Origin of the sequence: Hymenobacter sp., assembly GCF_036387835.1 — a bacterium.
Taxonomy (GTDB): domain Bacteria; phylum Bacteroidota; class Bacteroidia; order Cytophagales; family Hymenobacteraceae; genus Hymenobacter.
In genome coordinates, this window is sequence record NZ_DASVSY010000002.1 from 1 (window position 1) to 57,671 (window position 57,671).

Annotated in this window: 37 protein-coding genes and 1 pseudogene; 26 read left to right on the forward strand and 12 right to left on the reverse strand. The window is 55.9% G+C overall.

Features of this window, described 5'->3' with window-relative positions:
* Positions 1-651 (reverse strand): annotated as a pseudogene (locus VF639_RS00120) (hypothetical protein); the annotation flags it as partial.
* A 581-nt stretch (positions 652-1,232) separates the two neighbouring features.
* On the opposite strand from VF639_RS00120, the gene VF639_RS00125 reads away from it, so the two are divergent.
* The gene (locus tag VF639_RS00125) at positions 1,233-1,472 is read left to right on the forward strand and encodes a hypothetical protein (protein WP_331143867.1); all 240 of its coding nucleotides are present in this window, start codon (positions 1,233-1,235) and stop codon (positions 1,470-1,472) included.
* A gap of 332 nt (positions 1,473-1,804) precedes the next feature.
* Positions 1,805-1,960: a hypothetical protein gene (locus VF639_RS00130; RefSeq protein WP_331143868.1), complete on the forward strand. Its 156-nt coding sequence runs from the start codon at positions 1,805-1,807 to the stop codon at positions 1,958-1,960.
* Positions 1,961-2,073: 113 nt separating this feature from the next.
* Here VF639_RS00130 and VF639_RS00135 read toward each other — a convergent pair whose 3' ends face one another.
* Positions 2,074-4,233, reverse strand: coding sequence for a glycoside hydrolase family 97 protein (locus VF639_RS00135; RefSeq protein ID WP_331143869.1), 2,160 nt, complete (start codon positions 4,231-4,233; stop codon positions 2,074-2,076).
* An 800-nt stretch (positions 4,234-5,033) separates the two neighbouring features.
* Between VF639_RS00135 and VF639_RS00140 the strand changes: the two genes are divergently transcribed.
* The 4 genes from VF639_RS00140 (at position 5,034) to VF639_RS00155 (ending at position 13,530) form a co-directional block, all read left to right on the forward strand.
* Complete coding sequence (locus VF639_RS00140) at positions 5,034-8,087, forward strand: amidohydrolase family protein (RefSeq protein WP_331143870.1); 3,054 nt, start codon at positions 5,034-5,036, stop codon at positions 8,085-8,087.
* A gap of 192 nt (positions 8,088-8,279) precedes the next feature.
* Positions 8,280-9,581 (forward strand): amidohydrolase family protein, encoded by a 1,302-nt coding sequence (locus VF639_RS00145; RefSeq protein WP_331143871.1) that lies wholly within the window; start codon positions 8,280-8,282, stop codon positions 9,579-9,581.
* A gap of 359 nt (positions 9,582-9,940) precedes the next feature.
* Positions 9,941-11,419, forward strand: coding sequence for an IMP dehydrogenase (gene guaB, locus VF639_RS00150; protein WP_331143872.1), 1,479 nt, complete (start codon positions 9,941-9,943; stop codon positions 11,417-11,419).
* A 242-nt stretch (positions 11,420-11,661) separates the two neighbouring features.
* A complete protein-coding gene (locus tag VF639_RS00155) occupies positions 11,662-13,530 on the forward strand; it encodes a beta-N-acetylhexosaminidase (protein WP_331143873.1) in 1,869 nt (622 codons plus the stop codon).
* Positions 13,531-13,538: 8 nt separating this feature from the next.
* Here the strand turns inward: VF639_RS00155 and VF639_RS00160 are convergent, their stop codons facing one another.
* The 5 genes from VF639_RS00160 to VF639_RS00180 form a co-directional block, all read right to left on the reverse strand.
* On the reverse strand, positions 13,539-14,837 hold the full coding sequence (locus VF639_RS00160; RefSeq protein ID WP_331143874.1) for an O-antigen ligase family protein: 1,299 nt from the start codon (positions 14,835-14,837) through the stop codon (positions 13,539-13,541).
* Positions 14,838-14,900: 63 nt separating this feature from the next.
* Positions 14,901-15,761: a class I SAM-dependent methyltransferase gene (locus VF639_RS00165; protein ID WP_331143875.1), complete on the reverse strand. Its 861-nt coding sequence runs from the start codon at positions 15,759-15,761 to the stop codon at positions 14,901-14,903.
* Positions 15,762-15,847: 86 nt separating this feature from the next.
* Entirely contained in the window at positions 15,848-16,795 is a 948-nt protein-coding gene (locus VF639_RS00170; RefSeq protein ID WP_331143876.1) for a YitT family protein, read from the reverse strand.
* A 252-nt stretch (positions 16,796-17,047) separates the two neighbouring features.
* Positions 17,048-17,713, reverse strand: a complete 666-nt coding sequence (locus VF639_RS00175) for a response regulator transcription factor (RefSeq protein WP_331143877.1) — start codon at positions 17,711-17,713, stop codon at positions 17,048-17,050.
* A 136-nt stretch (positions 17,714-17,849) separates the two neighbouring features.
* Positions 17,850-20,417, reverse strand: a complete 2,568-nt coding sequence (locus tag VF639_RS00180) for a sensor histidine kinase (protein WP_331143878.1) — start codon at positions 20,415-20,417, stop codon at positions 17,850-17,852.
* A 739-nt stretch (positions 20,418-21,156) separates the two neighbouring features.
* On the opposite strand from VF639_RS00180, the gene VF639_RS00185 reads away from it, so the two are divergent.
* Complete coding sequence (locus VF639_RS00185) at positions 21,157-22,827, forward strand: OmpA family protein (RefSeq protein ID WP_331143879.1); 1,671 nt, start codon at positions 21,157-21,159, stop codon at positions 22,825-22,827.
* Between the two features lie 194 nt (positions 22,828-23,021).
* The gene (locus tag VF639_RS00190; RefSeq protein ID WP_331143880.1) at positions 23,022-25,610 is read left to right on the forward strand and encodes a PAS domain-containing protein; all 2,589 of its coding nucleotides are present in this window, start codon (positions 23,022-23,024) and stop codon (positions 25,608-25,610) included.
* A 118-nt stretch (positions 25,611-25,728) separates the two neighbouring features.
* On the opposite strand, the gene VF639_RS00195 is transcribed toward VF639_RS00190, so the two are convergent.
* The 4 genes from VF639_RS00195 to VF639_RS00210 form a co-directional block, all read right to left on the reverse strand.
* The gene (locus tag VF639_RS00195) at positions 25,729-25,944 is read right to left on the reverse strand and encodes a hypothetical protein (protein ID WP_331143881.1); all 216 of its coding nucleotides are present in this window, start codon (positions 25,942-25,944) and stop codon (positions 25,729-25,731) included.
* A 157-nt stretch (positions 25,945-26,101) separates the two neighbouring features.
* Entirely contained in the window at positions 26,102-26,317 is a 216-nt protein-coding gene (locus VF639_RS00200; protein WP_331143882.1) for a hypothetical protein, read from the reverse strand.
* Positions 26,318-26,618: 301 nt separating this feature from the next.
* Positions 26,619-27,146: a helix-turn-helix transcriptional regulator gene (locus tag VF639_RS00205; protein WP_331143883.1), complete on the reverse strand. Its 528-nt coding sequence runs from the start codon at positions 27,144-27,146 to the stop codon at positions 26,619-26,621.
* A gap of 456 nt (positions 27,147-27,602) precedes the next feature.
* Complete coding sequence (locus VF639_RS00210; protein WP_331143884.1) at positions 27,603-29,303, reverse strand: CotH family protein; 1,701 nt, start codon at positions 29,301-29,303, stop codon at positions 27,603-27,605.
* 583 nt (positions 29,304-29,886) lie between these two features.
* On the opposite strand from VF639_RS00210, the gene VF639_RS00215 reads away from it, so the two are divergent.
* A complete protein-coding gene (locus VF639_RS00215; RefSeq protein WP_331143885.1) occupies positions 29,887-31,014 on the forward strand; it encodes a metallophosphoesterase in 1,128 nt (375 codons plus the stop codon).
* Positions 31,015-31,201: 187 nt separating this feature from the next.
* Here VF639_RS00215 and VF639_RS00220 read toward each other — a convergent pair whose 3' ends face one another.
* Positions 31,202-31,789 carry a cupin domain-containing protein gene (locus tag VF639_RS00220; RefSeq protein WP_331143886.1) on the reverse strand — a complete coding sequence of 196 codons (588 nt, stop codon included), beginning with the start codon at positions 31,787-31,789 and terminating at the stop codon, positions 31,202-31,204.
* Between the two features lie 376 nt (positions 31,790-32,165).
* Between VF639_RS00220 and VF639_RS00225 the strand changes: the two genes are divergently transcribed.
* The 17 genes from VF639_RS00225 to VF639_RS00305 all read left to right on the forward strand — a co-directional run bounded on the left by VF639_RS00225 (position 32,166) and on the right by VF639_RS00305 (position 57,654).
* A complete protein-coding gene (locus VF639_RS00225) occupies positions 32,166-34,871 on the forward strand; it encodes a substrate-binding domain-containing protein (protein WP_331143887.1) in 2,706 nt (901 codons plus the stop codon).
* Positions 34,872-35,070: 199 nt separating this feature from the next.
* The gene (locus VF639_RS00230; protein WP_331143888.1) at positions 35,071-36,393 is read left to right on the forward strand and encodes a sugar porter family MFS transporter; all 1,323 of its coding nucleotides are present in this window, start codon (positions 35,071-35,073) and stop codon (positions 36,391-36,393) included.
* A gap of 137 nt (positions 36,394-36,530) precedes the next feature.
* Positions 36,531-37,412: a carbohydrate kinase family protein gene (locus tag VF639_RS00235; protein WP_331143889.1), complete on the forward strand. Its 882-nt coding sequence runs from the start codon at positions 36,531-36,533 to the stop codon at positions 37,410-37,412.
* A 24-nt stretch (positions 37,413-37,436) separates the two neighbouring features.
* Positions 37,437-38,981 carry a glycoside hydrolase family 32 protein gene (locus tag VF639_RS00240; protein WP_331143890.1) on the forward strand — a complete coding sequence of 515 codons (1,545 nt, stop codon included), beginning with the start codon at positions 37,437-37,439 and terminating at the stop codon, positions 38,979-38,981.
* Positions 38,982-39,147: 166 nt separating this feature from the next.
* Complete coding sequence (locus VF639_RS00245) at positions 39,148-42,195, forward strand: SusC/RagA family TonB-linked outer membrane protein (RefSeq protein WP_331143891.1); 3,048 nt, start codon at positions 39,148-39,150, stop codon at positions 42,193-42,195.
* 19 nt (positions 42,196-42,214) lie between these two features.
* Entirely contained in the window at positions 42,215-43,780 is a 1,566-nt protein-coding gene (locus VF639_RS00250; protein ID WP_331143892.1) for a RagB/SusD family nutrient uptake outer membrane protein, read from the forward strand.
* Positions 43,781-43,883: 103 nt separating this feature from the next.
* Positions 43,884-45,674 carry a glycoside hydrolase family 13 protein gene (locus VF639_RS00255; protein WP_331143893.1) on the forward strand — a complete coding sequence of 597 codons (1,791 nt, stop codon included), beginning with the start codon at positions 43,884-43,886 and terminating at the stop codon, positions 45,672-45,674.
* A gap of 75 nt (positions 45,675-45,749) precedes the next feature.
* Positions 45,750-47,816: a kojibiose hydrolase gene (locus VF639_RS00260; RefSeq protein ID WP_331143894.1), complete on the forward strand. Its 2,067-nt coding sequence runs from the start codon at positions 45,750-45,752 to the stop codon at positions 47,814-47,816.
* Positions 47,817-48,225: 409 nt separating this feature from the next.
* The gene (locus VF639_RS00265) at positions 48,226-49,902 is read left to right on the forward strand and encodes a GMC family oxidoreductase (protein ID WP_331143895.1); all 1,677 of its coding nucleotides are present in this window, start codon (positions 48,226-48,228) and stop codon (positions 49,900-49,902) included.
* A 155-nt stretch (positions 49,903-50,057) separates the two neighbouring features.
* Positions 50,058-50,669: a gluconate 2-dehydrogenase subunit 3 family protein gene (locus tag VF639_RS00270; protein WP_331143896.1), complete on the forward strand. Its 612-nt coding sequence runs from the start codon at positions 50,058-50,060 to the stop codon at positions 50,667-50,669.
* Positions 50,670-50,807: 138 nt separating this feature from the next.
* Positions 50,808-52,058 carry a nucleoside permease gene (locus VF639_RS00275; RefSeq protein ID WP_331143897.1) on the forward strand — a complete coding sequence of 417 codons (1,251 nt, stop codon included), beginning with the start codon at positions 50,808-50,810 and terminating at the stop codon, positions 52,056-52,058.
* Between the two features lie 70 nt (positions 52,059-52,128).
* Positions 52,129-53,280 carry a Gfo/Idh/MocA family protein gene (locus VF639_RS00280; protein WP_331143898.1) on the forward strand — a complete coding sequence of 384 codons (1,152 nt, stop codon included), beginning with the start codon at positions 52,129-52,131 and terminating at the stop codon, positions 53,278-53,280.
* A gap of 7 nt (positions 53,281-53,287) precedes the next feature.
* Complete coding sequence (locus VF639_RS00285; RefSeq protein ID WP_331143899.1) at positions 53,288-54,340, forward strand: sugar phosphate isomerase/epimerase family protein; 1,053 nt, start codon at positions 53,288-53,290, stop codon at positions 54,338-54,340.
* 12 nt (positions 54,341-54,352) lie between these two features.
* Positions 54,353-54,826: a c-type cytochrome gene (locus tag VF639_RS00290; RefSeq protein ID WP_331143900.1), complete on the forward strand. Its 474-nt coding sequence runs from the start codon at positions 54,353-54,355 to the stop codon at positions 54,824-54,826.
* Positions 54,827-54,887: 61 nt separating this feature from the next.
* Complete coding sequence (locus tag VF639_RS00295) at positions 54,888-55,775, forward strand: hydroxypyruvate isomerase family protein (protein WP_331143901.1); 888 nt, start codon at positions 54,888-54,890, stop codon at positions 55,773-55,775.
* Positions 55,776-55,827: 52 nt separating this feature from the next.
* Positions 55,828-56,703, forward strand: a complete 876-nt coding sequence (locus VF639_RS00300) for a sugar phosphate isomerase/epimerase (RefSeq protein ID WP_331143902.1) — start codon at positions 55,828-55,830, stop codon at positions 56,701-56,703.
* A gap of 159 nt (positions 56,704-56,862) precedes the next feature.
* Entirely contained in the window at positions 56,863-57,654 is a 792-nt protein-coding gene (locus VF639_RS00305; RefSeq protein ID WP_331143903.1) for a 3-keto-disaccharide hydrolase, read from the forward strand.
* Positions 57,655-57,671 lie beyond the last annotated feature (17 nt).

Below are 57,671 nucleotides of genomic sequence, written 5' to 3' on the forward strand. Positions count from 1 at the left end.
GAACGTGGCCGGGGGCAGGATGCCGCTGAAGGCCGCGAGGCGGATCGGGTTGTTGTCGGGGTCGGTGGCGCGCACGTTGCCCACCACGGGCGTGCCGGCCACCACGCACAGGTCGGGCGGTATCACCAGCTCCGGCCGCCGGTTCGGGTTGGCCTGAACTGTGATTTGAACATCCCGGATAACAGTGGAAATCAGGCGAAAGCCAAACCCGTTCGTGCGCCGGTATTCCCTGACTGCAAGCGCGAAATTATATTCACCTGCCAAGGCCGGAGCATTCCACACTACCTGGCCCGAAAGAGAATCTATTTGAAAAATAGCGCGTGCGCCAGGGACTCCTACGGGCGGACCAGTGAAAGCAACTTGCAGGCCGGCGCCAATGCCATTAGGTTTCACATAGCCCGGCACAGTGGCCGGCGTAGGAGTGCACTGATTAATTGATCCGAGCGTGCCGCCTTGCTGACTAGGCAACAAAGAATACGCCAGTGAATCGCCATCCGCATCGTAGGCAGCCGGATTGTGCTGAAACACCTGTCCGACTACCGCATTGTCGATGGCCGGATACCGAAGCACTGGTGAGCGGTTCTGCAGCAGTGCTGGGTCAATGGTAACGGTGGTTGAAACGTAGAACGACTGATTGCGGGAATCAGTCATGTTCAATACCCCTCCGTTCCGGTTCTCACCAATAAAGCTAACCAGGTAAGGCCGGCCAGCTGGGTTTGGCGCCGCATATATATGCTCGAAATCGTAGGTATAGCGCCTTATGCCTGGCCTGATTAATATGTCGGTAGTGCGCCGCACAGCCCGGTCACACGTACCGTCCCCAAAGAAAATATCTGCGGTTGGCTGGTCAGGTATAGAGCCTCCTGGTTGGCTGCAGTAAAGTGTTAATCGAAAAAAAATACGTCTTGCATTGAAGTTGATGGCAGAGGTATCAACCTTAGATTGAATTTCACCGGCTCGAATGTGACTTGCCTGAGTAGGATGCCCTAACCCGATTAACCCTATCAAAAGCAATAGAACTGCTCCGAACCAAGCTCGATGCAAGCGTACTATATAGACCATAAAAGTAGGTGGAAGGGAAACAGCGCGTGAGCAGTGTAAATAGGAAGATCTTACGTCCAATCTAGCAAAATTATAAGCAAAAATTCATAGAAGTGACAGGGAAACGCCCTCACAATACGAATGATTATCTCACTCATAAGTCTTTGCTTCGTTGTGGCCTCTAGTAGTTAATGCCTGGGCTTACTTCTGCAAAGCAAGCTAACTTCAATAAGTCAGAAAGAACCGCTTTGCTCATTCAGTGGCTAGATATAGCTATTGTAAAAATGAGCTTGATAAATTTTGCAGGGGCTTATTTCTTAGTAGCACTTTTAGTTTTACTGCAGATGCTCAAGTGGGGCAAAGATGAAGTCACGTCCATATGGTTCTACACAGAATATGACCTTAAAGAACACAGCCGTGACGCAATTTAATTTAATATGCAAATAATGCATATAGTAGTTTACCATAAGCTGGAATATAAGTTGAGTGATAAAGAGCTATTTGTGTTATATTTAAATTAAAAAGCTGGTAAAAACAAATGTGTTTTACTTAAGCGTAATTTGAATAGAATTCAAGTAGACTTGTCTGATAAAGTTGTAAATTCTATAAATATTGATTATATGACAAGAGAATGTGAAACGGTTATTGTAGATGACGGATCTAGGTTAAACATTTCTATTATAAAAGGTAACAGCACGAAGCTATTTGACAATAAGTCTGTGGAAAAAACATCTTGCTACAGTATGAATTAGATACATCTGCCATGGTGCATGAATTAGCAAATCCGTATTGTTGCACCCGTACAGCCAGCAACAACCAAAACATTTACGGCCGCTTCTATGACCAATATTCGCAGCAAATCGAAACGTCGTACCAGACTTCCCTGGTGCCGTTCCTGAACTACCGGGTGGAATTTTAGGAATACAGCTTTCTAGTTTGGCAGTTAACGCACCCAAAAAGCCCCACTGCCTTTAGGCAGCGAGGCTTTTTGGGTTATGGCGTTTTTTGGTGAAAGCCACAAAGAACGGCCTTCTAACGGGCGGTACCTGATGGTACGATGCTGATAGCATAGCCGCCGCCGGGGGCGCAGAGCTGCTTTAGCTTGGTTTTGTTGGTCACCTTAACGGTCCGGATGGCGTAGGCCTGCGGGTTCTTCTCGTAGTGCGCGTTCTTACCGTCGGCGTAAACCGTGGCTACGTAGGACAGCCCGGGGTCGAGGAAGTTTAGGTTGATGCTGGACGTGCGGCCGTTTTCGTCGCAGGTGCTGCCCACAAACCAGCTGCTTTTGCCTTTGGCTTTGCGGGCAATAGTAATGTAGTCGCCGGGCTCGGCTTCCAGTACTTTGGTATCGTCCCAGTCCACGGCTACGTCTTTTATGAACTGGAAGGCATCCAGAAACTTGTTATAGGTTTCGGGCAGGTCGGCGGCCATTTGCAGGGGCGAGTACATGGTGACATATAGGGCCAGCTGCCGGGCTAGGGTGCTGTGCACGAACGAGGTGTTTTGGGGATTGTAGGCACTAACGCGGGTCTGGAAGATACCCGGCGTGTAGTCCATCGGGCCACCAATAAGGCGGGTGAAGGGCAGAATGGTGGTATGGTCGGCGTTGTTGCCCCCAAACGATTCGTACTCGGTGCCGCGGGCGGCTTCGTTGCCGATCAGGTTGGGGTAAGTGCGCGCCAAGCCGGTAGGCCGCACGGCCTCGTGGGCGTTGACCATGATTTTATAGTCGGCCGCTTTCGTGATGGTGTACAGATAGTGGTTGTTGAGCCACTGCCCGTAGTGGTGCTCTCCGCGCGGAATGATGTCACCCACGTAGCCACTTTTCACGGCGTTGTAGCCGTTGTCAACCATGAACTGGTAGGCCTTGTCCAGGTGGCGCTCGTAGTTGCGCACCGAGCCCGACGTTTCGTGGTGCATGATGATCTTCACGTTTTTGCTGGCTGCGTAGCGGTGCAGCTCCTGCACGTCGAAGTCGGGGTAGGCCGTCACGAAGTCGAAAACGTAGTCCTTGCTTTTGCCGAACCAGTCTTCCCAGCCGGTGTTCCAGCCTTCTACCAGCACGGCATCGAAGCCGTGCTTGGCGGCAAAGTCGATGTACTCTTTCACGTGCGCCGTGTTGGCGCCGTGGGTGCCGTTGGGCTTGGTTTTCGAGTAGTCCACCGAATCCAGCTTGATGTTCTCCAGGTTGGTGTACGACCACGAACTCTTGCCCGTAATCATCTCCCACCATACGCCCACGTACTTCACCGGCTTGATCCAGGAAGTATCCTTGTACTTGGTTGGCTCGTTCAGGTTCAGCACCAGCTTCGACTCCAAGATGTCGCCTGCTTTGTCGCTCACGATAACAGTGCGCCAGGGCGAGGTGGCCGGCGTCTGAATGTAGCCTTTGTCGCCGCGCGCATCCGGCGTCAGGTGCGACTCCAGCACAAAATTCTTGTCGTCGAGTTCCAGCGACATGCAGGAGTAGTCTATCAGAGCAGCTTCGTGGATGTTGATGTAGAGGCCGTCTTTGCTTTTCAGCATCAGGGGCGTCTGCAAGCCCGTGGGCGAGAAAGTCGTTTGGGAGGCATTCTGCGTCACGGCCGCTTTCATCTTGCCGCGCACTTCCGAAAGCTGCGACGTAACGGTGCTGTATTCCTGCGTATCGTAGTCGCCGGGCAGCCAGAAGGCCTTGTGGTCGCCGGCCAAAGCAAACTGCGTCCGTTCTTCCTTGATGACGAAGTAGTCGAGCTTGGGTTGCCGCTCGAATTCGTAGCGGAAGCCCAGGCCGTCGTCGAACACCCGAAAACGCACCTTCATGGTGCGGCTGCTGGCTGCCTGTGCGAGGGTGACCGTTAGCTCGTTGTAGTGGTTGCGAATGGTTTTTACTTCGCCCCACACCGGCTGCCAGCTTTCATCAATAGCGCGGCGCGTAGCATTGGTTTGGGTGAAGCCATCGGTAAGGGAAGTGGTGTTTGTTAGTTCGAGCCCGAGCTTGCTTGGTTTGATAACATCACGCCCTTTATAAGTAAGCTTGTAAGTAGGTACGCCACCTTCTTGCAGCGCAAAAGTTAGCGTCAGGTTGGAGTTGGGAGATTTGATTTCCTCGGCGTGGGCTATCTGCAACAGGAAACACAGGAAGAAAAAAGGCAAGGCGTGTAAGGCCTTAGATCGGCCAAATTGCCTTGAAAGAAAGGGACGTTGCTTCATGTGCGCGAGTGGGAATTGAATAGACGAATGGGGGTTCGCGAAGCAAGGTATCAGTTGTTGCGGAGTATCGGGCGCGTGGTAGCCAGGAGGTACTTTAGAACAATCGCATAGACTGGTATTTCAAGGCGACACCGGCCTCAAATCCATGCTAATATGCCCCAATTAGTCTGATTTAGTCTATGCAAAGCTTTGTACCACAAGGGGAAGAAGTGCAGTGAAATAACCCGGTATAAAAAGTATAAAAAAGCACACGGATTTTATCTTTTTAATGCTATTTTTTACTTTCATTTTGTGAGCAAAAGGCTCTTCTTATACCTGTTAGTACAAATCATACGTCTTATTTTATCTATCGCACAAAGGTTATGTATTGACCTTACTGAAGGCTTTGGCACAAATAGTCTGTGACCCTTGACGCTGCTTTCTTAGCTTGCCTTTCAAGTACTTGTAGCACACTTCAGGTTTAGGCTCCTTCAATCAATAATAGGATCAAACTCAATTCCTGCTCATGCCCTACTTCTATGGCTAGCTTCTGTATTAGGGTGTGTGACCCGTAGCGTGGAAATCTGTTCCGCGACGAGCAGGGCGAGTATTCGATACCACACGCGTAGGATACTCGCGCTGCTCGTCGCGGAACGGATTTCCACGCTACAAGACCCTAACTGTCCACACAGCCTAGACTGCTTACTTGTTAATTTGTGCTATGCCTCACTGAATATAGTGCAACCCAAACCTTATTTTCTACATTTGAAACAGCGCCTGCTCTGTGCTGGCATCCGTTCTTTGTTCTCAACACAACTTGAATGCAAACTTTTACTTTTCGATTAGGGCTAGCAGGCGGGTTGCTGCTGGTTGGTCTTGGGGCTTATGCGCAGCCTAGCACCTACCCCCGCAATGGGGTTTATGACCAGCGCCCCGGGCTTTACGCCTTCACCCACGCCACCATTTACACCGACTACAAAACCAAGCTCACCGACGCCACCCTGCTGGTTCGGGATGGCAAAGTAGCCGCCGTTGGGTCCAACATAAAGATTCCGGCTGGCGCCGTGGTGCAGGACCTGAAAGGCAAATACATCTACCCCGGCTTCGTGGACTTGGCTACCGGGTACGGCTTACCCGAAGTGAAGCCACTCGAGCGGACCGGCCGCCGGCCGCCCCCGCAATTTGAAAGCAAAAAGGTTGGCGCCTTCGACTGGAACCAGGCTATTCATCCCGAAACCAGCGCCGCCAGTGAGTTTAAGCTCAACGACGAGCAAGCCGATGTGTATCGAAGATTGGGGTTTGGCGCCGTGCTTACCCAGCAGCCCGACGGCATTGCCCGCGGTACGGCGGCCCTGGTTACCCTGGCTACCGCCGGCCACCGCGAAAACGAGGTGATTCTGACGGAGCGGGCCGCCGCGGGTTTTTCCTTTGACAAAGGCACCAGCACCCAGAACTATCCTGGCTCCCTGATGGGTAGCATCGCGTTGCTGCGGCAAACCTACCTGGATGCCGACTGGAACCAGCGCAACCCCGGCAAAGAACGCAACCTGTCGTTGCAGGCCTGGCAGGAGCAGCGCAGCTTGCCCCAGTTCTTCGAGGTCAACAACAAGCTTAACGCCTTGCGGGCCGACAAGCTAGGCGACGAATTCAAAACGCAGTACATCATCAAAGGCCGCGGCGACGAATACCAGCGCCTGACCGACATCAAAGCCACTGGCGCCTCGTTTGTGGTAAGCATTAACTTCCCGGACGCCTACACCGTGGACGACGTGTACGACGCCTCGCGCATTTCGCTGGAAGAGCTCAAGCATTGGGAAATGGCCCCCGCCAACGCGGCCATGCTGGCCAAGGCCGGGGTGCCCTTCGCTTTGTCGGCCACTGACTTGAAAGACAAGAAAAAGTTTCTGCCCAACCTGCGCAAAGCCATTCAGTACGGCCTCAGCGAAGAGCAGGCGCTGCGCGCCCTCACCGCCACCCCGGCCGAGTTGCTGAAGGCCCAGGATAAAGTAGGTAGCCTCAAGCCCGGTTTAACGGCTAACTTCCTGGTGTGCTCCAGCCGCCTCTTCGCCGACGATAACGTGCTGCTCGACAATTGGGTGCAGGGGGAACGGTATCAGCTCAGCAACCTCCCGGCCGACTATCGCGGGGTGTACACGTTGCAGGTAGCCAACCGGCCAGCCGTGCAGATGCTGGTAGCCGGCAAGCCCGAGGCGCCCGAGTTGAAAGTAGCCATGGCTCCTAAAGACACGGTGCGCGGCACCATATTGGTGCAGGGCGAACTAGCAACCATCGTCTACAACCCCACGCCCAAAGACAAAACCACTACCGTTCGCTTGAGCGGCTACTATACGCCTGCCACGCGCGTGTTTCAAGGTGATGGTCAGTTGCCCGACGCTTCCCGCGTGAAGTGGAGCGCCCAGCGCCAGGAAACTGCCAGCCGGGTTGCCCGGCGCGACTCTGCCAAGGCGCCCGAGCCGGTGCAACTCGGCGCGGTGCTGTATCCGTTTGCCGCTTATGGGCGCGCCGCAGTGCCGCAGCAGGAAACGGTGCTCATCAAAAACGCCACCGTCTGGACCAGTGAAGCCGCCGGCAAGCTGGAAAACACCGATGTGCTGCTGGTGGGCGGCAAAATCTCGAAAGTAGGCAAGGGCCTGGCCGCCAAGGGCGCCCGCGTAATTGACGGCACGGGCAAACACCTCACCCCCGGCATAATCGACGAACATTCGCACCTCGCCATTACGGGCGGCGTAAACGAGGGCACCCAGGCTGTTACCTCGGAAGTGCGCATCGGCGACGTGCTCGACCCGGAGGACGTAGACCTGTACCGCGACCTGGCCGGCGGCGTAACGGCCGCTCAGCTGCTGCACGGCTCAGCCAACCCGATTGGCGGGCAGTCGCAGCTGATTAAGCTGCGGTGGGGCGCGGCGGCCGAAGGCCTGAAGGTGGCGGGCGCCGACCCGTTTATCAAGTTTGCGCTCGGCGAGAACGTGAAGCAGTCCAACGCGGGTGAAGCCAACGTGCTGCGTTTCCCGCAGTCGCGCATGGGCGTGGAGCAGGTGTTTGTGGATGCCTTCACGCGGGCCCGGGAGTACGAGCAGGAATGGGCGGCTTACAATAAGCTCGGCAAAAGCAAGCAAAAGAAAGCGGAAACGCCGCGCCGCGACTTAGAGCTGGAAGCACTGGTGGAAATTCTCGACAACAAGCGCTTCATCACCTGTCACAGCTACGTGCAGAGCGAAATCAATATGCTGCTCGGCGTAGCCGACCGCATGGGCTTCAAGGTGAACACCTTCACCCACATTCTGGAAGGCTACAAAGTGGCCGACAAAATGAAAGCCCACGGCGCCGCCGCCAGCACCTTCGCCGACTGGTGGGGCTACAAAAACGAGGTGCGCGACGCCATTCCCTACAACGCCGCCATCATGCACGACGCGGGCCTAACAGTGGCCATCAACTCCGACGACGCTGAAATGAGCCGGCGACTCAACCAGGAAGCCGCCAAAACGGTGAAGTACGGAGGACTTTCGGAAGAGGAAGCGCTCAAGCTAGTGACCATCAACCCCGCCAAAATGCTGCACGTTGACAACAAGATGGGCAGCATCAAGGAAAGCAAAGATGCCGACGTGGTGCTGTGGAGCGCCCACCCGCTGAGTGTCTACGCCCACGCCGAACGCACCTTCGTTGATGGCCGCCAATTCTTTGACGTGGAATCAGACAAAACCCTGCGGCTGGAAATGGAGAAGGAGCGGCTGCGCATCGTGCAGAAGATGCTGGCCGCCAAAAAAGGTGGGGCCCCTACCCAAACACCCGTCTCCAAAGCCACCGGCCATTTCCACTGCGACACGGTAGGAGAAGACAAGGAGCTGGATCAGTAAGAAGGGTGCTTGTAGCGCGGAACGGAAGCCACAGGATTTCCGCGCTACAAGCACCCTTCTCGCCTCAATCAGCAGCTAAACAACATCCGCAACGAGGTCAACCACCCCGCCCTTCGGGCACCCCTCCTCATCTGAGGAGGGGAGTTAGTCTAAGCGGCGTTCCGGTTGAATAGTTTAATCAAGCATTCATCTATGAAACAGATACTTCTCTCCTTCGGCCTGCTTGCCACGCTTACTGCTGCGGCGCAGGTGCCCATGCCGGCTCCGGCGCAAAACAAACCTATTCTGCTGGTGGGCGGCAACCTGCACGTGGGCAACGGCACCGTAGTACCCGATGCCGCCGTGGCCTTCGACAAAGGCCGCATCACTTACGCGGGCACGCAAAACGGCTTTACCCAGCGCGAAGGGTACGAGGTAGTGGACGTGAAAGGTCAGGAAATCTACCCCGGCCTGATTCTGCCCAACACCACCCTCGGCCTCACCGAAACCGAATCTATCCGCGCGACAGTGGACGAGCAGGAAGTGGGCATGATGAACCCGAACGTCCGCTCCCTCATTGCCTACAATACTGATTCCGACATCATTCCGACGGTGCGCACCAACGGCGTGCTGATGGCCCAGATTACGCCCCGCGGGGGAATGCTCTCGGGACAAAGCAGCATCGTGCAGCTCGATGCCTGGAACTGGCAGGACGCGGCCGTGCGCCCCGACGACGGACTGCACCTGAATTGGCCGCTGATGGTGATGAAGCTGGACCCCACCGAAGACGAAAAAGCCGTGGAAAAGCGCAGCAAAGACCGGCAAGCCCAGTTGCGGGAGCTGGAGGTGATGTTTACGGAAGCGGCCGCCTACAAAACGGCGCCGGCCAGCCGCCGCGAGAACCTACGCCTGTCTTCCCTGACTGGTATTTTCGATGGCTCCAAGACCCTGTTCATCCACGCCGACTACGGCAAGGAAATAGTGGAAGCGGTAAGTTTTGCCAAGCGGCTAGGTGTGCAGAAAGTAGTGGTTATCGGGGCCCGCGACGCTTGGATGATGCTTGACTTCCTCAAGCAAAACGACATAGCCGTGGTACTGTCCCGCACCCACGCCCTGCCCCGCCGCCCCGGCGACGACTACGATTTGCCCTATAAGCTGCCCAACATGCTGCAACAAGCCGGCATCCGCTACTGCCTCGACTACGAGGGCAGCATGGAAACCGCCGGCTCCCGCAACCTGGCCTTCATTGCCGGCACGTCCGCCGGCCACGGCCTTACCCCCGAACAAGCGCTAACTGCCGTCACCCTCAGCCCGGCCCGCATCTTGGGCATCGACAAAGACTATGGCAGCCTTGAAGCCGGTAAAAGCGCCACCCTGGTCGTGAGCCGCGGCGACTTGCTGGATATGCGCACCAACAACATCACCAAGGCCTACATCGATGGCCGCGCCTTCAGCTCGGAAAACAAGCAAGTGTACCTTAACCGCAAATTCCGCAGCAAGTATGAGCTGAAGTAAGAGCCTATCCGGATGGCGCTAAGTGGGCCTTGGTTAAAAGTTTGGTCCAAAAGTCGCACTTGCACTTGTTGCCGATGGCTCCCGGCTAAGGCGCGGTCAGCGTGGCACTATATCGATTTGCCTCGCTTTAAGGGGCCTGCTCTCCAAATTCGGACCTACAGCCCGTTACGGAAAACGGGTAGCAAGGTCCCTCCTTCATCGCTTGCCCCGACTCGTTCTAACCAGCCGGAACTGAGAAAGATGGCCGCCTAACCTGCCTGTCCCACCGTTTTTGCTGCGCCCTACTAGTATTTCTCCGCTGCATTGCTCCTACTTCAACTTTCCGCCGTATCTTGAACTGGCAAAAGCTCTCTTTTGCTATGGCCGAACCCCGCGCCCCCAAAATTGCCTTCGAGGCCCTGACCTACGACGATGTGCTGCTGCTGCCGGCGTACTCTGAGGTCCTGCCCCAAGCCTGCGACACCCGCACCCGCCTCACCCCCACCATTTGGCTACACGTCCCGCTTATTTCGGCGGCGATGGATACGGTCACGGAGGCGGACATGGCCATTGCCCTGGCTCAAGAAGGCGGGCTGGGCATCATCCACAAGAATATGTCCATCAAGGCGCAGGCCGACCAGGTGCGCCGCGTCAAGCGCAGCGAATCGGCCCTGATTCAGGACCCGTTTACCCTGCCGCCCACCGCTACCCTCGGCGACGCCCGCCAGCTGATGCGCAAGCACCACATCGGGGGCATTCCCGTGGTAGAGGCTGACCGCCGCCTAGTGGGTATTCTTACCAGCCGCGATTTGCGTTTTGAGAAGGATTTCAACGCGTCTGTTACTACAGTGATGGTGCCGCTCGACCGCCTCATAACCGCCCCCGCTGGCATCGACCAGCAGGACGCCGAAAACATGCTGCAAGACCGCAAGGTGGACAAACTGCCCCTGGTGGACGCCGATGGCCGCCTCACTGGCCTAATGACCTATAAGGACATTCGCAAGCGCCGCCGCACGCCGCACGCCAGCAAGGACCGCCAGGGCCGCTTGCGTGTGGGGGCCGCCGTGGGCGTCACGCCCGACCTGCTTGAACGCGTGGCCGCCCTTGTGGCGGTCGGCGTGGACCTAGTGAGCCTGGACACGGCCCACGGCCACTCGCAAGGCGTGCTCGACGCCGTGCGCGCCCTCAAAGCCGCGCACCCCACCCTGGACGTGATGGCTGGCAACGTAGCCACCGCCGCCGGAGCCAGAGCCTTGGCCGACGCCGGGGCCGATTGCGTGAAGGTGGGCATGGGCGCGGGCAGTATCTGCACCACGCGCATCATCGCCGGTATGGGTATGCCGCAGTTCACGGCCGTACTCGAAGCGGCCAAGGGTCTAGAAGGCACTGGCGTAACCCTGGTGTCCGATGGCGGCAGCAAGTTTTCGGGCGACATTGTGAAAGCCCTGGCTGGTGGGGCCGCCGCCGTCATGGTGGGCTCGCTGCTGGCTGGCACCGCCGAAGCCCCCGGCGAAGAGACTATCTACGAAGGCCGCAAGTACAAGTCCTACCGGGGCATGGGGTCATTGGAGGCCATGCAGGATGGCAGCAAGGACCGCTACTTCCAGAGCGGCGAAGAGGACGCGCAGAAGCTGGTGCCCGAGGGCATTGTGGGCCGGGTGCCGTTTAAGGGCAACGCGTCGGAGGTGATTTATCAGTTGGCGGGCGGGCTGCGCGCCGGCATGGGCTACGTAGGAGCCGCCACCCTGGAGGCGCTGCAAGCCGCGCAGTTCGTGCGCATTACCGGGGCCGGATTGCGCGAATCGCACCCGCACGACGTGCAAATCACCCGCGAGGCTCCAAACTATTCGCGCCGCTAGCTGGTGGGAGGGACGTGGTAGCAACGCCACTACTTAGCCTTCGGTGGGCGCCTGCTCGCCAAAAGCCAGGTAGTGGCGTTGTTGTAATCTGATGGCCAAATAAGACAAAGCCCTTTTACGGGTTGTAAAGTCTCCAAATGCGACTTTTGGACCAAACTTTTAACCAAGGCCTAAGTGAGGCCAAAAAGCGTCAACCGTCTGTTTCCCTGCTACCTCTCTCCTCTTCCCCTCATTCAAACAGTATGTTCTTTCCTTCTCTTCCCCGATTTGTGGGGCTGCTGGCTACGGGCTTGCTTGGTAGTTCTTTGGCACAGGCGCAATTGACGGAAATGCCCGTGCAAAGCCTCGGGCTGGTGCCGTTGCCACGGGAAGTGAAGGCTTACACGGCTACCTATGCGCTGCCCCAAAAAATCAGCGTTTACGCCCGCAGTGCCGACGAGAAGGACGTAGCCAACCTGCTGAAGGAAATGCTGATCCCGCTCGGCAAAACCGTTTCCCTCACCACCACCAGCCAGGGAGCCCAAATTCGCCTCACAACGGCAACGGGTACCACTGGTCCGGAGGGTTACCAGCTGGTGGTTGACCAGGCCGGCATCCGGATTACGGCGGCGGGTGGCCCGGGCCTATTTTATGGCACGCAGACGCTCTTGCAGCTGCTGCCCCCCAAACCCGCCGCTACGGCCAAGGTGCCCTACGTGCGCATCACCGATCAGCCAGCTTTCCGGTGGCGCGGCACACACCTCGATGTGTGCCGCCACATTTTCCCGGTATCGTTCTTGAAAAAGTATATCGACTTTCTGGCCGCCTATAAGCTCAACACCTTTCACTGGCACCTGACCGACGACCAAGGCTGGCGCATCGAGATTAAAAAATATCCCAAGCTGACTCAGATCAGTGCCTTCCGTAAGGAAACGCTGATTGGAGCGCAGCAGCAGATGAAAACTCCGGCCGATTTCAAATACGATGGTACGCCCTACGGCGGCTTCTACACCCAGGAGCAAATCCGGGAGGTAGTGGCGTATGCCCGCCAGCGCTACATCACGGTGGTACCCGAAATAGAAATGCCGGGCCACTCGGTAGCCATATTGGCGGCTTACCCCGAGCTAGCGTGCAAGCCCGGCCCCTACGAAACCCTAACGAAGTGGGGCGTGAGCGAGGACATCGTTTGCCCCACCGAACCCACGTTTCGTTTCTTTGAAGATGTGCTAACCGAGGTTTGCGCCCTGTTTCCGGGGCAATACGTACACATTGGGGGCGACGAAGCCCCCAAGGAGCGCTGGAAGGAAAGCGCGGCCGTGCAGGAAATTATGAAGCGCGAGGGCATCACCGACGTTGAGAAGGTGCAGGGCTGGTTTAATACGCGCATCGAAAAGTTTTTGCAAGCCAAAGGCAAGAAGCTGCTTGGGTGGGACGAAATTCTGGACGGCGGCATCTCCCCCAGCGCCACTATTATGAGCTGGCGCGGCGAGAAAGGCGGCATCGAAGCCGCCTGCCGCGGCAACGATGTGGTCATGACGCCGGGCGGCTTCCTCTACCTCGATGCCGGGCAAAACCCGCGGCCGCACAGCCCCTACGAGCCCCTGATGATTGGGGGGTATCTGCCGCTCAGCAAAGTCTACAGCTACAACCCGCTACCCGCGGAGCTAACCCCGGAGCAGCAAAAGCATATCCTCGGGCCGCAGGCCAACCTGTGGACCGAGTACATTACCACCCCCCAAAAGGCGGAGTACATGCTATTTCCGCGGCTGCTGGCCGTATCGGAGGTGGCCTGGACGCCGGCCGCCAAGAAGAACTATGCTGATTTTCTGCCGCGTCTAGGCCAGCACTTCGCCCGCCTCGATGCCCGCCGCATCAACTACCGCATCCCCGAGCCGCTCGGCCTCGACAGCGCCAGCATGGTGAAGCAAGGCAACAGGGCGGTGTTTACGCTTCGCTCCCTGGTGCCGGGCGCTGAAATTCGCTATACCCTGGACGGTAAAATGCCCGACGAGACTACCGACCGCTACACCAAACCCTTGCAAGTACCCCTCAACCGCCAAATCACCGTTCGGGCCGTAACCCTTGCCCCCAACGGCCGCAAAAGCCCACCGGTTGAGTTGCTGGTGAAATAGCCGCTCCGCTACACCCGAAGCGTAGTGCCCGTCCGGCGGGCAGTTTTCTGCGGTTCTTCTGCACCGCGTAGCTGTCTGCGGCTTTTTGCTTCCTCGGTTACTACCAGAAAGCCGTACCCGAACACAAACAGATTTAATCCTATTTGCAAACTCAGCATATCCGCTACCATCATAACGGTTGCCTGCGTGAGAATAAAGAAGCAGATAGCATAATTACGTCTGGCTTGGGCTCTGGTTAGGGGCCAGAACAAGATGGCAAGCCACAAGGTCAGTCCTATCAGTCCGCCGCCTAGTAAGGCGTAGAGGTATTGGTTGTGCACCTCTACCCGGTTAGCGGGCAACAAGCCGAAATCTTTCCAGCTGTACTGCTCCATCATAGCGGCATGCGTGTCGGCCGGGCCCACGCCAACCAACCAATTATCCTTGATAACGACGCTTGCCGTTTCTACGGCCGCGAGCCGGCGAGCCAACGAATACTTGTTGATGTCGCTGCCGTGCATGAACTGCTGGACGTCCCATATCGAAGCGTAGGTTCGCTCTCGAACCGACTCCAGGCTGTAGTAGGCCAGGCACGGGCCTATTGCCAGGAGAAGCAACACCCCGAACCCTAAAAGGAAGCTTTTCCGTGAAAGCAGCCACAACGCGTGTCCTAACAAGCCAACGTACAGCACCAACAAGCCCGTTCGATACGCCAGAATGTGCAGCGTAAGGATCGAGACGCAGACGGCGGCCAACAAAGCTTTCCGCAGCAAAGCGCCTGCCAGCGGATGCCGACACAAGATCAGCCCCCAGAAAAAGCTCTGCGCCAGCATTACCCCAAACGAGACATGGAAGACGCCGGTAATAGCCTGCATGTTTTGCCCGATGCCAATAGCCGCATTAGCGCTTACCGGATCCAGCAGATACTTAATCAGCGTGCCCAGACCGATAGCCCCGGAGCCTAACACAAACAAAGAACCCACTGTTAACCGCTGCTTGCCCGTCAGGGGTACGGCCAGGGTGAAAGCCAGCGGTACGGCCAGCCACGGCAAACTACGAAATACCTCGTGGCGCCATATGGCCCACTCACTGGTATACACACTGCTCAACAGTAAAAATCCAACAAAGGCCGCGGCGCGCATCGCGGCTCCGTTGCGGTAATAGTTAGGCAACTCGCGCCGCAAATCAGGATTAGCCAATACCGCCAATACCCCAACCACCGGACTTAGGGCCACGAAGGCGCGCGCCGCCAGCAACCCGACCACCCCGGCCAATGAGGCGAGCCAGAGTAGGTGCTGTGACAGACGACCCGAAGAATAGTATTGCATGAGGAAGTAAAACGAAAACTGTAGCGCAAGCTGTCAGGAGCCACCACCAGATTTAGGAGGCTGCTAAGTTCGTGCCGTATCTAAGTTTAGCTTGCCGGTAAGTTCTGCCACCGCTTCCTCTGTTTCCGCTCGCTTTTCATACTCCACAATCAAATGGCCGCTGGTAAGCACACTCAGGCTTTGATTGAGTTGCGCTAGCTCAGCGTAGGCTTCCACTCGCCGTGGCGAGGGCTGCCCGCGCTTCAGGCCCCGCCGACGCGCCAGCCACCCCATCAGCCGCATCCAGGGGTAATAAAACGGCAGTAAGGCCAGGGAAGTATAATTCACCTTCGTCGGATGGATTTCGACGATCCGCAACCCGGAAAGGGCGGCTAACACGCGCTGCTTGGTTACGTTGGCAAAAAAGATATGCCCTAGGTAGACATCATGAATGGTGTGCGCATTGTCGGAGGCCCATACCGAATCGGCCTCGTTGGGCGCCATTAGCTTGTAGGCCTCACTCTCCAGCAGCAAGTAGCTCAGCCGGGTACGTAGGTTCGAGTAATTCGGCGTGGTAATAATGGCCCGCCCGCCCGGACGAAGTACCCGGTTCAGCTCCTGAAACAGGTGCAACTGATTGGGCATGTGCTCGATACCTTCCTGGCAGATGACTACATCAAAACTGGCCGCGGCAAACGGCAGGGTACCATTCAGGTTGGCTTTCACGCACTCGATGTCGGGAAAGCGAAAGAACTCGGGGTAAAGGTCAGAAGCCGTTACTTTAACGCCCATTTCCAGCAGTAGATGCGCGGTATCGCCATTGCCAGCCGGTACGTCCAGCACCTCTTTGCCGGCTAGTTCGGTTTTGCGGCGCCGTAGCATCGCGGCCAGTAACTGTTTTATATCCTTGCTGCCGGAAAAAAACGGAAACGAAAGGCGAATCATTTACACTGCAGGTTAAACATGAAGTGCAAAGTAAGTTATTAAAGTTTGGGAGTACGCCCGGAATGCCGCCTTCGCCTGTTTCAGGCTTAGTGCAGCGGCCGCCGTTTCAGCATACCGCCCACCGCGTCGTCGACGCTGTGCTGCACCAGAAAGGCGCGCGGGTCGAGGTGCTTCACTTCCTCGCGCAGCTTCGGCAGCTCCAGCCGGGTGACTACGGTGAAGATGATGTCTATTTCCTCGCGCTGCTCTCCGCGTTTGCCATAGCCGCTTTGGCCTTTGTAAATGGTCACCCCGCGGCCCAGGCGCTTGGTAATAACCTGCCGAATGTCTTCGCTACGTTCTGAAATAATGGTCACCCCGGTGTACTGCTCGATGCCGTTGAGAATGAAGTCCAGGGTTTTGGAGGCGGCTACGTAGGTCAGAATAGAGTAGAGCGCCTCGTTGACGCCTAACACAAATACCGCCACCCCGAAAATAAAGATGTTGAGAATCAGGATAATGTCACTGACTTTCAGCAAGGGCGTATTTCGGTTGATGAGCAGGGCCAAGATTTCCGTGCCATCGAGCACTGCGCCGCCGCGCATGGCCAAACCGATACCCGCCCCAATAAAAACGCCCCCGAACACGGCCGTAAGCAGCAAATCGTGGGTAACGTCGGGGTAGCGCACCACCTCCAGGCATAAAGCCAGCCCTGTAATAGCCAGCACGCTTTTAATAGCAAATTTCAACCCCATTTGCCGGTAGCCGAGCACCAGAAAAGGCAGATTAATCAGCAACAGCCCCCACGACAAGGGCAGCTGCAGCCCCGCCGACAGAAGCATGGAAATGCCGGTGGCCCCGCCATCGATGAAGTGGCTGGACAGCAAGAACCCTTTCAGGCCCATACCCGCCGACAAGATGCCCGCTAGAACAAAGCTTACGTCTTTCACCATCTCGAACGAGCGTCTCACGGGCGGCCTAGAAGGCAGCGGAGTTGGATCGGGTTCCGAAGGCGCGCGCATCTTGTTCAGGAAAAACAGCTGAGGTATCAACATAAGCAAACGAATACAAGCGCAACCAAACCTGCGGGCGCGCTGCCAGGCGAGAGTGAGCCTCAAGCGCACAGTGCGGCACTCAACCACCCGGTATGCCTACGTTGCCGTACGGCCCCGAGGTAAGGCATGTGGTAGTAAGACAAGTACTTAAACCTAGTACCGCCCTTCCTTAGAGCCCCTAAACGGCCTCTCTCACGCTAAAGGTAGCGGTTCCAGCCAGAGCTTACGGTGGTTGTAGCGTAGCCTATAGCCCTACGCTTCTCCCGGCTCGCTGATCAAGCCCTTGGTCATGGCGTACTTGATGAGGGCTGCCGTGTTCTTGACGCCGGTCTTTTCGATGATATTCTGCCGATGCGTTTCGACGGTACGCTTGCTGGTAAAGAGCTTGTCGGCAATGGCTTGGTTGGTGAGGCCCGTAGCAATCAACTGCAACACTTCTCGCTCCCGAAACGACAAAGCGCCCGGTTTTTTACTGTTCGCAGCCGGTTCGCCATCCTCGAAGCTCAGCACTTTACGCAGCATCAATAGTCCTAGCTCGCTGCACAAAAACTGCTTGCCCGCCGCCACCGTCAGAATGCCGGTTATAATCTCAACTTTGTCGGCGTTCTTAAGCACATACCCGTGCGCCCCGGCATCGAGCACCTGCCCCACCGTACGCTCGTGGTCGAGCATAGACAGCATCAGAATCCGCAAGTCGGGGTATTGCTCGCTCAACTTGATGGTAGTAGCCAATCCATCGAGTACGGGCATATTCATATCGAGCACCACCACGTCGGTAGGGGTGATTGGCAACTTGTCTAGTAGCTCCTGTCCATTTGCCGCTTCGCCTACTACGGTTAGGGTTAACTCGTTCAGCAACACAGCGCGCAGCCCATCTCGCATAAGGGTATGATCATCAACTAAAAAAACTCGAATCATGGCAGCACGTACGAAGTGAAAGCTGAAAGTATGGCATCAACTTTAAACCAAAGAACCCAGTTTCAGCTTCCTACTTCTTTCTGGCTGGCATCATCCCTGGATTAGCTAAAAGGCAGTTTTAATTTATAGCGGCCCGTTATTCGACCAGTAGTGCGGTGCGGGGCATCCGGATACTGATTTGGGTGCCATGGTCAGGGGAAGAAGTGATGTTCAGTTCTCCTCCCAGCAGCTTTACCCGGTCGCGCAGCACATTCAGGCCCATACCCTGGGAGCGAGTTTTGCCGGGGTCGAAGCCGCGGCCATTATCATCGGCTTGCAGTTCCAGCCAGCCGTCTTGCTCCGATAGGTGCAGGTGGGCCTCCGTGGCATCAGCATGCTTGACGATGTTGTTGACCAGCTCTTGCGCCATGCGGTAGAGCACCAGCTCCAATGCTTTGTTGATGGGCGAAAGGGCGAGGGTGGAACAAGACAGACGGAGCTTCTGATTATTTAAATCATGGCAAATGCCTTTGAGGGCCGCTTTCAGCCCGAAGTTTTCGAGCGCCGTTGGCATAAGCTGGTGCGAAAGGGTACGCCCCTGCGCAATAGCAGCCGACAGCAACGTCATGGCTTTGCTCTTGCCCTCAGCAAATACTGCCGTCGGTGCGGGCAGGGTTAGTTGCTCTAAATGCAGCTTGGTTGCGTAGAGCAGCTGGTTTAACCCGTTGTGCAAACTCTCGGCAATGCGCCGCCGCTCGGTTTCCTGTGCTTGCAATACGGCATTGGCCAGTTGCTGCTGTTGGGTGAGCTGCAGGCGCAGCATGGCGGCCGTGGCCTGTTTGCTTTCCGTAATGTCTTGCCAATTCACCACCAGCCCATCGTGGAGAGGAGTGGCCGCAATGTAGTACCAGCAATCAATGCCATCGTAAGGATAATGCTGCTCGAAATGGGTGGCTTGCCCCTGCTCGACTACCTGGCGTAGGCGGTTGAATACGCCGCTTTGCTGTATAGCTGGCTCTTCTACCAGCAGGTGTTTGCCGGGCAGGTTGGTCCGTTTCAGCAGCCGGTGGGCGGCCTCGTTCGCCAGTATCCATTCAAAATCAACGACCTGGCCAGTTTCGTCGCGCACACTACGGAACACTTCCAAGCTATTGAGGGTGGAATCGAAAATGGCGTGGAGAAGCTGTCGGCTGTCGGCCTGCTCTTGCTCACTGCGCTTGCGGTCCGTGATATCAAGAAAGGTCAGGATGATACCGTCCCCGTTCTTGATGGCCGATACATCAAACCACCGGTCGTGATAGTGCTCCCCATTGTAGTTCCGGTCGATGCGGATGGGCACCCCGGTTTCCACTACCTGCACGTAATCGTTGAAAAAGGTGGTGCGGACACCCGGAAACAGCTCTAGTAAGCCATGCCCGAGTACGTCGGCTTCTGCAAATTGATTGAGCAATTCCGAAGCCTGATTGGCGCCCCGAAAAATCAGGTCGGTAATCAGGTTGGTCTGCTCGTCGCGCCGGGCTTCTAGCAGGCAGATGGCAGCTGGCGAGCCATCGAGCATGTGCCGGATGGTTAAGTTGGCTTGCTGCAGCTGATCTTCGGCCTGTTTGCGCTCGGTGATGTCCTGCACTTGGCCTACTAGCTGCACCGGCCGCCCGGCCTCGTCGCACACCGCGTAGCCGTGCGACTCCAGTTGGCGCAACTGCCCATCGGCCCGGTATATGCGCCGCAGGTAGTGGTACGAAGCCGGATTGGCAATGACGTAGCCGAGAACCTGCTTCACCACCGCTACATCGTCCGGATAAGAGCGCGAATCGATGAAGTCGAGGGTGGGAACGAAGGACTGGGGCGCTTCGCCAAACAAGTGAAACATGCCATCGGAAAAGCGGAAGCTCATCGTGGGCAAGTCCGCTTCATAACTGCCGGTGCGCCCTACTTTCTCGGCCCTCATCAGCAGCTCATTGCTGGCTCTTAGCTCGACTTCAACTTGCTTGAGCTCGGTAATCTCATGGCCGATAGACAGCACTTGGCACACTCGGCCGTCCTGCAATTCCGGAACCAGGCGCAAATCAAAGTACCGCTCCCCCTCCGAGGTCGGAAAAGTGAAGTAATGCGTCGTAGACTCGCCAGCGGCAAACGCTTGCCGCAGCTTAGCGGTATAGGGGCCTGTGATGGTGGCGGCAATGCCCATCTCCGCCAAGGTTTTGCCTAGCAGCTCCGACAAGGGCTGCTTTATTTGGTCTAGTAGGGCCTTGTTGGCATAGCACAGGCGCAGGTTGGCATCCCAGCGGGTAATAACATCCGGCATGTTGTTGGCCAGGTCTTCGTACTGGTGCTGCTGGGCTACCACCTCGGTGGCGTCCTGCCAGTACACCAGCACCTCGGCTTCGTCGGGCTCTGTGGTCATGCTGATCCACTGCTGGCTGTGCGGCAAAAAGAACCGGCCCGTCACCGGCCCAGATGCCGTTACCGCGTCGTGCAGGGCCTGCTGCAAATCGGCCGGTAAGTCAGGGGGCAGCGCTTGCGCCAGCGGCAGGCCCACTAGTTCAGGGGCCGGGCGCCCTAGCAGGAGTTGGGCCAGGGTGTTAGCCAAGGTAATAATGCCCTGCCGGGTAAGCACCAACACGCCCCAGGGCATGGTTTGCAGCATCCGATCCGACAACGAAGAGCTGTTTACATCGGGGGCAGCAAGTAAGCCAGAATGCCGGGAGAGAGGGTCGGTGCTCATAGGAGTGAGAAGAAACTGCCCGTAAACCCGGCAGATAGTTAGCGGATAACTCACTCATACTATGTGCACGATAACTGCCAGATGGCAGGTTATTGGCTACAAGCGACGTAGCCGTGCAGCTTATGCTGACCGAAGGAAGTGATTCTTACGCTTCAATACAAGCTCAACTATATTTTAATGCTCTCTTGCCTTTCTCCCCTACCAAGAGCGTTAGTTCACGTTTTCCATCTCGTTGAAGGCAAAAGATTTTAAATGCGCGCACTTCTTTTGTCGGCTGAAGCCTGAAGTGAAAACAGCGCCTCTGCTGCTATCTGCCGCACGCCTCTGCTTGTTAAGCAGTGAAACCTACCGCGTTCTAAACAAACCAATTCTTACATCCTTTCGCGCCGGCTCCTGTCTGCTTATTCTGAATGGGAAGAATGAAATAGTATCTTTGCAGTACTACTATGTAGCAATCTGCCAACGCATCGAAAAATAGGGTAAAATTCAGGTTTTCACCGCGTTTAAGCAAAGAAGCCGTGGTAGAGTTTTTATCTTAATCTTGGAAAAGATATAAAATAGATTGTCTTTCCTCTTTCATGAAGTATCAAATGCAGGTTTGTTGGGTGGGTGGAACTTCAGATAGGAGCACGGTTAAAGTGAATGCAACCGGAATAACTCTATTTAATTTATTTGATACTTATAAGATCATAAGCCCCCGTATAGCTCACGGATGGGCTCCGCACGCTGTACTTTTTCAATGAAGCAATTTCTACTAATTCTTCGCGGACTGATTTTGCCATTGGTGCTACTCGGCAGTCAACCGGCAACTCACGCTCAAACCGCGGAGCGCCGTACCAGCCTGGGCCTTACGGGCAGCGCGCTGCAATATGAAGGCAACTTTGGCTCGAACTACTGGAAGTTCGATAACAACGAATATGCCCCAGGCTTGGCCATCAACCAATACCTGACTCGCGGCCTCGACTTGAATTCGCAGGTAATTTATGGCCAGTTGATGGGGCGCCGCAGTGCCAACACGTACTTCAACACCACGCTAATCAATATAAACGCGGGGTTCAAGCTCAAGCTTAACAACGGTTGGGCGCTGAAGGAGGAGGCGCGGTTGCAGCCGTACTTGCTGGCCGCCTCCGGCTGGACTTATGCCAGCCGCACCGGCCAGATCGATGGCACCCGCATGGATGAAGACAAAGGCTACCTCGACGTGCAAGCTGGCGCCGGCATCAATCTGCGCTTAGGCCGCGGGGTAAGTTTTTCCGTGCAAAGCACCCAGCACACCCCCCTACGGGCCAACTTAGATGGCTCTACGGAGCTAAGCACGCCGCGCTGGTCCGATCGTTTTCTTCAGCACACCGTGGGGTTAACCATCAATCTCGGCCAAGGCCCCGATTTCGACGAAGATGGCGTAGCCGATCGGCTGGACCACTGCCCTTCCACGCCCAATGGCCTGGAAGTCGACGAGCACGGCTGCGCGTTCGATGACGATCAGGACGGCGTACCGAACTACTTAGACCAGTGCCCAGGCCAAACCGGTACGGCCGAGCTGCACGGCTGCCCCGACACCGACAACGACGGCGTCGATAACAGCGACGATGCCTGCCCCGAGAAACCAGGCAAGCCCGAATTGCACGGCTGCCCCGATACCGACAACGATGGCGTTGCCGACGAAGAAGATACCTGCCCCGATACGCCCGCCGGCTCCACCGTCAACGCCACCGGGTGCCCGATAGCACCACCCCCTCCCGCGCCCGCCGCCACCAGCCCCACCGATACCGACGGCGACGGGGTGCTCAATACCGATGACCGTTGCCCCGACCGGGCCGGACCAGCGGCCAACCGCGGCTGCCCGGAAATTAAAGCCGAGAGCCGGCAGCGCCTCGCGGAAGCCACCCGGTTGATTGGGTTTGAACGCAACCAGGCTACGTTGCTGCCTACTTCCTACCCTACCCTGGATGCCATAGCCGAATTGCTGAAAGAGTACCCCGACTACTCGTTGAGTGTAGCTGGCCACACCGATAGCCAGGGCCCGGCGGCCTTCAACCAGCGCCTCGCGCGCGAGCGGGCCGCCGCCGCCCGCCACTACCTGCTCAACCGCGGCCTAACCGAATCCCGCATCGAGTGGCTAGGCTATGGGGCCACCCAACCAGTAACTACCAACTCAACCGACGCCGGGCGTGCCCAGAACCGCCGCGTGGAGTTCGACTTGTTCCTGACGGGTGACCCCAACGCGGCCCAGGTGAAGTACGGACCCGAGCCTACCATTCCGAAGACTGCTGCCCCGGCAAAGAAAAAGGCAGTTAAAAAGAAAGGAGGCGCGAAGACTGTGGTGCGCAAGAAGCGTCCTACTACAAAAAAGAAGAGCGGAGGCACGGCCCGCCGGACTAGCCGCCCCAGCGCAAAACCAAAACGCTAGGCCACAATACGCAAATTCACCTGCCGCGCCAACAAAATGCCGTGGCAAGTGCTTGTCAGGTACCCTTGTAATTAAATAGAGCCCTCTGCCCGGCTGGCATTTGCTTGCCGAATACGGCCGGGCGAGTGGCGCTGGTAAGGCAGAGCCAACACTCTGCCCGACGCCGATTGTATTTTTGCTTTGCTGTTTTTTTTATGGCTGTTACTCCTGTTTCGGGGCCTGAACAACTACTCCCCAACGATGTACTTCAGGTTTTATTCGACGTTTCGCTGACGGGAGTTATCTTGTTCCGTCCCGTGTATGCTCCTGCTGGTCAGGTAGTGGACCTAGCCTACGTGCGCCTCAATCCGGCCGCGCAGCGCATGTTACAGTTGCCAGGGCAACCATCTGCTACCTTCCTCACGCTGTACCCAGCGGCCGTCGAAGAAGGGATTTTCGCCTTTTACCGCGACTCGTTTCTCTCCGGCCAACCCGGCCGTTACGACGTCAACTATCAGCACGACGGCCTCGACAACTTCTTCCAGCTCGCGGCCGAACGCGCCGGGGAGTTGCTGGTAGTAAGCTTCTCCGACACCTCCGACCACGACCGCACCGCCGCCGAGCAAGCCCTCCGCGCCAGCCAAGCCCGGGAGCGTGCCGCGCGAGACCAAGCCGAGCGACAGCAGCAGCAGTTGTCGGACGTACTGCACCAGGCTCCCGTGGCCATTGCCTACCTCGAAGGGCCTACTTACCGCATCACGCTGGCCAACCCGGCGGTTTGCGAAATATGGGCTCGCACCCAGCAGCAGGTGGTGGGCTTACCCCTGCTTGAAGCCATGCCCGAGCTTGTGGGCCAAGGCATTGACGACTTGCTGGACGGGGTGCTCCGCTCTGGGCAGCCGTATACGGGCACCGAACTACCGGTGGAGCTACAGCGCCATGGCCGGCGCGAAACCATCTATTTCAACTTTGTTTATCAACCGCAGTTCGACGCTGAGAGCACCACAACCGGCGTGCTGGTAGTGGCCAATGACGTGACGGCCCTGGTTGTGGCTCGGCAACAGATAGAAGAACAGGAACGGCAAACCAATCTGATAAACGAGGAAATGGCTACCAGCAATGAAGAATTGCAGGCGGCCAACGAAGAAGTCAGGGCTAGCAACGACGAGCTGATCAGCACCCAGCTAGATTTGCAAAGCCTGAACCAAGAACTGGAAGCACGCGTGGCCGACCGCACCCAGCAACTCCAGCTGGCCCAGATACAGACCGAACAGCAACGCCGCCGGCTGGAAGCCCTCTTCATGCAGGCGCCCGCCGCTATCTGCATTCTCGCTGGCCCCAACCTGGTGTATGAGCTAGTCAACCCAGGCTACCAGCAGCTGTTCCCCGACCGGGAGCTGCTCGGTTTACCTATTTTGCAGGCTCTTCCCGAAATCACCGACCACGCCGTTTATCGCACGTTTCAACAGGTGTACCAAACTGGCCAGACGCACCAGGAACAAGCGCTACTTATCCCTCTTGCCCGCTCCGTAGATGGGGTGGTGGTGGACCGCTACTTCAATTACATTCAGCAGCCCCGCTACGACGAGCAGGGGCGCATCGATGGCGTCCTCGTGTTTGCTTTTGAAGTGACCGACCAAGTATTGGCCCGCCAGGCTAGCGCCGCCAGTGCCCAGCGGCTTCAACTGCTCACCGACGCCTTGCCCGTGCTCATCGGTTACCTGGACCAGGAGCAGAAGTACCGCTTCGCCAACCACGCGTACGGCACGTGGTTCAACCAAGATCCGGCCGCCCTATTAGGCCAGTCCGCACGTGATGTTGTTGGGGAGCTGGCTTATCAACAAGCCCAAGAGTACATCGAGCGGGCTCTGGCCGGCGAGCGGGTGGATTTCGAGGCCCGAATGCATTACCGCGAGAACTTCACCAAGTATATCGCCACCAGCTACGTACCCGATGTGCAGAACGGGCAGATCTTAGGCTTTTACTCCTTGGTGACGGATATAACCGAGCAAGTACTGGCGCGGGAGCAGGTACAGACCCTCAACGAAGACCTGGCGGCGCTGAACGAGGAACTCCAGGTGTCCAATGAAGAGCTCCGGGATTCCAATGCCCAACTTACCCGCACCAATGCCGATTTAGACAATTTCATTTACACCGCTTCGCACGACTTACGCGCCCCTATCACCAACATCGAAGGCTTGCTCAATGCCTTGCGCCAGGAGTTGCCGCCCGCCCCGAACTCAGAGCAGAGTGTAGAGCCCATTCTGCATCATATGCGTGATTCAGTGGAACGCTTCAAGCGTACCATCGAACATTTAACCGACGTGAGTAAGCTGCAAAAAGAATATGTGCAGCCGTTTACCCAAGTCAACCTGGCCGACATCATCGCGGACGTGCAACTGGATTTAACCCCTTTGCTCAAGCAGACGGCCGCTGAAGTAACCGTAGCGGTACAAACGTGTCCGCCCATTGCCTTCTCGGAAAAGAACTTGCGCTCGGTGGTGTACAACCTGCTCAGCAATGCCCTTAAGTACCGGCATCCCGAGCGGCCCGCCCAAGTGCACCTGCGCGCCCGCCCCGAAGGCGACTATCTGCTGCTAGAAGTACAAGATAATGGCCTCGGCATTGACTTACGGCAGCGGGAAAAGCTATTTGCCATGTTCCAGCGTTACCATACCCACGTCGAGGGTTCAGGTATCGGGCTGTACATGGTGAAGAAGATAATGGAAAATGCAGGCGGTAAGATTGAGGTAGCAAGCCAGCTTAATATTGGCTCCACCTTTTCCGTCTACTTCCCCCGCTAGTCCAAGCTACTAGTGCCGTTTTTCACTTGTACCCCCCTGTTCCGGCAAGTGCCGCCGCTCCTCAATCAGCAACCACGCAACTCATCAGACCTGCTTGCGCGAGCGGCCGGCTGCGCTGCTAGTGCTCGAGCACGGCGGTTAAGGCATATTCTGGCGCTTCTTCCAGACAGGCTACTATTTGGTCTAACGTAAGATTTCCTCGCACAAACTGCTCGAGTAAGTGCAACTCGGATGGGATGGGCGCCAGGGCAGTATCACGGGTTAAGTTGAGTGCAGTCATCACTAACCGTTGACGGCCTTGTACAGTAGCTAGCAGCGCAACGGACTCAGGCATAAGGCAAAAAATTGAATTAGAGGTTAGAATATCAAGCTAAAACCAAGCATTCAGCGCTCCGAGCACCTCCCTATTGAATCAGGATTAGCCGGCGGCTGGTGAGCAGTGATACAAAAGCAAAAAGGGGAGCTGTAACACCAGGCAAGTAGCTAGCAGCTTAGCCCTGTTCTTGTTCCCGCAGATAAGCCAACATGTGGCTCAAGGTCATCTCGCGACTGGCAACTCGGCTTAATAGACTACGCTCATAGGGGCGCAGCAGGCAGGACGGGTCGTGGAGGAGCGCGAGGGCAGCTAGCACCAGTTGGTGGCTACCCTCCTCATCTTTAATCAACGAAGGATGCTGACTTAACCACAACAGAAGGAGGAAATGCATAGACAAAGATCCTGGCATCCTACTTGGTTGGCAAGCTCATACTGTTTCCATCTAGCCAGACCAACCTGGAGTACCGCCTAATGACTCGGAAAAGTCGATGAACAACATCCACCTCTTCCCCAATCGATGCCAATTAGCGACAAGCACGGTAGTGACAAGGTCGTTTCAATCGGTGGATCAGGGCCCCGCGCATTAGAGTGTACCAGAGCCTGGCAACAGTAGGTGGCTCGGGTATGCCGCAGAGTTGGTTGAAGGCTTCGTGACCCTAAACCTTACTTATCAGCAGATTGCGGCACCGCTGTTAGTAGGCAACTTCACTATATATCCGGACTCGACTCAGGGACGATTGATGGTGACGGAAGGCTTCGGGCGTCTGGCCAACATACTTCTTGAAGTAACGGGTGAAGTAAGGGGCATCCTCGAAGCCTAATTGGTTGGCAATTTGACTTACACTTTGGCTGGAATGTGCCAGCAGCCGTTGCGCCTCGGTGATGACCCGCTCGTGGATCAGGTCACTGGCGGTCTGATTGACGACACGCCGACAAAGGACGTTGAGGTGGTTGGCCGTCAGGACCAGTCTGTCAGCGTAGTAGCGCACGCTTTTCTCGGCGCGAAAGTGGGCATCGAGTAGTTGGCTGAAGGCACGGACCTGCTGCAGGCCATGCGAGGGCGCCTGCGGCGTTTGCAGCCGCGCGTAAGAACGTCCTGCCAGCTCGAGCAGCAGATACAAATAGGTGCCCACTACCTCATCATGATTGGCGGCAGCTAGGGCTTTCTCGTCCAGCATGCGCGCTAACAATTCCCGCAGGTTGGTTTCGGTGGGTGGCAAGTATAATACGGGTAACTGGCCAGGGTCGAAAAACGGGTAAGAGCTCAGCCGGTCGGCCGGGTAGTGGCGCAGGTAGAACGCGGCACTGAAAAAGACGATGTACCCCTGCGCATCGTCTGACAGGCTCCATCTGTGCTGTGGGCTTGGCCCGGCACCGGGAAGTAGAGCCCGCCGGGTCGCAGGTAACTAAATCGATGGCGTGGGTGCCGCGGCCTCGCGTGATGTAAAGCAGCAGGTAGAAGCTGTGGGCGTGGGAAACTTACCAGGGGGAAACGCGCCAGATGATCTTCGAGCCGCTCGATATAATAGTGATGATCCGGCCGGTGGTCGTCGGCAAACAGCTCAAGGACCAACACAGGTAGCGGCTTATTTTTTATGGTCCGGCGCTGCCTTGTGTTATCGATAGTATCGTCGATCTTCAGCTATCTGCTCTGCCACTCTCAACCTTAGCAATAGTTAGTTGACTACCAACCTCTTAGTTTGTATTGTTTCAGCGTTTGTCAGGGTTACTGTATAAATGCCTTTTGCTATGGACTGAAGATCAACTTTGTTGGTGCGGCCCTTCATGCTGGTCTTAAGAACCGTTTTGCCCCTCATATCTCGAATGTGTAATTCAAACAGCAGTGCGTCGGTTTCAATGACTAGATAGTCATTTGCCGGGTTTGGATACAGTTCTAATGTTTTCTCTTGCTTAACAACATTGTTGCTAAGGGGGGTACACGGCTGGTTGAATGCGACATCCAAATAGTTTAACCTATCTCTAAGCCAATTGCTCATGTAGGAAACGTAGGTGGTATCAACAGAATAAGTATTCAATGCAATATGCTCTCGCTCATAAATCTTATTCCGCAAGAGGAAATCACTGTTCACTCGGAATTTACTTATGATATTATTTTCAGTGATTACACTAGCTCTTAGCTGAGTCCAGCGCTCGGTCAACTTCTCCCGGAAACCACCCGGAGAGCAATCTTGAATTAATCGGTCATAAAGACCATTCGTCATAATATCATTAGTTGTGTTTACCACCTGACCTTGCCAATCAGTACCAAACACTCCGTCCAAATCCCAAGGAACATAAAAGTATGGGTCGCCAGTTTTGTATTTTGCTATATAAATATTCTTTCCCGTGTTATCGGTAGCACGCAGCAGATTCAAGAGAATATAATAATCAACAGCATTATCGAACCTAAATCGCTGCCGATAATTGTTGTAGAATGTTTGATTGCTACTATTTTTAACAAAATTAACAAAATTATATAGGTTAGTCCAATCAGTTAATTCATCCGGATGCTTATACTCGAAACCGCCCCAAGTTGAGCTTGCGTTAGAGAAAGGAGGCAAGTCGGTGAAAGTGACAGCCCCTCCCCAATGATAGCCTTTGTATAGCTCGCCTTTTATACCATTATTGTATTTTTTAAGCTTCAACTGCTTCCGGTCTACTCGCTCGGTCAACGCGTACAATCCCCTGTACTCCTCGTTGATAAAAAGCTCTATGTAAGTCATAGCTATACCACTCTTGGCAGTTGGTTCTGCCGCCTTGTAGTATAGCTCATGAATATCTAGCCACAACTCATTGGCTATCTTGCTATTAATTCGAAGTGGCTCATTATATAAAGCTTGTAGATTCCACTTATTGTCCTCTCTCATATTCAGCAGCCTTAGCTCCCGTTCTACAGCGCCCGTTGTGTCACTCCAAAAATTGAGTTCGTAAGACTTTTTCGGGAACGTTTGAGAGAAGGCGCCCCTGATTTCAATTCCTAAATTAGATTCTGTGACAGTACCAGTGCCTTCAACCATTCTGAACTGTGCATACACACTTGGTGTGTCGGCCACTGCATACTTGGTGTTGATATGTATAATTGGCAACTGCGTAAAGTATAGAGTATAAGCTGAATCGGCTAATGAAACTTGATAAGAAGAATCAGTATAAACTTGTCGCACTGGCCGAGCGAATTCATAGTTATGATCTAGAGAAATATGACTTTTTGGATTCCCGAATCTTGTGTTAAGTGCACTAGCTGGTTGGTTGACTATAATAATATTCTTATTATGATCAATATGATAGAAGTGAGAGGCAATGGCAAGCGTGTCGCCAGCAATAATTTTAGATGTTGCGCTTATTAAAAAAAGTAATAGAAGCGTAATTCTTAGTTGCATTTTATTTTTTATGATTTTATTTAAATGATTACTCGATACTTATTACGAAACACCGTCCCGAAATTTAGTTTACACTTCAACTACCGTATTAATCAACTGCGTTTCATTCGGCAGGTAATTGAATTATTAGACACTTAACGTATTTGTTCTTGCTATTCAACGTGAGGCTTTATCTACAGGCAAACGCCAGGTCTTCGGATGTATAGGAAGTATTGTTTTTGCTATGTGGCGATCAAAATCAACTATTGCATATTACAACGATGCGAACCACAGGCCTTAACTTTAGTTATTACAATTAAATTTATAAATATTTCAGGCAGCCCTTGTAGGCTAACTCGTTCACATGAGTATGCAAACCGTCGAATGGTTGCACGCTTCCATCCGTAAATCGCTAAATTTTTTTGTTGAGGGGAGATTCTTAGTAATAAAAGATATATTAGATGTTGTTCTAAAACTATACTGCCATGCAATAGTTAATAGGACGTATTAAATAAGGTGGTGCGAATTAAAAGCTAAATACCTAGCTTTCCTTATATTCATGAAATATTCTTTAATCAATACTGTTTGTCATAAAGCCGATCCTATGAGTGCTCGTTTTGGCTCGGGTCTATTCCGTTTAGCAGGGGTGCTAGGCTTCTGGATTATAACAAGCTTCAGCTACGGGCAGCGCTTTGCGGCTATTGGCGACTATGGCTATGCAGGACCAGCGGAGCGAGATGTAGCAGAATTGGTAAAGAGCTGGGACCCGGAATTCATCATCACATTAGGCGACAACAACTATGACTTAGGTGATTCCACCACCATCGACCAAAACATCGGTCAATACTATCATGCCTACATCTATAACTATAGAGGCCACTATGGGCCGAGTGCTTCCACTAACCGCTTCTTCCCTTCTTTAGGCAACCACGATTATTACACTCGCAACGGCGAGGCGTACCGCGACTATTTCACCCTGCCAGGCAATGGGCGCTATTATGAATTTGTGCGAGGTGATGTTCATTTCTTTGCGCTCAACAGTGATCCTGCCGAACCAGATGGCATCAAAGTCAATTCGGTGCAGGCTCAGTGGCTACAGGCGAGACTGGCTGCTTCAAAGGCGCACTGGAAAATTGTGTACTTACATCACGCTCCCTACTCTTCGGGTGTACATGGCAGCACACTCGCACTGCAATGGCCATTTCGTGAATGGGGAGCCTCGTTGGTACTAGCTGGCCACGATCATCATTACGAACGGTTAGTGGTAAACGAGTTACCGTACATTGTCAACGGACTAGGCGGCCGCAGTGTATATCGGGTCAACCAAACGCGACTAACTGAAAGCCAGTTTATTTACAATGGAGATTACGGCGCCATGCTACTTCAAGCCACTCCCGATAGTCTAACTTTGCAGTTTTACAACCGGCGCCGGGTGCTGCAAGATTCCTATGTGCTTCACCAGGCCTTGAGCCCAGTACCAAAGCTTTATCCTATCAGTCCCAATCCTTTCGAGGATGCCACAAGAGTCGCATTTTCACTTCCGGCCCCAGCTAAAGTGGAGGTTCGGGTTTATAATTCCCTTGGCCAGGAAGTAACCACCCTCTACCAAGGCCTGCTACAAGCAGGACAGCATCAAATTACCTGGCGACGCAAGGCATTACCTGCCGGCTTATACTACGTGCAGTTACATGCTGGCAGCTTCACTCAAACCACGCGGGCTCTGCTTATATAGATAGCCATTGCTACATTAAGCTGCTACACTGTCGGGTCAGAGGTGGCACTCGAGTTGTTTTGGGTTGCTCTACGCTCTTAGTCCTCTAATGCCTGATTGCCTGCCGCTTCTGGCTGATGGCCCAAGCTTTCCATCCAACTCAAGTAAGTGTGTATAAGAGCACTCAGCCATAAGCTGGCATTGGCACTCACGCCGACCAAAAATGCTGCACTCCGCCTTCGCGGCCAATTAGTGGGTCCAATGTGGGGCGGGGTAAGGCGGCAATGCGCTGATCGGCCTTTGGTCGTTCTCCTGGTTCCCCACGCAGCACATCGTAAGAGCGACCATCAGGATAGGCGCCTACTACCCCAAAATCTGCGGAAGCTTCTATTTTCTTGTGTCCAACGCCGGCCGGTATAACCAAGATGTCGCCGGCTGCTACGTGCACAGCTTTGCCCTTTTCGCCGCCCATATGCAATAATGCGGTGCCACTGTATACACCTAGTACTTCATGGGAGGTACTGTGGTAATGGTGATAAGGAAAGACGCCATTGCGCCAGGAGTTTGTCCAATTGTTGGCAGCAAATCGGCTTTCCAACCAAGACGCACCCGCCGCCCCCGTGGCCGTAAACGCCTTTCGGTATACCAATAAAGGATAGCGGCTATTGGGAATGCGCCCATCGTCAGCGAAAGCATACGTTTCGGGTGCGGGCGCAGCATTTCCCGCTGCTAGCGAGGAGACTAGCATGCCGAAGGTTGACGCACCGCTCAGGCGCAGAAACTTTTTCCGATTCATGGACGCGTGACACTTATGTAACAGTCATTCAAAGCGAACTGCCTCAAGCTAGGCAACGAAGACTGGCACTTTAGGTTGACCTGCGGCCGCCACAAAGCAGCCTTATGAAACAGAAAGCTCTAATAGCGCACAAGCTATAGCCCACACTCAATTCATCTGTGTGCACTAGTACTCCTGGATTTAAAGTAATATGGTGCATTGGCCGCGTCAACAAACCGTCTTTCACTAATGTTTGTACATTGTAGCGTGCCGTCGAGTTAAAATCCTTGGTTATTTAACCAAGCTGCAAGCTGATTAGCAGCACTAGGTCCTTCATTAAGTTTCTGGCTATCTGAACTTTCAATCCCATCGGCTTCTGTTTCTGCTTCTGCTACTGGTGGAAGTAAACAGTTGTGTCCCTACAGAACAGAAACCAGAGTACCGCATTGGCTTCTCACAGTGCACCACCAACGATGCATGGCGGCGAGGCATGCTAGCAGGCATGCAAAAGGAGCTGAGCTTTCACCCGAACGTACAGTTTCGGATGCTGGACGCACACAACAACTCCGACCTGCAACGCAAACAGGTACAGGAACTTATCCGGCAACGGGTTGATCTGCTGATTATTTCGCCCAACCAATCGGGACCGTTAACGGCCTTGACCGAGGCCGCTTACAATCAAGGCATCCCCGTGATTATTCTCGACCGGCGCACCGCGTCTGGCTCTTACACGGCTTATGTTGGGGGCAACAATTTGGAAGTTGGCCGCACCGCGGGCCGCTACGCCGCCCAACTGCTCCGCCAACGCGGCAAGGTGCTAGAGATTTCCGGCACTCCAGGCTCGTCGCCCGCTACCGACCGTACTACAGGTTTCAAGGAGGCGCTGGCTCGGTATCCGCGCATACAGCGCGTGGCGCAATTGGAGGGAAACTGGCGAACTGCTTTGGTACTGCGGCAACTACCTGCTCTGTTGCGGGCCCACCCTGATATAAACTTGATTTTTGCCCACAACGACCCTATGGCTCGGGCGGCGCATCAAGTGCTTCAGCAACTCGGTCTGGCGGGCCGCGTCCGCCTTATTGGCGTAGATGGCTTGCCGGGGCCAGGCAACGGTTTGCAACTGGTGGAGGACGGCGCGCTGAATGCCACTCTCCTTTACCCGACGGGTGGAGAAGAAGCTATTCGCACTGCTTTGCGCATTCTGCGCCATGAGCCCTACGCCAAGGAAAATGTGCTGGGCACTATGGTAGTTGATTCAACCAACGTCAGCACCATCCGCACTCAAACCGAGCAGTTGGCCGCACAACGGAGTGATATTCAGCAGCAACAGCTACGGCTACAAGAGCAAATGCGCCGCTATGCCAGCCAGAAAACTGCCGTGTATTTGCTGTTGGCGAGCCTGCTGGGAGCCGTGCTGTTAGGAGCCATGGCTTGGCGCTCGTTGCGCCTCAACCGGCGCATCCGGCGGACGCTGGAGCAGCAGAATGCCGAGATTCGCACTCAACGCAATCGAATCGAGGATTTGGCGGAAGAAGCTCGCCGTTCCTCGGAAGCTAAGCTGCGGTTTTTCACTAATTTTTCTCACGAATTACGTACTCCTCTCACCCTCATCCTGGGGCCGCTGGAAGATTTGCTTAGCAGCCCGGCCGACCTAACGAAGGCTCAGCAGCACGACCTGCGCCTTATGCGCCGCAACACGCAGCGCCTGTTGCAACTAGTAAATCAGTTGCTCGATTTTCGGAAAATCGATGTGGGCAAAATGGCCGTGCGCGCCACTGAAGGCAACCTGGTGAGCTTCGTGCGCGAAATCATGGATGTGTTTGAGAAAACCGCGCACAAGCGCAACATCACGTTCCGGTTTTTACCCGCCGAGCCCAATATCAGCTTGTGGTTTGATGGTGACATACTCGACAAAGTATTCTTCAACCTGTTGTCGAACGCTTTCAAGTACACTCCCGACGGCGGCCATATTCAGGTGAGCATTCAGCGCGGCCCCGCCGACACTGTGCGAGTAAGTGTGGAGGACACCGGCCGAGGGATTGCGGAAGCTGATCAGTCACATATTCTGGAATGGTTTTACCAAGGCAGCCATCCTTCGGCCAATGGCTCGGGGCTTGGGTTGGCGCTGGCCGAAGGTTTAACCCGATTGCACGAAGGGCAGCTCACCTTTCGCAGCCAGCTCGGGCAGGGTAGCACGTTTGAGGTAACCCTGCCCCTGGCCAAACCAGCAGCCTTTCTGGAAGCAAAGCCGAATGGTGCTCCGCCTGTTCCCTTAACTTTCTTGCCCGATGATGACTTCCATGAACTCGCCGAGCAGGCTCCGCTAACACGTGCCGACGCTACAATCCTCATCATCGAGGATCATGAGGAGGTGCGTAATTTTCTGGTGCAGAAACTCCAGCCGCATTTTCAGCTGAGTACGGCTATCGACGGAGCTGCGGGTTTGCGCCTCGCGGGCGAAAACATTCCCGACGTAATTATTTGCGACGTGAACCTGCCCGAGCTTAATGGCTTGGAAGTGGCCGCCGCCCTCAAAAGCGACTGGCGCACGTCGCACATTCCGCTGGTGCTGCTCACAGCCCGTGATGCCCCCGAGCAACAGATAGAAGGTGTGCAAGCCGGCGCCGACCTGTACTTGACCAAACCTTTCAACCCGGCTTTTTTGCTGGAGAGTTTGCGCACGCTGTTACGAAACCGCGACCAGCAACGCGAGCATTTCCGGCGCGAACTGAGCGTGAACACGGCCACCGTAACACCCCAACGCATTGACCAGAAATTTCTGGCAGACCTTACCGCCATCATTGAAGCCAACCTCGACCGCCCCTCTCTCAACGTTGATGATATTGCTCGTAGCCTCGGCGTATCGCAGATGCAGCTTTACCGTAAAGTGAAAGCACTACTTGGGACTGGTGTAATCGACTATATCCAGAGCCTGCGCCTCACGAAAGCCCGACTATTATTGTTGCAAGAAGGCAGTGCAATTGCGCAGGTAGCCTACCAAACTGGGTTTTCGTCTCCTTCCTACTTTGCTACGCTCTTCAAAAGCAAGTACCAAGTGTCTCCCTCGGAGTACAAAGCACTGCACATGCCCAACTCTCACTGACAGATTTGTGCAAGCGGTGCAAGAATACCTAACATATTGCGGGCTCCCCAAACGTTTGTTATTTTACAAATATCTATATATCAATTGCTTGTCTAGATGTTTAACAATTGCAAGAATCCTTTAAGTATTTGAAAGAAAGCAGCAAGCTGCTGCTTAGAAATAAGTTGAGTTTTGGGTCAACGTTTCAGCAACGCTTCCCATGGTTCAACGCAAAGTGCTCTTCTGGTCTATTGTTACAGCCCTTGGAGGATTCCTATTTGGCTTTGATACGGCCGTAATTTCGGGCGCCGAGAAAGCCATTCAACAACTTTGGCAGCTGAGCGCCTTTGAGCATGGCTTCACTATTTCTATCGCCCTTATCGGTACGGTCATTGGCGCCATGTTCGGCGGCATTCCATCTGATCGAATAGGACGGCGGCAGACGCTACGCTGGATTGCGGTGCTCTATCTGGTATCGGCCGTGGGCGCTGCTCTGGCCCCGGCCTGGATTCCTTTTATGGTGTTCCGCTTTTTGGGAGGTCTAGGAGTAGGCGCCTCTTCGGTGACGGCTCCGCTTTACATATCGGAGATTTCGCCGGCCGAATCCAGAGGCAAGCTAGTGGGCTTGTTTCAATTCAACATCGTCTTTGGTATTCTGGTCGCCTACCTTTCCAACTATCTGTTGGCTAATGCCGGAGACCACTCCTGGCGTCTGATGCTGGGGGTGCAGGCCGTGCCGGCGGTAGCCTTTTTACTGTTTTTGCTGCGCGTACCCGAAAGCCCCCGGTGGCTGTTGCTGCACGGCCGCCTGGAAGAAGGCCGCGAGGTACTGCGCATCATCAGCCCAACAACAGTGGATGCCGACGTGGCCGCCATTCTGACCTCGCAAGCCAGAGCGGGGCAGGAAAGTGAGTCGCTATGGGCACCGCAATACCGCACGCCGGTGCTGCTGGCAGTGGCCTTCGCCTTTTTCAACCAGGTATCGGGCATCAACGCCATCATCTATTACGCCCCCCGCATCTTCGAAATGACGGGCCTTGGCCAGGGTGCGGCCCTGCTTTCCTCGGCTGGTATTGGGCTGGTGAATTTCGCCTTTACTCTTTTGGGAGTCAACGTAATCGACCGGTTTGGGCGGCGTACGCTCATGTTCGTTGGCTCGGTGGGGCTTATCCTTACCCTGGGGCTGGTGGCGCGAGCCTTTTACAGTGAGCAGTTTACGGGGTACACCGTACCGGTTTTGCTGTTCGTGTACATTGCCTTCTTTGCCTTCTCGCAGGGGGCCGTTATCTGGGTATTTATCTCCGAGATTTTTCCGAATGCCGTGCGCGCCAAAGGCCAGGCGCTGGGTTCGTCGACCCACTGGGTGATGGCCACGGTCATTGCTTTCACCTTTCCCTACTTCGCCGAGCAGCTGGGCGGCGGCCACACCTTCGCGTTTTTCTGCGTCATGATGGTGCTGCAGCTGCTCTTCGTCTGGCGCTATATGCCCGAAACCAAAAACACCAGTCTTGAGCAGGTAGACAAAGCCTTGATCATGCACTAACGGTGAATGAGTGAATGAGTGAAGTAGCAGTCGGTGCTACTGGCGCGCATGGCGCTGACGTCAGCGGACGTGGGCTACTTCACCACCTTACCACCTTACCACCTCACTCATTTACTCATTTACTCATTCACTCACTCATGCCAATTGCCTGCTTCGGAGAAATGCTGTGGGATGTGCTGCCAACGGGCAAGCAACCCGGCGGGGCACCGCTTAACGTGGCGGTTCATTTGCACAACTTCGGGTTGGATGCGCAGCTCATCAGCCGGGTTGGGCAAGACGACCTAGGCACCGAACTGGTGGCTTTTGTTGAATCTACGGGGAGCAGCACTTGCTATGTGCAACGCGGGCAAACCCACCTGACTGGGGTGGTAAAAGCCAATGTGAGCGACAGCAAGGAGGTAACCTACCAGATTGTGAAGCCGGTAGCCTGGGACTACATCCAATACGACGCCGCCCTGGCCGACTTAGTGGACAAGGCTGATGCCTTCGTTTTCGGCAGCTTGGCCGCCCGCCACGCACCTTCGCGCGAAACGCTGTACCGGCTGCTGGAGCACGCACGCTTCAAGGTGTTCGACGTGAACATACGCCCCCCACATTATACCCGCGAAGTAGTGACTTACTTGCTGCAGCACAGCGACTTGGTGAAGATGAATCACCATGAACTGGCCGAAATCATGGGTTGGTTCGGCGTCAAACCCGACGAAGAAGCGGCCTTGCGCTGGCTGGCCGACCGCTTTCAGTTGCAAGCGGTGTGTGTTACAAAAGGAGCCGATGGAGCCGCTATGTGGACGGGGCAGCAGTGCTACAGCAGCCCTGGCATTCCGGTAGAAGTGCAGGACACTATTGGCAGTGGCGACGCTTTTTTGGCGGCCCTGCTCCGAGGATGGCTGGCGGGTGAGCCACCAGGCCAGAATCTAGCCTTTGCCTGCGCTGCCGGCTCCTTGGTGGCCACTTGCCAGGGGGCAACCCCGGCCATTTCCGCGGCCCAAGTAGCCGCCTTGGCTATTGCTTCTCACTGATTGCTGCCTCCGCTTATCACGCGCATGAATAAAGGTTTCCTCGTCCTATTTGTCTTGCTACTTACCAGTTGGAAGGGCTGGTCTCAGGTGCCTGAGACTGACCCATACCGGCCGGTGTATCACTTCACTGCGCCTAAAAACTGGATCAACGACGCGAACGGGTTGCTTTACGTCAACGGACAGTATCAGCTTTTCTATCAGTACAATCCGCTCAGCGCCAAGCCTGGGCACCTCAGCTGGGGCCATGCGACTAGCCCTAACTTGATGCAGTGGGACCACAAGCCTATGGCCCTCACCGAGTACAAGAACCCCGACGGCAGCAATACCATGATTTTCTCGGGTAGCGCTGTACTCGACAAGGATAATACGTCGGGGTTGTTTCCAGCCGGCAAAACCGATGGCCTTGTGGCGTTCTACACCGGCCACGTAGAGAAAGGCGGCGTGGTGCTACGGCAGCATCAGAACCTAGCTACCAGCCTCGATGGGGGACTAACCTGGCAACGCTACGCCGGCAATCCGGTGCTCGACATCAACAGCAAGGAGTTTCGCGACCCCAAGGTATTTTGGTACGCGCCGCAGCAGAAGTGGGTGATGGCCACGGTGAAAGCCGACCGCCAGCAGGTATACTTCTATGAGTCGAAGAACCTGAAGCAGTGGTCTTTCCTGAGCCGCTGGGGCCGGGCCGGCAACACGGTAAAGGAGTGGGAATGCCCTGACCTGTTTGAACTGCCCGTGCCGGGTGGCGGCACCAAGTGGGTGCTGTTGATTTCATCGGGCAACCCTACCGAGCAGTTTCGGGGGCAGCAATACTTCCTGGGCAAGTTTGATGGCAAAGCCTTCACCCCCGACCAGCCCTACGACGAACCCGTTTACATTGACTTTGGCAAAGACTTTTTTGCCGGCGTCACCTTCAATGATGCCCCCGACAACCGCCGCATTTTGGTGGGCTGGGTTAACGACTGGGCTTACGCCCCCGACGTGCCTACCGGCGAGCTATGGCGGGGCAGCTTCGCGGTGCCGCGTGAGCTAAGCTTGCGCCGTACGGCGCAGCGCCTGGTGTTGGTACAGCAGCCCGTACCCGAGTTGCGCCGCTTCGGCAAAGAAGTGGTCAACGTGAAGAACCAGGCGCTCAAAACTGGCGGGGCTGGCTACGAAGTACCGTTCAAAGGCGAATCCTACGACTTGGAACTAACGCTGAAGCCAGGACAAGCGAAACTGATAAAGCTGAACCTGCTCCAGAGCGAAACCGAGCTTACGACGCTTCGCTACGACGTGGCCCGGCAGGAGCTGACCCTGGACCGCACAACGTCCGGCAACGTGAGCTTCCACCCTATGTTCGCTAGTAGCCTCGAAACGGCCCGCGTACCCCTGCAAAATGGGCTGCTGCAGCTGCGGCTGCTGGTCGATAAGTCCATCGTGGAGGTGTTTGCGCAACAAGGAGAAACGACACTGACCGACCTGGTTTTTCCCAAGCAGCACACCGGCCGCATTACCCTACTAGCCGAGGGCGGCGACGCGCAAGTAACCGCGCTACGCCTTACCGACCTGCGAGAATTGACTGTGCCATAGCTCAGACACGAGGTTCATCTGGTTTCCCAGCACCTTCTTTCCACTTTTTCCCCGAGTGCATCTTGCCAGATAACAGCTACTACAACAGCTTCTTCCGCAAAGCTTTTCGGTAAGCCTGCTTTCAGCTAGGTGCTTTCAAAATTTCCCACCATTAATTTTTTCACTCATGACCAACAACTGGTACAAACTGTATGATCAGTCGGGCGCAACGCGGGCAGGCACTATGCCGCTGGCGTTGCTCAAGCTACTGACTTTCAGCCTGCTGCTTCTGCTGCTGCCGCTACTAAGCCAGGCGCAGACCACTCGGGCTATTTCCGGTAAAGTAGTAGACGCCCAAGGCAGCGGCCTGCCGGGCGTGACGGTGGTGGTGACGGGCACCACTGTGGGTGCCAGTACTGGCTCTGATGGTGGGTTCGAGTTACAAGCCCCCGCTACGGCCACCACGCTTACCATTTCCTACGTGGGCTTCACATCGCAGCAGGTGAGCATCACCGACAAAACGTCGGTGCAAGTGACGCTGAAAGAAAATGCCCAAGCCCTCGGCGACGTGGTGGTGGTAGGCTACGGCACGGCCCGCAAGCAGGACGTGACGGGCGCCGTGGCGGTAATTGGCGAGAAAGACTTCAACCGGGGCACCTTCACCTCGCCGGACCAGCTGCTGCAAGGCCGGGTATCGGGGGTGCAGGTAAGCAACAACAGCGGCCAGCCCGGCGGACCGTCTACCATCCGCATCCGGGGCAACTCGGCCGTGACGGGCTCAGGGCAGCCACTCTACGTGGTGGATGGCGTGCCGCTTGATGGCCGCACGGCCCGGCCGGGTCTGGTGGGCTCTACCGACGTAGGTGCCGGGGCCGACAGTAATCCCCTCAACTTCCTCAACCCTGATGATATCGAGACGTTTACCGTACTCAAAGACGCTTCGGCCACCGCTATTTACGGCTCTCGGGCGGCCTACGGGGTGGTACTCATCACCACCAAAAAAGGCAATTCGGGTGCCCCGGTGCTCACGGTGGGCGCCTCCACCGGCTTCTCGACCCTACTGCGCCGGCCCGAGTTCCTAGACGCCAGCCAGTACCGGGAGGCCATTACCTACTACGGCGTGCCGGCCGCTACCGATAAGGGCGGCAACGTAGACGCCCTCGACGAGATTCTGCGCACCGGCTACCTGCAAAACTACAACGTAGGCATGAGCGGGGGCAACGAAACCGGCCGCTACCGCCTCTCGCTGGGCTACCTCAACCAGGATGGCATCGTGGGCAAAACTGGCTTCAAGAAGTACAGTGCCAACCTTTCGACCAACCTGCAATTTCTGGAAAGCAAAAAGCTGGGCCTCGACGTGAACATTGCTACCAGCCAGTTTCGTGAACAACTGGCACTGATTACGACTGACGCCGGCTTCCGGGGCAGCCTCATTGGGCAGGCCTTGCAGTGGAACCCCACCCAACCCCTGCGCAACCCCGACGGCTCGCTCTTTATCCAGGCCGGCGACGTGGTGAACCCCCTAGCGGCCCAGGAGCTGTTCGACGACAACTCGCGGGTGAACACCGTGCTGGCCAGCGTCGCGCCCTCCTATAAGTTCACCGACTGGCTCAGCTACCGGCTGTTGCTGAGCGTGAACTATAACAGTGGCGAGCGGCGCACTGCCATCAATCAGCGGCTCATCAACTACCCCGGTATTGAAAATCAGGGCTTTGCCGCCATCAGCAACAATGAGCTGACCACCCAGCAGATTGTGCATACCCTGAACTTCAACAAGGCCATAGCCACCGACCTGAACCTGAACGCGCTGGTAGGCTACGAATACACCAGGTTTGCCAATTCCGGCTCCAACGTGAATGCGTTTGGCAACCCTGACCCCACCGTGGGAGGCTTCGGGAATTTCGGCCTCGATTATACCAACTACATTCAGTATTCAGCGGCCGGGAACCGCCAGATATCATCGTTCATCGACCCGTCGTCGGAGCTGCAATCGTTTTTCGGCCGCGCCATCCTCAACTTCAAGGACCGCTATGTGCTGACCGGCACGTTGCGCCGGGACGAGAGCACCAAGTTCGGCCCCAACAACCGGGTGGGCTACTTCCCCTCGTTTGCGGCGGCCTGGGACCTGAGCCGGGAATCGTTTTTCCCGGCCGAGCAGCTCACTCAGCTCAAGCTGCGGGCCGGCTACGGCCTCACCGGCAACCAGGAGTTTCCGGCCGGCGCGGCCCAGTTTCGCTACACCCTCGACAACAACGGCGCGCAGTCGCCGCTCAATGATGGCAACGATGATTTGAAGTGGCAGGCAGATGCCCAGTTCAACGTTGGTATCGACATCGGGGCGTTCAAAAACCGGCTCACTTTCACGGTCGACTACTTCAATAAAACCACCACCGATATCCTGTTTCCAACTACGCCTGTGGAGCCCCGGCCTGGGGTTGCGGCCATTCGCTGGGATAACCTCGACGCCAAAATTGTGAACAAAGGCGTGGAAATGTCGCTGGGCACCACGCTGGTGAGCACCGAGAAGGTGGAAGTGGGCTTCAATGCCAACGCCACATTTATCCGCAACGAAGTGTCGGATTTAGTAGGCGCGGTTATTCCGACCGGGGCCATTAACGGGCAGGGCCTGTCGGGGGCGTTGTCGCAGACCATCCAGAACGGCTACCCCATCAACGCCTTTTTCCTGCCCCAGTATAATGGCCTCAACGAGCAGGGCCTGTCTAATCCTTTTGGGCCGGCGACATACGCGGGCAGCCCCAACCCCCGCACGCTGCTGGGTTTGAGCGCCAACGCCCGCTACGGCAAGCTCGCCCTTATTGCAAACATGACCGGCGTGTTCGGCCAGTACGTCTACAACAACACGCTTAACGCGGTAGGCGCGGTAGGTGGCATAGGAGCGCAGAAGAACATTGCCCTCTCCACGTTTGAGAATTCAGTTAAAGAGGCAACCGGCAACCCGTCGGCGGCTTCCACGCGCTACCTGGAAAAAGGCGACTTCCTAAAAATGTCTAACCTGACGCTCTCCTATGCTTTCGGCAACGTTGGCAGTGTCGTGAAGGGTGCCCGGCTGTACGTGACGGGTCAGAACCTGTTCGTGATTACCAACTACGATGGGTTCGATCCGGAAATCAACACCGTGAAGCGCGGAGCCAACCAGGTGCCTTCCGTCGGGATTGACTACCTGCCCTACCCGAGTGCCCGCACCTTCACACTCGGTGTCAATTTCTCTCTGTAACATCTAATTTCTTCTCATCATGAGATACTCCAAGATTGCCGGGGCGGCTGCCGTTCTGGCTTTGCTACAGGTGGCTACCAGCTGTGAGCTTACTGAAACCCTGGAAGGCCAGCTCACTGAAGACCAGGTTCGGCGCGGTGAACTGTCGTCGCTGCTTCAGGGCGTATACAATTCGCAGCGCGACCCTATTCAAGGACAAGTGAGCGTGTTTGCCCTCCAGGAAGTGTCCACCGATGCCCGCATCATGCCCACCCGCGGACCCGACTGGGACGACAACGGCAAGTGGCGGCAACTCTTCAACCACACCTGGGACCCCAACAACGAGCGGGTGCGCGAAACCTACACCCAACTCAACGGCATCATTTACGCCTCCACTGACCTGCTGCGTTTCTCGCCGACCACCCAGCAGCAGGCCGAGGCCCGGTTCCTGCGGGCCTGGGCCATGTTCCTGGCACTGGACCTTTACGACCAGGTGCTCTACCGGGAGCCCGGCGAGAGCCTGAGTTTATTGTCCCGCGTACGCAAAGGAACCGAGGCGCTGACCTACATTGTGAGTGAAATAACGGCGGTGCGGGCCGACCTGCCCGATGGGCCCGCCGGCCGCGCCAACAAGGACGCCGCCCGGGTGCTGCTGATGAAGTGCTACCTCAACAAAGGCGTGTACGTTAACCGCCAGGCTCCCACTTTCGCCGCCGCCGACATGAACCAGGTGGTAGCGCTGGCCGACGAAATTATCAACAGTAACCGGTACGCCTTCACCACCAACTACTTCGACAACTTCGCGCCCAACAACACGGCTATTGGCCGGGAGAACATCTTCACCCAGGAAAACACCTTCGGCAACGCCGGCCCCACCCGCGACACATGGAAGTTCGTGTCGCACTACAACATGCGGCCCGTGGATGGCTACAACGGCCCGGCCACTACCGAGGCGCTCTACGACCTGTTTGAGGCCACCGACAAGCGCCGGGGCGTAGCCTACGCCACCACTGGCGGCCCCGCAAACCCGAACGGGCGCATCAATGTGGGCTTCCTGATTGGCCAGCAGTACAACCTGAGTACCGATGCGCCGCTGACCACCCGGAGCGGTGCGCCGTTGATTTTCACCAAGGACATTAACCTCTCTGAAACCGGCTCCGACCTGGAAGCCAAGGGCGTGCGGCCCGTGAAGTACCCCGTGGATTACGTGAGCGAAGCCCGCGGCGGCAACGGGTGTGAGAATGACCATGTCAGCTTCCGGCTGGCCGACGTGCTGCTGATGAAAGCCGAAGCCATCCTGCGGGGCGGCACGGCTACCAGCGCCGGCACCTACGGCGCTACTCCGCTGGCCATCGTTAACTCGCTGCGCACCCACCCCTCGCGCGGCGCCAGCGCCCTGACCAGCCTCACGCTGGATGTGCTGCTCGATGAGCGGGGCCGGGAGCTGTACGGCGAGTCGTGGCGGCGGCAGGACCTGATCCGGTTCGGCAAGTTCCTGCAGGCCCGCAAAGACAAGCCCCAGAGCGACGCTAAATACTTGATATATCCGATTCCGCAAACGCAGGTGGATGTGAATTCCAACATCACGCAGAACCCGGGTTACTAACTCCAACCACCGTATCCGGTAGCGCATAAGCAGGCCGTTGGTTACTGCTACTTAGCAGCAATCAACGGCTTGTTTGCGTGTGGTCCGGCACCTCATCCGTGTTATGAAAAGCCTTGAAACCATACTGTGCGCGGCCCTGCTCCTGACCGTGGCGGGCTGCGGCGAGTCTCAGCAAAAAACCGGCACTACTGCGGCGGCGGCGAAACCAACCGCTACCAGCCAGAACGAAACCTGGTGGAAGGAGGCGGTGGTGTACCAAGTATACCCTCGCAGCTACAAAGACAGCAACGGCGACGGGGTAGGTGACTTGCGGGGTTTGATTTCCAAGCTGGACTACATCAAAAGCCTGGGGGTGAATGTCATTTGGCTGAACCCGGTTTATGGCTCGCCCAACGACGACAACGGCTACGACATCTCCGACTACCGGGGCATCATGAAGGACTTCGGGACGATGGCCGACTTCGACGAGTTGCTGAAGGGCATGCACGAGCGGGGCCTGAAGGTGGTGATGGATTTGGTGGTCAACCACAGCAGCGACGAACACGAGTGGTTTAAACAGGCGCGCCTCTCGCGCACCAATTCCTACCGTGACTATTACCACTGGTGGCCCGCTGAAAAAGGCAAGCCCGCCAAGCGGGTTAGCTCGTTCGACGTCAACGGCGACGCCTGGGCTTACGACAAAGCCACCAACGCCTACTACCTGCACTACTTCTCGCGCAAGCAGCCCGACCTGAACTGGGAGAACCCCAAGCTGCGTCAGGAAATCTACAGCATGATGCGCTTCTGGTTCGACAAGGGCATCGATGGCTTCCGCATGGATGTCATTCCGTTCATTGCCAAGGACACCACGTTTCCGGCCATTCCGGCGCAGTACCACGGCGACTATTCCCGGTTCTACGCCAACGGCCCGCACCTGCACGACTACCTCCAGGAAATGAACCGCGAGGCCCTGAGCAAGTACGACGTGATGAGTGTGGCCGAAGGCGCGGGCGTCAGCAGCGACGACGCGCTGAAGTTCGTGGACCCGGCCCGCAAGGAACTGAATATGCTTTACCACTTCGAGGGTATGGACGTGGGCTACGTGCCCGGCAAATTCAAAACGCCCGTGCCCGGCGGCTACAGCCTCCTCGATTTCAAAAAGGTGTACTCCAAGTGGGACAAGGTGTTTGAGGACAAAGGCTGGGGCACCATTTACCTCGGCAACCACGACCAGCCCCGCATGCTTACCCGCTGGGGCGACGACCGGCCTGAATTCCGGGAAGCTTCTTCGAAGCTGCTCACTACGTTTCTGCTCACCATGCGCGGCACGCCCTACTACTACGGCGGCGACGAGCTGGGCATGAACAACATCAAGTTCGACCGGATTGAGGACTATCAGGACATCGAGTCGCGGAGTATGTACAAGCAAGTGCAGGCAGCGGGCGGCAGCATACCGGAGTTTCTGGCAGCGCAGAAAATAGGCGCCCGCGACAATGGCCGCACGCCCTTTCAGTGGGATGCCACCACCAACGCTGGCTTCACAACCGGCAAGCCCTGGCTGAAAATCAATCCGAATTACCAACAGATCAACGCGGCAGCGGAGGACAAGGACCCCAATTCTATCCTCAACTACTTCCGCAAGGCGACGGCGGCCCGCCGCCAGCACAAGGTGCTGGTATATGGCAAATATCAGTTGCTCGACGAAGCCAACCCGCACATCTACGCTTACACCCGCACGCAGGGAGACGACAAGGTGTTGGTTGTCCTCAATTTCTCGGCGCAGAAGCGCGAGTGGGCCATGCCTTCGGGGATGAAAGCCAGCAGTGAGCCTTGGCTCAATAACTACCCAACTTTCACGGCCGACAAGACACTGGCGCTCCAGCCCTGGCAGGCGGTAGTTGTGCCTCTACGGTAAAAAAGCTGACAGCTGTTGGCTCATAGCCTTTCTGTAACGGCCAACCGCTTATCAAAACACTCCGCTCTTTCTTCTATGTCAACCCCACCCTCTATCAAGTTCAAATTCCTCTCGTGTGTGCTGGCGCTCCTGTGCCTGCTGGTGATCTGGCCAGCCGCCGCGCAAACGCCCGACCCGTGGCGCGTCACGGCCGATAAGGTGGACCCGGCAGCGTACTACGGCGTGACGGTAGCCAATGGGATGCTAGGCATTGTATCGTCGCCGGAGCCGTTTCAGGTGAAGGCGGTGGTGCTGGCCGGCGCCTACGACCAGTACGGACGTGGGCGGGTCAGCAACTTCCTCAACAGCTTCAACTTGCTGAACATGTATGTAGAGGTGGATGGCAAACGGCTGTCGGGCAAGGATGTCACCAACTTCCGCCAGCAGCTGGATATGCGCCACGCCTCCCTCACCACCACCTTCGACTACGCCGACAAGGCCACCATCAGCTACACCCACTACGCGCTGCGACACTTGCCTTTCACGGGATTAATGAACGTGTCGGTGACAGCAAAAAAAGACGTGAATGTTACGGCGGCCAGCGTGATGGACGCCCCTGATGCCCTGCGCGACGTGCAGAACTACTACAACGAAATCGACCGGCCGCACGCCACGCTGAGCTTGCTTACGTCGTCGGGGCGGAGCGCCACGGGCAAGCTGCAATTGTGCGCTTCCACGAGCTTTTTATTTGATGAGCCGCATGGGCAGGAGCCGCGGGTGATCCACGAAATGTGGGACAGCAACATGCACCTGATGAAGTTCAGCAAGGCCGTGAAAGCCGGGCAAACCTACACCTACGCTGTGGCGGGCTCGTCTATCACCTCGGCCCACCATGCCGACCCGCTCAACGAAGCCGAACGCCTGACCATCTTTGCCCGGCTTGAGGGCAAGGCGCGCCTGTTAGCCTTCCACGCCAAAGCCTGGGACGAGCTGTGGCAGAGCGACATTCAGATTGAAGGCGACCCGCAGGCGCAGCAGGACGTGCACAGCATGCTCTACCATCTCTACAGCTTCTCGCGCGCCGGCACCGATTACTCGCCCTCCCCCATGGGCTTATCGGGTTTGGGCTACAACGGCCACGTCTTCTGGGATTCCGACTTGTGGATGTTTCCGGCCTTGCTGGTGATGCACCCCGAAATTGCCAAGTCGCTCATCGAGTACCGCTTCCGCCGTCTGGCTCCAGCTCGCAACAACGCCTTTGCCCACGGCTACCAAGGCGCCATGTTCCCCTGGGAAAGCGCCGACTCGGGCGTGGAAGAAACGCCGGTGTGGGCGCTAAGCGGCCCCTTCGAGCACCATATCACCGCCGACGTGGCCCTAGCAGCCTGGCAATACTACTGCGTCACGCAGGACAAGGCCTGGCTGCGTGAGAAAGGCTGGCCTATTCTCTCCGCCACCGCCGACTTCTGGACCAGCCGGGTGGAGCGCAACGGCCCCGGCCACTACGACATCAAGAACGTGGTGGCGGCCGACGAATGGGCCGAAAACGTGGACAACAACGCCTTCACCAACGCCGCCGCGCAGGTGAACCTCCGCAATGCCGCCGCTGCCGCCAAGCTTCTAAACTTACCGGCCAACCCTGATTGGCTGCACGTGGCGCAGAACATCCCCCTGCTGCACTTCCCCGACGGCGTAACGCAAGAACATGCCACCTACAAGGGCGAAGGCATCAAACAGGGCGACGTAAACCTGCTCGCCTACCCACTCAACGTGATTACGGCTCCAACTCAAATCAAAAAAGACCTAGCGTATTATGAAACCCGCGTCCCCAACGAAGGCACTCCCGCCATGACCCAAGCCATTTTCGCCTTGCTTTACGCCCGCCTCGGCGACGGCGAGAAGGCGCAGCAGTTTTTCCAAGATGCCTACCAGCCCAACCTCCTGCCGCCCTTCCGGGTAATTGCCGAAACCAAAGGCGGTACCAACCCTTACTTTGCCACCGGCGCGGGTGGCGTGCTGCAAGCCGTGCTTATGGGCTTCGGGGGGCTTGATATTACGTCTGCGGGTATTCGGCAACTTAAAACGAGCTTACCTAAAAGTTGGCAATCAGTGAAAATTACCGGCGTCGGTCCGCAGCGAAAAACTTACCAAGTAACTCGTTAGGCCAAGCTTCTTAATAGTCACTCGACATGCATTGAAATACTCTTTGTTTTACTTGTGGGGTTTTTGGACAAAACTTCTTCCAAGCTGCAACATTACAGTTCTTTCGTAGTCGTTATCCAGTCGCAGTTACTGTACTTAGCTGCTTATAATTGGTAACTTCCATAGTTAAAGTCCAGCAGTTATTTTCACCTTAATAAGCCGGCTGAAAATAAACAGATACCAGAGTGTATTTACTTCTACTAATAATAACCTCACAGAAATCTTAGATGGAATATAATCTAAGGGTGAATAAATTATTTATTATCATTACCAACCGCCAAGGCTTTAACGCTTTGGATTTGCTGCTCGCCAACTGGGCTCAGCTCCTCTCCCTCCGCACTAATTCCCACCCTCATCACCGTTCCAGATCATGGAAAAAAACACATATGATGCCATTGTCATAGGATCTGGCATATCGGGCGGCATGGCAGCTAAAGAGCTGACCGAGAAAGGCATGAAGACTATCATGCTCGAACGGGGCCGCAACATCGAGCACATCAAAGACTACGTAAACGCCAACAAAAACCCCTGGGAGTTTCCGCACCGGGGCGGCAAAACGCAGCAGATGATTGCCGACTACCCGGTGCTCGGCCGCGACTACACGCTCAACGAAAGTAACCTCGATTACTGGGTCAACGAGAAAGAAAGTCCCTATGTGGAAGTGAAGCCCTTCGACTGGTTCCGGGGCTACCACGTGGGCGGCCGCTCCCTGATGTGGGGCCGGCAGTCGTATCGCTGGAGCGACTACGATTTCGAGGCCAACGCCAAAGACGGCATCGCCGTCGACTGGCCGATTCGGTACCAGGAGCTGGCGCCGTGGTACAGCCGGGTCGAGAAGTTCGCGGGCATCAGCGGCTCCCGCGAGGGGTTGCCGCAGCTACCCGACGGCGAGTTTATGCCGCCCATGGAAATGAACGTGGTGGAGAAGGACGTGGCCGCCCGCATCAAGAAAAACTACGAGCACCGGCGCATGGTGATTGGCCGCACGGCCAACATCACCCAGAACCATAATAACCGCGTGAAGTGCCAGTTCCGCAACAAGTGCTGGTTGGGCTGTCAATTCGGGGCCTATTTCAGTACTCAATCAGCCACGCTGCCCGCCGCCGTGGCTACCGGCAACCTCACGCTGCGGCCGTTTTCCATCGTTACCCGCATCCTCTACGACAAGGACACCAAGCGGGCCAAGGGCGTGGAAGTGCTTGACGCCGAAACCAACCAGACGTACGAGTACTACGCCAAGATTATTTTCCTGAACGCCTCCACCCTCAACTCCACCTGGGTGCTGATGAACTCGGCTACCGACGTGTGGCCGGGTGGCTTGGGCAGCAGCAGCGGAGAATTGGGTCATAACCTGATGGACCACCACTTCCGGGCGGGGGCCCGCGGCGACGCCGAAGGCTACGAAGACAAGTACGTGTACGGCCGCCGGGCCAACGGCATTTACGTGCCCCGCTTCCGCAACCTGTTCGGCGACAAGCGCGACTACATCCGGGGGTTTGGCTACCAGGGCAGCGCCGGCCGCGAAGGCTGGGCGCGCGAAATCCCGGAAATGAACATCGGCGGCGAGTTCAAGGATGCCTTGAGTGAGCCCGGTAAGTGGAGCATGGGCCTAACCGGCTTCGGCGAAACCCTACCCTACCACGACAACCAGGTAACCCTCGACAAAACCAAGAAAGATAAGTGGGGCCTCCCCGTGCTGGCCATCGACGCTACCATTCGCGACAACGAGCAGAAAATGCGCATCGACATGATGAACGACGCGCAGGAGATGCTGGAAAAAGCCGGTTTGAAAAACGTGAAAACCTACAACCGTGGCTACAACCTGGGCGGCGGCATTCACGAAATGGGCACCGCCCGCATGGGTCGCGACCCCAAAACGTCGGTGCTCAATCAACACAACCAGGTCTGGGACGCGCCCAACGTGTACGTGACGGACGGGGCCTGCATGACCTCGGCTGCCTGCCAAAACCCGTCCCTGACTTATATGGCTCTCACCGCCCGGGCCGTTGAACATGCCGTGGGCGAACTTAAAAAACAGAACGTCTGAGTAGGTGGTGAGTTTGTGAAGTTGTGAAATGGTGAGTTTGCCGTTGTCATGGCGCGGGTCGGCGCGGAATGCGCAAGTGGCGCCAGCGAAACATCAAACTCACCATTTCACAACTTCACAAACTCACAACTTCACAATTTCACCACTTCACCGTTATGAACCGCAGAGACGCCCTCGCCCGAGTTGCCCTCATTATGGGCAGCACCGTAATCGGTGCCGACTACTTCCTGACCGGCTGTAGCTCGCCCGCCAAAGAAGAAGCCAAAGCCGACCCCAACAAGCCCGTAGCCGCCGCTAAGCCCAAAGATGTCCTGAATCAAAAGCAGATTCAGCTGCTCGACGAGGTAGGCGAAACCATCTTGCCGACCACCAAAACACCGGGCGCCAAAGCGGCGCAGGTAGGCAGCTTCATGGCCGTCATGGTTCGGGACTGCTACACGCCCGAAGATCAACAGGTGTTCCTCAATGGCCTCACGCAACTCGATAAAGACTGCCAGAAGCAGTACAGCAAAGGCTTTATGGAGTGCGATGCCACCCAGCGCACGGCCTTCCTGACCGCGCGCGACAGAGAGCAGAAAGCTTTTACTGCCAACCAGCGCAAGGACGACCCGAGCCGCTACTTCCGGATGATGAAAGAGCTAACGCTGCTCGGCTACTTCACCTCGGAAATAGGCGCCACTCAAGCCCTGCGCTACTCCCCTATACCGGGCCGCTACGAAGGCAACGTACCTTACAAGAAAGGCGATAAGGCCTGGGCTACCACCTAGGCCACGCTTGATGCTTGCCAAAAGAAAAGTTCTGTTTGATCTGACTAGCTGCCAGCCACTATAGTTCGGCAAGCCTTGGTTAATCAGCCCTCCACTACTTCCTTCCACCGAATTCGCCTGCTCAATCCCCTTTAGCTTATGAGCCCTACCATTCGCTTTAAATTATCCCTGATGATGTTCCTGGAGTTTTTCATCTGGGGCGCCTGGTTTGTCACTTTGGGCACGTACTTGTTGCAGAACCTGCACACGACGGGCACGCAGGTGGGGGTAGCGGTGCTAACCCAATCCATCGGCGCTATTGTGGCCCCTTTCATCATTGGCCTGATTGCCGACCGGTTTTTCTCGGCTCAGAAGATTCTCGGGGTACTGCACCTGGCCGGAGCGGCCTTGTTATGGCGGGCTTCCTTGGCCTCCGACTTCAGCAGCTTCTACCCCAGCATTCTGACGTACATGATTCTGTACATGCCCACGCTGGCGTTGGTGAATTCTATTTCCTTTCGGCAGATGAAGGACCCGCAAAAGGAATTTGCCATGATCCGGGTACTCGGCACGCTGGGCTGGATCATTGCCGGTATCACCATTGGCTGGCTGAATTGGGAACAGAGCGGCAACCTGGTGCTCACCTTTAAAATGGCCGCCGGCGCTTCGGCTCTGCTTGGCTTATTCAGCTTCACCTTGCCGCCCACACCTCCCATCAAGAAAGAAGGCAAAAGCAGCATCGGCGACATGCTTGGCCTGGAAGCAATTGGGCTGCTGAAAAACCGCTCTTACCTGATCTTTTTCCTGGCATCGGTGGCTATCTGCGTGCCGCTGTCCTTCTACTACGGCTTCACCAATCCTTTTCTCAACGAGGCCGGCATGAAATCAGCTGCTGGTGTTCAAAGCCTGGGGCAAGTATCGGAAGTACTGTTTATGCTGTTGATTCCAGTTTTCTTTGTCCGGCTGGGCGTCAAGAAAATGCTGGCCATTGGCATGTTGGCCTGGGTGATTCGGTACCTGTTCTTTGCCTACGGCAACGGGGAGTCGGCGTATTGGATGCTGATTGTCGGCATCGTGCTACACGGCATTTGCTACGACTTCTTCTTTGTCACGGGCCAGATCTACACCGATAATTTGGCCGGGGAACAGTCGAAGAGCGCTGCTCAGGGCTTTATTACCTTGGCCACGTATGGCGTAGGTATGCTGCTCGGTTCCCTACTTTCAGGTCAGATTGTCGATGCCCACAAAACCGCCGACAACCTGCACGACTGGCAAACCATCTGGCTGATTCCGGCAGCCATTGCAGCCGGCGTCTTAGTGGTCTTCTTGCTGCTGTTCCGCGACAAGAACGTCCCCGTTCCAGCCGAAGAGGTCAGCTTCGCCGAAGCCAACGCCCGCCTTGAAGTGTAGCCTGAGTAAGCTGTTAGCCTTTATCCTGATGGCTAACAGCCAGCAGCTAACAGCACTAACATAAAACCATATGAAATTACGACTGGGCATGATTGGCGGAGGGCAAGGAGCCTTTATTGGAGCCGTGCACCGCCTAGCCGCCGCCCTCGATGGCATGTACGAGTTAACAGCCGGCGCTTTCAGTAGCGACGCTGCTAAGTCTCGTGCTACCGGCGTGAGTCTGGGCCTTTCCGCCGACCGGGTATATGCTTCCTTCCAAGAGTTGATCGAGCAAGAAAAGCAGCGCCCCGAAGCCGAGCGGGTGCAGGTTATTTCCATCGTCACGCCTAACCATCTGCACTTTGAGCCCGCGCGCCTGGCCCTGGAAAACGGCTTCCACGTAGTACTCGACAAACCCATGACCTTCTCGCTGGCCGAGGCCAAGCAGCTAGAGCAGGTGGTGGCTGCCAGCGGTAAAAAGCTGTGTTTGACCCATACCTACTCCGGCTACCCGATGGTGAAGGAAGCCCGCCAGCTGGTTGCGGCCGCTACCATTGGTAAGGTGCGCAAAGTGTACGTGGAGTACCCGCAGGGCTGGCTCAGCAACTTCGAAGAAGGCGGTGATAACAAACAAGCTGCCTGGCGCACCGACCCTGCCCGCAGCGGCGTGGCCGGCTCTATGGGCGACATTGGTACCCACGCCTTCAACTTGTTGGAGTACGTTTCGGGCTTGCAAGTCACGCAGCTCTGCGCCGACATCAACGTGGTAGTAGCCGGCCGCCAGCTCGACGACGACGGGGCCGTTCTGCTCAAGCTCTCTAACGGAGCCAGCGCCGTACTCGTGGCTTCCCAAATTGCCGCTGGCGAGGAAAACAACCTCCGCATCCGGGTCTACGGGGAGAAAGGCGGCTTAGAATGGCAGCAAGCCGATGCCAACACGTTGCTGGTTAAATGGCTGGATAAGCCCACCGAGATTCGGCGGACCGGTACCGGCTACGTTAGCTCTTTTGCGCAGCACAACACGCGCACCCCCGCTGGCCACCCCGAAGGTTACCTCGAAGCATTTGCCAACCTTTACCGCAACTTCGCGCTGACCTTACAAGCCGAACAAGCCGGTGAAACTGCCTCGCCAGAAGCCCTAGACTACCCAAGTATAGCCGAAGGTATTCGAGGTATGGCCTTCATTGAAAACGTGATTGCCTCCGGCAAATCCGAAAAAAAGTGGACTGATTTCCTCGTCTAATCTGCCTATGAAAACCATTCAGGGACCGGCCATTTTCCTGGCTCAATTTATTGGCGACCAACCGCCTTTCAACAGCTTGGAAAGCATTTGCGCCTGGGCCGCTAGCCTAGGCTACAAAGGGGTGCAAATACCCACCACCGACCCCCGCTTTATCGATTTACAGAAAGCCGCCGAAAGCAAAACCTACGCCGATGAAATCAACGGCATCGTGCAGGCGGCGGGGCTGCAAATCACTGAACTATCCACGCACTTGCAGGGGCAGCTGGTAGCCGTAAATCCGGTTTACGATCAGTTGTTCGATGGTTTCGCGCCGGAAGCTTACCGCAACAACCCCTCGGCGAGGCAGCAATGGGCCGTGCAGCAGCTGCTCTATGGCGCCAAAGCCTCGCAAAACTTAGGGCTCAAAGCGCATGTCACCTTTAGCGGGGCCCTGCTCTGGCCCATGGTTTACCCCTGGCCACAGCGGCCGGCAGGTTTAGTAGACGCGGGTTTCACGGAGTTGGCCCGTCGCTGGACCCCCATCCTGAATGCTTTCGATGAGTGCGGGGTGGATTTGTGCTACGAAGTGCACGCCGGTGAGGACCTGCACGACGGCGTTACCTACGAGATGTTTCTCGACAAAGTCAACCAGCACCCGCGTGCCTGCCTGCTCTACGATCCTTCTCACTTCGTATTGCAGTGCCTGGACTACCTGGAGTACATCGACCTCTATCATGAGCGCATCAAGATGTTTCACGTCAAAGATGCCGAGTTCAATCCCACTGGCCGGCAGGGCGTGTACGGCGGCTACCAGAGCTGGCTTGATCGGGCCGGCCGCTTCCGCTCTCTGGGCGACGGACAAGTCGACTTCAAAGCAATCTTCAGCAAGCTTGCCGCCTACGATTTTCCCGGCTGGGCCGTAGTAGAATGGGAGTGCGCGATTAAGCACCCTGAGGACGGCGCGCGCGAAGGCGCCGAGTTCATCAAGAACCACATCATCCGGGTCACCGACAAAGTTTTCGACGATTTTGCCGGCACTTCCACCGACGCCAATTTCAACAAAAAACTACTCGGGCTCTAAATCCCCTCTTCTATGAAAAACTCCCTTTTGTTCCTTGCTATAGGTGCCTTTCTGGCCGCATGTGGCTCAGAGCCCAAGCGCAACACCGCCAACGAACCAAACATGCAAGCTGCTTCGTCCGACGAATTGAATAGCGACAGTACTTCGGCCTCCAATCTTTCGGCCGTGGCGCACCAGCCGCAAATTGACACCAACATCACGAAAATAGGCACCGAACATTCTGGCGGCTTGGTAGCTAAGGGCGCCAAGCTTATCACGTCATCTGACTGCACCAGCTGCCACAAGGAGCGTGAAAAGCTGGTAGGGCCCGCCTACACTGCGGTAGCAGCAAAGTATCCTTCCAACGACGCCAACATCACTATGCTGGCCAACAAAATCATTCAGGGTGGCCAGGGCAATTGGGGTCAAATTCCAATGACCCCGCATCCGGGTTTAGCCGTGGCCGATGCCAAGGAGATGGCGAAGTATATTCTGAGCTTGAAATAAGCTGCAAAGCAACAGCCAGAAGCTCGTTCTGAATCCTAAAACCCCACCCAAACAGTCTGCCATGGCCCCGCTCCCCAACCGCCGCACAGTGCTCAAGAACATCCTGGCCAGCACGGCTGTGGCAGGAACTACGGGCGCATTAAGTGCTTTTATGCCCGAAACGCAATCAACTGAGGCTCCCGACCTGAAAAACAACATCAACCATTCGGTGTGCCGGTGGTGCTTCAACGACACCCCCCTCGATCAGCTCTGCGCGGCAGCCAAAAGCATCGGCATCAAGGGCATCGACTTGGTAGGCCCCAAAGACTGGCCCACCTTGAAAAAGTACGGTCTGGATTCGCCTATGTGCAACGGCGCCGAAATCAACCTGACCGACGGCTTCAACGACCCACAGTACCACGCCACGCTGCTGAAAAACTACTCTGAAATGATTCCGCTGGTAGCCAAAGCCGGGTACAAAAACCTGATTTGCTTCAGTGGTAACCGTCGGGGTATGGACGACGAAACCGGCCTAGCCAATAGCGTCAAGGGGCTCAAGCCCTTGATGGATCTAGCTGCCAAGCACAAAGTAGTGCTGGTAATGGAATTGCTCAACAGCAAAATCAACCACAAAGACTACCAGTGCGACCGGACATCCTGGGGCGTGGCCCTGGCCAAACGGCTAGGCTCCGAGAACTTCAAGCTGCTCTACGATATCTACCACATGCAGATTGATGAGGGCGACGTAATTCGCAACATCACCGACAACCACGCCTACATTGCTCACTATCACACAGCGGGCGTACCAGGTCGCAACGAAATCGACGACACGCAGGAGCTGTATTACCCGGCCATTATGCGCGCCATCAAAGCGACTGGTTTTCAAGGGTACGTCGCCCAGGAGTTCATTCCCAAGCAAACCGACAAGATAGCCTCTCTTCGCAAGGCTGTTCAGCTCTGCGACGTTTGATACTATCGCCTATCGCTTGGCTCTGCCGAGCATACTTTCAACTCCCTAGACCATGATGCAAAGAAGAAACTTCCTGAAGCAAGCGGGCCTGCTGTCGGCTCTTTCCTTAGTTGCCCCTCGCCATCTGATGGCAGCCCCGCCCGCCCTAAAAATCGGGCTGCAACTGTACACCTTGCGCGACTACATTGCCAAGGATGTAAAAGGCGTCTTAGCCAAGATAGCCAAGGCTGGTTATCAAGAAGTTGAAACGTACGGCTACAGCAAAGAGAAAGGGTTTTGGGGCCTAACTGCCCCTGAATTCAAAGCTGCATTGACCGCCAACAAACTAACGACTTCCAGCGGCCACTACGAAATGAACGGCTTCGTGCGCGACGGTAACCCGGAAGCGTTGAACTCTTACATCGAAGCTGCCAAAGCTTGTGGCCAATCCTACATTGTGGTGCCTCACCTCGATGAAAAACTGCGGGCATCAGCCGCTGATTTCAAGAATGTGGCCGACAAGATGAACAAAGCCGGGCAGTTGTGTAAGGCCGCGGGTTTGCGGGTAGCCTACCACAACCACGATTTCGAATACAAAGCCATTGGTGGAACCACGCTCTTCGAGGTGCTGCTAAAAGAAACCGATCCGGCCTTGGTAGACTTCGAGCTGGACTTGTACTGGGTGGTGCGTGCCGGCCTCGACCCGGTGAAGCTAATGGCTGCTAACCCCAAACGCTTTTCTATGTGGCATGTCAAAGACATGGATAAAGCAAAGCCAGAAAACAATACGGAAGTAGGCGCGGGTACTATCGACTTCAAGAAGATATTTCAGAGCACCTCCGCATCCGGGCTGAAGCACATTTTCATGGAGCAAGAAAACTTTGCCATAGATGCCTACCAAAGCATCACCCAAAGCGCGGCCTACATCAAAAAGAATCTACTGTCTTAGCCCTGTAGCCCGGGACAGATGCGTCATCTGTCCCGGGCTGTTGGTTTTAGTGCAACCATCAACTTCTCAACCTTGAGAGGCGGAACCTTGCACCCTGTTACTTGCTGCTCTTGTAGCAAAAGAAGATTACTTTTCCCACCCGCCCTAATTACTCTACCCATGAAAGCTTGTCTTTTGCTTGCCGCCGCGTTGTTAACTACCAGCATTGGAGCCGTTAAAGCTCAGCAAGCCGGCAAGCCGGAAGACACCGAAGTGTGGGAGCCTGTCCCTAAAGTAGTAACACCCGGTCCGAGCAGTAGCACCCCCGCACCTTCAGACGCAGTAGTACTCTTCGACGGCAAAAACCTGGATCAATGGGTATCCGTCGAAGACCGTAACGCCCCTGCTAAGTGGACTGTGGCCAACGGGGCATTTACTGTCAACAAAGCAGTAGGCAACATCGAAACCAAGCGCACCTTCACCAACTACCAGTTGCATCTGGAGTGGCGTGTGCCAGCCAACATCAGCGGCACTGGTCAAGCCCGAGGCAATAGCGGAATATTTCTGGCTTCTATTGGCAAAGGAGATGCTGGCTACGAACTCCAAATCCTAGACTCCTACAACAACAAGACCTACGTCAATGGCATGGCTGGGAGCATCTACAAGCAGCTTATCCCGTTGGCCAACCCCACTCGGAAGCCTGGTGAATGGCAGACGTACGACGTGGTCTGGACGGCTCCTACGTTTGCAGCAGGTGGTGCCGTCCAGACGCCGGCTCGTGTCACCGTGTTTTTCAACGGCGTATTAGTGCAGAACAATGTGAGTTTGCTGGGCCCAACTGTTTATATCGGCAAGCCTGCTTACCAAAGCCACGGTGCAGCCCCTATCAAATTGCAAGCGCACGGCGACAAAAGCGAACCACTAAGCTTTCGTAACATTTGGATACGCGATTTGCCAGTGGTCAGCCAATAGTGCTTATCGGTTGAGCT

Coding starts and splice junctions, on each gene's coding strand:
- VF639_RS00125 (WP_331143867.1), top strand. CDS start 1,233: ATGCCTGGGCTTACTTCTGCAAAGCAAGCTAACTTCAATAAGTCAGAA.
- VF639_RS00130 (WP_331143868.1), top strand. CDS start 1,805: ATGGTGCATGAATTAGCAAATCCGTATTGTTGCACCCGTACAGCCAGC.
- VF639_RS00135 (WP_331143869.1), bottom strand. CDS start 4,233: ATGAAGCAACGTCCCTTTCTTTCAAGGCAATTTGGCCGATCTAAGGCC.
- VF639_RS00140 (WP_331143870.1), top strand. CDS start 5,034: ATGCAAACTTTTACTTTTCGATTAGGGCTAGCAGGCGGGTTGCTGCTG.
- VF639_RS00145 (WP_331143871.1), top strand. CDS start 8,280: ATGAAACAGATACTTCTCTCCTTCGGCCTGCTTGCCACGCTTACTGCT.
- guaB (WP_331143872.1), top strand. CDS start 9,941: ATGGCCGAACCCCGCGCCCCCAAAATTGCCTTCGAGGCCCTGACCTAC.
- VF639_RS00155 (WP_331143873.1), top strand. CDS start 11,662: ATGTTCTTTCCTTCTCTTCCCCGATTTGTGGGGCTGCTGGCTACGGGC.
- VF639_RS00160 (WP_331143874.1), bottom strand. CDS start 14,837: ATGCAATACTATTCTTCGGGTCGTCTGTCACAGCACCTACTCTGGCTC.
- VF639_RS00165 (WP_331143875.1), bottom strand. CDS start 15,761: ATGATTCGCCTTTCGTTTCCGTTTTTTTCCGGCAGCAAGGATATAAAA.
- VF639_RS00170 (WP_331143876.1), bottom strand. CDS start 16,795: ATGTTGATACCTCAGCTGTTTTTCCTGAACAAGATGCGCGCGCCTTCG.
- VF639_RS00175 (WP_331143877.1), bottom strand. CDS start 17,713: ATGATTCGAGTTTTTTTAGTTGATGATCATACCCTTATGCGAGATGGG.
- VF639_RS00180 (WP_331143878.1), bottom strand. CDS start 20,417: ATGAGCACCGACCCTCTCTCCCGGCATTCTGGCTTACTTGCTGCCCCC.
- VF639_RS00185 (WP_331143879.1), top strand. CDS start 21,157: ATGAAGCAATTTCTACTAATTCTTCGCGGACTGATTTTGCCATTGGTG.
- VF639_RS00190 (WP_331143880.1), top strand. CDS start 23,022: ATGGCTGTTACTCCTGTTTCGGGGCCTGAACAACTACTCCCCAACGAT.
- VF639_RS00195 (WP_331143881.1), bottom strand. CDS start 25,944: ATGCCTGAGTCCGTTGCGCTGCTAGCTACTGTACAAGGCCGTCAACGG.
- VF639_RS00200 (WP_331143882.1), bottom strand. CDS start 26,317: ATGCATTTCCTCCTTCTGTTGTGGTTAAGTCAGCATCCTTCGTTGATT.
- VF639_RS00210 (WP_331143884.1), bottom strand. CDS start 29,303: ATGCAACTAAGAATTACGCTTCTATTACTTTTTTTAATAAGCGCAACA.
- VF639_RS00215 (WP_331143885.1), top strand. CDS start 29,887: ATGAGTGCTCGTTTTGGCTCGGGTCTATTCCGTTTAGCAGGGGTGCTA.
- VF639_RS00220 (WP_331143886.1), bottom strand. CDS start 31,789: ATGAATCGGAAAAAGTTTCTGCGCCTGAGCGGTGCGTCAACCTTCGGC.
- VF639_RS00230 (WP_331143888.1), top strand. CDS start 35,071: ATGGTTCAACGCAAAGTGCTCTTCTGGTCTATTGTTACAGCCCTTGGA.
- VF639_RS00235 (WP_331143889.1), top strand. CDS start 36,531: ATGCCAATTGCCTGCTTCGGAGAAATGCTGTGGGATGTGCTGCCAACG.
- VF639_RS00240 (WP_331143890.1), top strand. CDS start 37,437: ATGAATAAAGGTTTCCTCGTCCTATTTGTCTTGCTACTTACCAGTTGG.
- VF639_RS00245 (WP_331143891.1), top strand. CDS start 39,148: ATGACCAACAACTGGTACAAACTGTATGATCAGTCGGGCGCAACGCGG.
- VF639_RS00250 (WP_331143892.1), top strand. CDS start 42,215: ATGAGATACTCCAAGATTGCCGGGGCGGCTGCCGTTCTGGCTTTGCTA.
- VF639_RS00255 (WP_331143893.1), top strand. CDS start 43,884: ATGAAAAGCCTTGAAACCATACTGTGCGCGGCCCTGCTCCTGACCGTG.
- VF639_RS00260 (WP_331143894.1), top strand. CDS start 45,750: ATGTCAACCCCACCCTCTATCAAGTTCAAATTCCTCTCGTGTGTGCTG.
- VF639_RS00265 (WP_331143895.1), top strand. CDS start 48,226: ATGGAAAAAAACACATATGATGCCATTGTCATAGGATCTGGCATATCG.
- VF639_RS00270 (WP_331143896.1), top strand. CDS start 50,058: ATGAACCGCAGAGACGCCCTCGCCCGAGTTGCCCTCATTATGGGCAGC.
- VF639_RS00275 (WP_331143897.1), top strand. CDS start 50,808: ATGAGCCCTACCATTCGCTTTAAATTATCCCTGATGATGTTCCTGGAG.
- VF639_RS00280 (WP_331143898.1), top strand. CDS start 52,129: ATGAAATTACGACTGGGCATGATTGGCGGAGGGCAAGGAGCCTTTATT.
- VF639_RS00285 (WP_331143899.1), top strand. CDS start 53,288: ATGAAAACCATTCAGGGACCGGCCATTTTCCTGGCTCAATTTATTGGC.
- VF639_RS00290 (WP_331143900.1), top strand. CDS start 54,353: ATGAAAAACTCCCTTTTGTTCCTTGCTATAGGTGCCTTTCTGGCCGCA.
- VF639_RS00295 (WP_331143901.1), top strand. CDS start 54,888: ATGGCCCCGCTCCCCAACCGCCGCACAGTGCTCAAGAACATCCTGGCC.
- VF639_RS00300 (WP_331143902.1), top strand. CDS start 55,828: ATGATGCAAAGAAGAAACTTCCTGAAGCAAGCGGGCCTGCTGTCGGCT.
- VF639_RS00305 (WP_331143903.1), top strand. CDS start 56,863: ATGAAAGCTTGTCTTTTGCTTGCCGCCGCGTTGTTAACTACCAGCATT.